The organism is Candidatus Thermoplasmatota archaeon (assembly GCA_030018475.1).
In the GTDB taxonomy this organism is placed as follows: domain Archaea; phylum Thermoplasmatota; class JASEFT01; order JASEFT01; family JASEFT01; genus JASEFT01.
The window spans coordinates 14,710-56,927 of record JASEFT010000003.1; the positions used below are offsets into that span (position 1 = coordinate 14,710).

Annotated in this window: 48 protein-coding genes; 21 read left to right on the plus strand and 27 right to left on the minus strand. The window is 38.3% G+C overall.

Going from position 1 to position 42,218, the window contains the following annotated elements; genetic code table 11:
- From QMD21_00970 to QMD21_01030, 13 genes are all read left to right on the plus strand, one after another.
- Positions 1-690 (plus strand): hypothetical protein (locus QMD21_00970; GenBank protein ID MDI6855343.1); only part of this gene is annotated, 690 nt, incomplete at its 5' end.
- Between the two features lie 36 nt (positions 691-726).
- Complete coding sequence (locus tag QMD21_00975; protein MDI6855344.1) at positions 727-3,801, plus strand: ABC transporter substrate-binding protein; 3,075 nt, start codon at positions 727-729, stop codon at positions 3,799-3,801.
- 3 nt (positions 3,802-3,804) lie between these two features.
- Complete coding sequence (locus QMD21_00980) at positions 3,805-4,809, plus strand: ABC transporter permease (GenBank protein MDI6855345.1); 1,005 nt, start codon at positions 3,805-3,807, stop codon at positions 4,807-4,809.
- 3 nt (positions 4,810-4,812) lie between these two features.
- Positions 4,813-5,742 carry an ABC transporter permease gene (locus tag QMD21_00985; GenBank protein ID MDI6855346.1) on the plus strand — a complete coding sequence of 310 codons (930 nt, stop codon included), beginning with the start codon at positions 4,813-4,815 and terminating at the stop codon, positions 5,740-5,742.
- A gap of 10 nt (positions 5,743-5,752) precedes the next feature.
- Positions 5,753-6,730 carry an ABC transporter ATP-binding protein gene (locus QMD21_00990; protein MDI6855347.1) on the plus strand — a complete coding sequence of 326 codons (978 nt, stop codon included), beginning with the start codon at positions 5,753-5,755 and terminating at the stop codon, positions 6,728-6,730.
- Entirely contained in the window at positions 6,720-7,667 is a 948-nt protein-coding gene (locus QMD21_00995; protein MDI6855348.1) for an ATP-binding cassette domain-containing protein, read from the plus strand. The genes QMD21_00990 and QMD21_00995 overlap by 11 nt, the downstream gene beginning before the upstream one ends.
- Positions 7,652-10,438 (plus strand): M14 family zinc carboxypeptidase, encoded by a 2,787-nt coding sequence (locus tag QMD21_01000; GenBank protein ID MDI6855349.1) that lies wholly within the window; start codon positions 7,652-7,654, stop codon positions 10,436-10,438. The genes QMD21_00995 and QMD21_01000 overlap by 16 nt, the downstream gene beginning before the upstream one ends.
- 329 nt (positions 10,439-10,767) lie before the next feature.
- The gene (locus tag QMD21_01005) at positions 10,768-11,280 is read left to right on the plus strand and encodes a sialidase family protein (protein MDI6855350.1); all 513 of its coding nucleotides are present in this window, start codon (positions 10,768-10,770) and stop codon (positions 11,278-11,280) included.
- Positions 11,228-11,704, plus strand: a complete 477-nt coding sequence (locus QMD21_01010) for a hypothetical protein (GenBank protein MDI6855351.1) — start codon at positions 11,228-11,230, stop codon at positions 11,702-11,704. Before QMD21_01005 ends, QMD21_01010 begins: the two co-directional genes overlap by 53 nt.
- A 69-nt stretch (positions 11,705-11,773) precedes the next feature.
- Entirely contained in the window at positions 11,774-12,598 is an 825-nt protein-coding gene (locus QMD21_01015) for a transketolase (protein ID MDI6855352.1), read from the plus strand.
- Positions 12,595-13,548 (plus strand): transketolase family protein, encoded by a 954-nt coding sequence (locus QMD21_01020; protein MDI6855353.1) that lies wholly within the window; start codon positions 12,595-12,597, stop codon positions 13,546-13,548. The genes QMD21_01015 and QMD21_01020 overlap by 4 nt, the downstream gene beginning before the upstream one ends.
- A gap of 6 nt (positions 13,549-13,554) precedes the next feature.
- Complete coding sequence (locus QMD21_01025; protein ID MDI6855354.1) at positions 13,555-13,758, plus strand: DUF6485 family protein; 204 nt, start codon at positions 13,555-13,557, stop codon at positions 13,756-13,758.
- A 53-nt stretch (positions 13,759-13,811) separates the two neighbouring features.
- Positions 13,812-14,042, plus strand: a complete 231-nt coding sequence (locus QMD21_01030; protein ID MDI6855355.1) for a hypothetical protein — start codon at positions 13,812-13,814, stop codon at positions 14,040-14,042.
- Between the two features lie 13 nt (positions 14,043-14,055).
- On the opposite strand, the gene QMD21_01035 is transcribed toward QMD21_01030, so the two are convergent.
- Genes QMD21_01035 through QMD21_01075 form a run of 9 tightly spaced genes read right to left on the minus strand, consistent with a single transcriptional unit; the run spans position 14,056 to position 18,481 of the window.
- A complete protein-coding gene (locus tag QMD21_01035) occupies positions 14,056-14,532 on the minus strand; it encodes a hypothetical protein (GenBank protein MDI6855356.1) in 477 nt (158 codons plus the stop codon).
- Positions 14,533-14,542: 10 nt separating this feature from the next.
- Positions 14,543-14,875, minus strand: coding sequence for a hypothetical protein (locus QMD21_01040; protein MDI6855357.1), 333 nt, complete (start codon positions 14,873-14,875; stop codon positions 14,543-14,545).
- Positions 14,872-15,216, minus strand: a complete 345-nt coding sequence (locus tag QMD21_01045; GenBank protein ID MDI6855358.1) for a hypothetical protein — start codon at positions 15,214-15,216, stop codon at positions 14,872-14,874. The genes QMD21_01040 and QMD21_01045 overlap by 4 nt, the downstream gene beginning before the upstream one ends.
- Position 15,217: 1 nt before the next feature.
- Positions 15,218-15,640, minus strand: coding sequence for a hypothetical protein (locus tag QMD21_01050; GenBank protein MDI6855359.1), 423 nt, complete (start codon positions 15,638-15,640; stop codon positions 15,218-15,220).
- Positions 15,641-15,653: 13 nt separating this feature from the next.
- A complete protein-coding gene (locus QMD21_01055; GenBank protein ID MDI6855360.1) occupies positions 15,654-15,980 on the minus strand; it encodes a hypothetical protein in 327 nt (108 codons plus the stop codon).
- Positions 15,981-15,987: 7 nt separating this feature from the next.
- Positions 15,988-16,275, minus strand: coding sequence for a hypothetical protein (locus QMD21_01060; GenBank protein ID MDI6855361.1), 288 nt, complete (start codon positions 16,273-16,275; stop codon positions 15,988-15,990).
- Between the two features lie 58 nt (positions 16,276-16,333).
- Entirely contained in the window at positions 16,334-16,681 is a 348-nt protein-coding gene (locus tag QMD21_01065) for a hypothetical protein (GenBank protein MDI6855362.1), read from the minus strand.
- The gene (locus tag QMD21_01070; protein MDI6855363.1) at positions 16,669-18,357 is read right to left on the minus strand and encodes an AAA family ATPase; all 1,689 of its coding nucleotides are present in this window, start codon (positions 18,355-18,357) and stop codon (positions 16,669-16,671) included. The genes QMD21_01065 and QMD21_01070 overlap by 13 nt, the downstream gene beginning before the upstream one ends.
- Positions 18,347-18,481, minus strand: a complete 135-nt coding sequence (locus QMD21_01075) for a hypothetical protein (protein ID MDI6855364.1) — start codon at positions 18,479-18,481, stop codon at positions 18,347-18,349. Before QMD21_01075 ends, QMD21_01070 begins: the two co-directional genes overlap by 11 nt.
- Positions 18,482-18,560: 79 nt before the next feature.
- Between QMD21_01075 and QMD21_01080 the strand changes: the two genes are divergently transcribed.
- A complete protein-coding gene (locus tag QMD21_01080) occupies positions 18,561-18,932 on the plus strand; it encodes a hypothetical protein (protein ID MDI6855365.1) in 372 nt (123 codons plus the stop codon).
- On the plus strand, positions 18,917-19,210 hold the full coding sequence (locus QMD21_01085; GenBank protein ID MDI6855366.1) for a hypothetical protein: 294 nt from the start codon (positions 18,917-18,919) through the stop codon (positions 19,208-19,210). The genes QMD21_01080 and QMD21_01085 overlap by 16 nt, the downstream gene beginning before the upstream one ends.
- Positions 19,211-19,219: 9 nt before the next feature.
- Here QMD21_01085 and QMD21_01090 read toward each other — a convergent pair whose 3' ends face one another.
- From QMD21_01090 to QMD21_01100, 3 genes are all read right to left on the minus strand, one after another.
- Positions 19,220-19,615, minus strand: coding sequence for a hypothetical protein (locus tag QMD21_01090; GenBank protein ID MDI6855367.1), 396 nt, complete (start codon positions 19,613-19,615; stop codon positions 19,220-19,222).
- A gap of 105 nt (positions 19,616-19,720) precedes the next feature.
- On the minus strand, positions 19,721-20,935 hold the full coding sequence (locus QMD21_01095; GenBank protein MDI6855368.1) for a glycosyltransferase: 1,215 nt from the start codon (positions 20,933-20,935) through the stop codon (positions 19,721-19,723).
- Positions 20,932-21,600 (minus strand): DUF5752 family protein, encoded by a 669-nt coding sequence (locus tag QMD21_01100; GenBank protein ID MDI6855369.1) that lies wholly within the window; start codon positions 21,598-21,600, stop codon positions 20,932-20,934. Before QMD21_01100 ends, QMD21_01095 begins: the two co-directional genes overlap by 4 nt.
- Positions 21,601-21,789: 189 nt before the next feature.
- On the opposite strand from QMD21_01100, the gene QMD21_01105 reads away from it, so the two are divergent.
- Positions 21,790-23,151 carry a glycosyltransferase family 4 protein gene (locus tag QMD21_01105; GenBank protein ID MDI6855370.1) on the plus strand — a complete coding sequence of 454 codons (1,362 nt, stop codon included), beginning with the start codon at positions 21,790-21,792 and terminating at the stop codon, positions 23,149-23,151.
- On the opposite strand, the gene otsB is transcribed toward QMD21_01105, so the two are convergent.
- Entirely contained in the window at positions 23,148-23,912 is a 765-nt protein-coding gene (gene otsB, locus QMD21_01110; protein MDI6855371.1) for a trehalose-phosphatase, read from the minus strand. The genes QMD21_01105 and otsB overlap by 4 nt on opposite strands.
- A 42-nt stretch (positions 23,913-23,954) precedes the next feature.
- Here otsB and QMD21_01115 point away from each other — a divergent pair, with 42 nt between their 5' ends.
- From QMD21_01115 to twy1, 3 genes are read left to right on the plus strand one after another with little or no spacing between them, the layout of a single operon-like run.
- On the plus strand, positions 23,955-25,043 hold the full coding sequence (locus tag QMD21_01115) for a mechanosensitive ion channel family protein (protein ID MDI6855372.1): 1,089 nt from the start codon (positions 23,955-23,957) through the stop codon (positions 25,041-25,043).
- A gap of 14 nt (positions 25,044-25,057) precedes the next feature.
- Entirely contained in the window at positions 25,058-25,234 is a 177-nt protein-coding gene (locus tag QMD21_01120; protein ID MDI6855373.1) for a hypothetical protein, read from the plus strand.
- 38 nt (positions 25,235-25,272) lie between these two features.
- On the plus strand, positions 25,273-26,208 hold the full coding sequence (gene twy1, locus QMD21_01125; protein MDI6855374.1) for a 4-demethylwyosine synthase TYW1: 936 nt from the start codon (positions 25,273-25,275) through the stop codon (positions 26,206-26,208).
- Positions 26,209-26,243: 35 nt separating this feature from the next.
- Here the strand turns inward: twy1 and QMD21_01130 are convergent, their stop codons facing one another.
- From QMD21_01130 to QMD21_01155, 6 genes are all read right to left on the minus strand, one after another.
- The gene (locus QMD21_01130; GenBank protein MDI6855375.1) at positions 26,244-27,416 is read right to left on the minus strand and encodes a M20 family metallopeptidase; all 1,173 of its coding nucleotides are present in this window, start codon (positions 27,414-27,416) and stop codon (positions 26,244-26,246) included.
- Positions 27,417-27,464: 48 nt separating this feature from the next.
- Positions 27,465-31,115: a C25 family cysteine peptidase gene (locus tag QMD21_01135; protein MDI6855376.1), complete on the minus strand. Its 3,651-nt coding sequence runs from the start codon at positions 31,113-31,115 to the stop codon at positions 27,465-27,467.
- A gap of 208 nt (positions 31,116-31,323) precedes the next feature.
- Positions 31,324-31,905: a DUF362 domain-containing protein gene (locus tag QMD21_01140; protein ID MDI6855377.1), complete on the minus strand. Its 582-nt coding sequence runs from the start codon at positions 31,903-31,905 to the stop codon at positions 31,324-31,326.
- A 94-nt stretch (positions 31,906-31,999) separates the two neighbouring features.
- Positions 32,000-33,100, minus strand: a complete 1,101-nt coding sequence (locus QMD21_01145) for an AIR synthase-related protein (GenBank protein ID MDI6855378.1) — start codon at positions 33,098-33,100, stop codon at positions 32,000-32,002.
- A 91-nt stretch (positions 33,101-33,191) separates the two neighbouring features.
- Positions 33,192-33,890 carry an ATPase domain-containing protein gene (locus QMD21_01150; GenBank protein ID MDI6855379.1) on the minus strand — a complete coding sequence of 233 codons (699 nt, stop codon included), beginning with the start codon at positions 33,888-33,890 and terminating at the stop codon, positions 33,192-33,194.
- Positions 33,887-34,498: a hypothetical protein gene (locus QMD21_01155; protein MDI6855380.1), complete on the minus strand. Its 612-nt coding sequence runs from the start codon at positions 34,496-34,498 to the stop codon at positions 33,887-33,889. The genes QMD21_01150 and QMD21_01155 overlap by 4 nt, the downstream gene beginning before the upstream one ends.
- Before the next feature lie 16 nt (positions 34,499-34,514).
- On the opposite strand from QMD21_01155, the gene QMD21_01160 reads away from it, so the two are divergent.
- Both QMD21_01160 and QMD21_01165 read left to right on the plus strand, forming a co-directional pair.
- Entirely contained in the window at positions 34,515-35,066 is a 552-nt protein-coding gene (locus tag QMD21_01160) for a hypothetical protein (protein MDI6855381.1), read from the plus strand.
- Positions 35,067-35,562: 496 nt separating this feature from the next.
- The gene (locus tag QMD21_01165; protein ID MDI6855382.1) at positions 35,563-35,757 is read left to right on the plus strand and encodes a hypothetical protein; all 195 of its coding nucleotides are present in this window, start codon (positions 35,563-35,565) and stop codon (positions 35,755-35,757) included.
- Positions 35,758-35,776: 19 nt separating this feature from the next.
- Here QMD21_01165 and QMD21_01170 read toward each other — a convergent pair whose 3' ends face one another.
- The 8 genes from QMD21_01170 to hypB are packed head-to-tail and all read right to left on the minus strand — an operon-like array spanning position 35,777 to position 42,127.
- Positions 35,777-35,992: a HypC/HybG/HupF family hydrogenase formation chaperone gene (locus tag QMD21_01170; protein ID MDI6855383.1), complete on the minus strand. Its 216-nt coding sequence runs from the start codon at positions 35,990-35,992 to the stop codon at positions 35,777-35,779.
- 54 nt (positions 35,993-36,046) lie between these two features.
- On the minus strand, positions 36,047-37,099 hold the full coding sequence (gene hypE / locus QMD21_01175; GenBank protein ID MDI6855384.1) for a hydrogenase expression/formation protein HypE: 1,053 nt from the start codon (positions 37,097-37,099) through the stop codon (positions 36,047-36,049).
- A 19-nt stretch (positions 37,100-37,118) separates the two neighbouring features.
- Positions 37,119-37,577, minus strand: coding sequence for a hydrogenase maturation protease (locus tag QMD21_01180; GenBank protein MDI6855385.1), 459 nt, complete (start codon positions 37,575-37,577; stop codon positions 37,119-37,121).
- Between the two features lie 39 nt (positions 37,578-37,616).
- A complete protein-coding gene (gene hypD / locus QMD21_01185; protein ID MDI6855386.1) occupies positions 37,617-38,687 on the minus strand; it encodes a hydrogenase formation protein HypD in 1,071 nt (356 codons plus the stop codon).
- A gap of 1 nt (position 38,688) precedes the next feature.
- A complete protein-coding gene (locus QMD21_01190; protein MDI6855387.1) occupies positions 38,689-39,111 on the minus strand; it encodes a hydrogenase maturation nickel metallochaperone HypA in 423 nt (140 codons plus the stop codon).
- 10 nt (positions 39,112-39,121) lie between these two features.
- On the minus strand, positions 39,122-39,268 hold the full coding sequence (locus QMD21_01195; GenBank protein ID MDI6855388.1) for a hypothetical protein: 147 nt from the start codon (positions 39,266-39,268) through the stop codon (positions 39,122-39,124).
- A 1-nt stretch (position 39,269) separates the two neighbouring features.
- Entirely contained in the window at positions 39,270-41,483 is a 2,214-nt protein-coding gene (gene hypF / locus QMD21_01200; protein ID MDI6855389.1) for a carbamoyltransferase HypF, read from the minus strand.
- Entirely contained in the window at positions 41,480-42,127 is a 648-nt protein-coding gene (hypB, locus tag QMD21_01205) for a hydrogenase nickel incorporation protein HypB (protein MDI6855390.1), read from the minus strand. The genes hypF and hypB overlap by 4 nt, the downstream gene beginning before the upstream one ends.
- Positions 42,128-42,218: the final 91 nt, after the last annotated feature.

Here is a 42,218-nt window from a genome sequence, read left to right on the forward strand (position 1 = left end):
GCTAACTGGACTAAAGCAAGTGCGCAGAGAGTATTTATTTGGAGCACAGGCACTTACGCAGGTAAAGGAGGCGTTATCAGAGTAGAAGGCACGACTTATAGAGCTATCTACTTTGGTTTTGGATTTGAAGGTATTAACGGCGCTGCAATAAGAGCTACTATAATGAATCGTACTGTTACTTGGCTGCTCGGATGGAAAGTTTCAACTGTTACTTTAAATCTGGAAAAAGGCTGGAATTTTATCAATCTAGCATTAGATATTTCCCATACTGCAGAAAGCCTTGCACAGAACATAACAAACTGTACTCAAGTAGCGAGATGGAATTTAAGTTCTGAAAAATTCGAAATTTATGTTAAAGGCTCTGGAATAAATAATTTTGCAATTGAGAAAGGAATTGGGTATTTAGTCTACGTAACTGAAAGCACTGTTGCAACTTTCTGTGGTAGCAAAATCACATCACTTACGTTAGAGCTTAAAAAAGGCTGGAATTCTATAGGATGGTTTAAAGAGGCGGTAACAGTAGGAGAGCTAGCTTTGCAGATAGGAAACTGCACCGCAGTCAGTTACTGGGATAGTAGCTCTGGTAGGTTTGTCGTACATCCAGTTGGAACTTTGATTAGTGATTTCGAGCTGATAAAAGGTAAAGGGTATCTAGTATATGTAACTCAAACTACTTTGTGGAACGGTTAAGACTTAAATAAGAAATAAGCGATATTAGTATTAATGATGTCAAAAGTGATAGGAAGTAGAAAAACCTTTTATACAGTAATTTTAGCGCTAGTAATGTTTACAAATATACCTTTAAACCCAGCTATTCAATCCGACTTTTCGAGATTAGCATCGCTTCAAGAAGTTACCACGCTAGTCCATGACGTTACCGGGGAGCCTGCTTCTTTAGATCCTGCAACTACTCTTGCTTATACAGGCGAAGCTTGGCGAGTAATACAAAACATCTACGATACTTTAATTTCGTACTCAGGCGAATCCACAGAGGTTGTGCCATGCTTGGCAGAATCATGGAATATTTCAGAAGACGGAAAGACCTATACTTTCCACTTGAGGAGAGATGTGAAGTTCTCTATAGGAAATCCCTGTAACGCTTCAGCAGTTAAATATTCTCTGGACAGAGTAATAAGAATGAACGAAGCTCCTTCTTGGATTCTAAGTCAGGTGATTAATGAATCAAGTACTCAAATTTTAGATGAATATACAGTTCAAGTAGATTTAAAGTTTCCGTTCCCAGCTTTCCTCTCTATACTAGCATGTCCTGTAGCTTCTATTGTAGACCCGATTTATGTAGAAACTCCAGGGAATCCGCCGATGAAGGATAATCCTATGGGCACAGGACCTTATAAACTTGTAGAATGGATTAAACACCAAAAAATAGTTTTAGAAAAGAACGAGCTTTACTGGGGTGGCTGGGCTGGTAAACATGTAGATAGAATAGAGATATGCTTCATAAGAACCCCTAATGATAAAGTATGGCGAATACAAAAAGGGGAGTCAGATTACGCATCTATACCTCCGGATAAGCTTGGTGAAGTGATAGGTTATCCGGGCATTATTTCAGAAGCTGGCAAGCCTACTTTTATTATCTCTTATGTAGCAATGAACTGCAAACCAAATGTTGGGCTGCCTGGCCAAGAGAAATTTAATCCTCTATCGATATTAAAAGTAAGACAGGCTGTCTCTTACGCTATAGATTACAATGCAATAATTCAACATGTGGTTCGAAACTACGGCTGGCGCTTTCAAGGACCTATTCCTAAAGAGATATTTGGCTATAACGAAAGCATTCTACCTTACGAAAGGAATTTAACTAAAGCGAGAGAGCTTTTAGCTGAAGCAGATTATCCTGACGGATTTGAGACTAGATTGATCTATCCGGAAGGTGATCCTACATGGAGGGATATTGTTCAGTATATAAAAAATCAGCTAGCTGAGATAGGAATAACAGTTTGGCTAGATATGCTCGCAGACCCTGTATGGATTGCAAGACTTAAGAACGGGTACGAGCCTATGGGAACTGTTGCTTGGATGCCTGATTATATAGATCCAGATAACTATGCCCATCCGTTCTTGCATTCTTCACAAATCGGTACAGCTAATTTTGCATTTTTGCAAAATGCAACTTTAGACGAGCTAATATCACAAGCGAAACAAGAATCTAATTTAAGCTTGCGCGAAAAGCTTTATTCTGAAATTCAAGAGCTTACAAAAGAGCTTGCACCTTATCTATGGCTATATCAAGCTTTAACTTTAGGCGTGAGAAGAGATCGGCTAGAAGGCTATGTATACAATCCTGCAAGATATGGTCCACAGTATTACTTGTTTCATAAACTATACACGCCTGATTACGCCTCGTTAACCTTGACAGCCAGTCCTCCAAACTTAGTTGCAGACGGGTATTCAACCTCTACAATAACCGCAACCTTCTTAAACATCACAGAAGCACCAATTTCAGGAGCAAGTATAAATTTCGTGATAGAGCGAGGTTCTGGCAAGCTTTCAACCAATACCTGTACTACAGATAGTTACGGCAAAGCCTCTGTAATTTACACTGCTGGCTTGATTCACGGTAAAGTGATAATAAACGCTTCTATAAATAGAGTCTGGAATACTACAGAATTAATACTAACTCAGCGCGAGCCTGCAAATCTCTCTGTTAAAGTGCCTTCTACAGTTCACATAAACAGCTCTTCTATTATTGTGGTAACAGTGCTTGACGAATACAATCGCACAATATCAGGTATAATAGTAAATTTCAGTTTAGAATTTTCTATAGGCGGGTCGCTAAACGCTACAACAAGTATTACTGACGATACTGGTAAAGTAATGATAACTTACTATTCGCCACCTATTGTCGGTTACGAGCTAATTAATATCTCAGCTGGCAAAATATGGAAATTATTGAATATTACTATAGTGCTTTATCCCCCGGATATCTCTATTATTGCACCCGAAGGCATGCCGCCAGGAGGACTTGTATTCGATAAAAAAGAAATATTGATAAATACAAATCAAACTTTCAAACTTAGACTTTATAATCTTAATTATTCAGTCTCAACTAGTATTACAATTTTTGTAAATGTAACAGATGACACAGGAACCACTACTTTAGAGCTAGAAGAAACTGAAGATTATACAGTTACAGCTCCAAACCAAATACAAATTTTAATATCGCAAGGAAATTATACAGAAATTGTTACTAAGCCTTATAGATTTAAAGGTTTAGGTAAAGCTAAAGTCAGCGTTTTTATTTCGCCTGAACTGGATGCAAATCTAGAAAACAATTTACCACAGAGCTATGAGTTTGAACTTTTGGTCTCTGACATTTCTATTTTAGGGCAAGGAGGACTTATAGCACCTTTGGGTAATGTGTGGAGTGAAGAAGGTTATCAATTAGTTATAAGACTTTATAATTTAAATCATTCTGCACCTGCCTATGTAAAAATATACGTGAACATTACAGATGGAAGAGGGGTGAGCACTCTTAAATTAGTTGAAAGTGCTAATTACACATTGATAGATAATTACACGGTATTTGTAACTATAAACACAAATGAATATCAAGATGTGGTTACTGAGAGCTATATTTTCGTAGGTACTAATGCAAATATCTCTTTAACTATCGAGCCTGATTACGATACTAACTACGAGAACAACGGACCACGCTACTGGGAGCTTGTAATAGTAGCTAAGCCACTGCCTACAAGACACATAGTCCTAGCTGTAATAGTAATTTGCGTAATTGTCGTTATAGCGATTATTGGAAAATTGTTACTGAAGAGAAGGTGGTAGAAAATCAAGCTTTGGCATTATATTATAAGGAGATTATTGCTGCTAATACCAATACTGCTCGGAGTCAGTATTATAGTTTTTGCTCTTGCACACTCAATTCCAGGCGATCCTGCATATATGTGGGCAGGTGGTATTAAATCAACGCCTGAGCAAGTGAATATCACAAAAGAGAAATTCAAACTTAACGAGCCTCTACATATACAATATTTTTATTACTTAAGCAACTTATTTCATGGCGATTTAGGTATTTCTGCAACTACTGGCAATCCTGTAGCAAGAGATTTAATTACCTATTTTCCAGCTACTTTCGAGCTCACTACCTTCGCTACAATTATTGCAATAATTATAGGAATACCTTTAGGAGTGGTTTCTGCAACTAAAAGAGATAAACTCCCAGACATTTTATCTAGGATTTTCGCGCTAGCAGGCGCCTCTATACCTATATTCTGGCTTGGACTTGCGCTGAAGTACATATTCTATTATAGGCTAGGTATTCTGCCAGCTATAGGTAGAGGCGAAGTAGCGCAAACCATTACTGGATTATATACTATAGATAATTTGATTGTAGGAAGACTCGACCTTTTAGTAGATAATATAAAACATCTGATAATGCCAAGCATTTGTCTGGCTTTCGTTATGCTGGCTACAATAACAAGAGTGATGCGCTCTAGCATGTTGGAAGTGCTTGGTGAAGATTATATAAGAACTGCAAGAGCAAAAGGGCTACGTGAAAGGAAAGTTATTTATAAGCATGCTCTTAGAAATGCGCTCATACCAACTGTTACTGTTATAGGTATGAGCTACGGCGCATTGCTCGCAGGCTCTGTGCTGACAGAGACTATATTCTCATGGGATGGAATAGGCTGCTATGCAGTAGATGCAATAAAAAATTTAGACTATTCTGCAATCATGGGATTTACATTACTTGTTGCGTTCATATTCGTAATTGCAAACCTAATAGTAGACATACTTTACTGTATAATCGATCCTAGAATAAGGTATGGTTAAAAAATGTTAATAAGCAAAGCTCGAAAAAAAGAATTGAAATTCAGTCTTTACTTGATACTGAAAAGCCCTCTTGCACTTGCAGGCTTGGTCATAATTCTAATACTAGTTTTAGGAGCTATTTTAGCACCTTGGGTTGCAGTTCAGCATCCTAAAACATATAGAGACGAATGGGTGGGCATATTTCCATGTCACATCGAAGATTGGACTATAACGGAAGATGAGAACCTACCTCCTAGTTACGAGCATCCATTCGGTACAAACCATATGGGAATAGATATTTTCAGTATGGCGCTTTATGGCGCAAGAGTATCTTTAAGAACAGGGCTTGTAGTAGTTGTTGCTGCATTGTTAATAGGTATTTGTCTGGGACTGATTTCAGGCTATTTTGGAAAGCGAGTTGACGAAATAATAATGAGAATCACAGATATTTTCATGTCTATACCAGGCTTGGTGCTGGCAATTGCATTTACTCTAGCTGTAGCTGCTAGCATTCCTAAAGTTGATAAGCTCACATGCACAATGATAGCGTTATCTCTAATTTGGTGGCCTAGCTATGCAAGAATAGTCAGGGGGCAGGTACTCTCTACAAAAGAGCGTCTTTATATAGAAGCTTCACGCGCTCTAGGAGCTAAAGATAGAAGAATAATATTCAATCATATCTTGCCTAACTCTTTAGCGCCTGTGATTGTAGCTGCAACTATGGATATGGGCAGAGTTATACTCATAGCTGCAGGGCTTAGCTTTATAGGAGCAGGTGCGCAAGCAGGTACTGCAGAATGGGGTTTAATGGTAGCTGAAGGCTCTAGATTTCTTAGTAGTTATTGGTGGCATTCTTTCTTCCCAGGGTTAGCTATATTCTTTGCAGTGCTTGGATTCAACTTGTTTGGCGATGGATTGCGCGATATTCTAGACCCTAAATTAAGGAGAATGTGATAAAAAAAAGATGAAAGAGCCTTTGTTAAAGATAGAGAATTTGAAAACTCATTTTTATACCTATAAAGGAGTAGTCAGAGCTGTAGATGGAATAAATTTAGAAATAAAAGAGGATGAAATTTTAGGGCTGGTTGGCGAGAGCGGCTGCGGTAAAACTGTAACTGCACTCTCTATACTTAAATTACTCTCATCAAATGCAAGGATAGTAGAAGGTAAAATAATATTTGAAGGTCTTGATATAGTTAGCCTCAAAGAGGAAGGGCTGAGAAACATTAGGGGTAGCAAGATTGCAATGATATTCCAAGAGCCTATGAGCTCTCTAAACCCAGTCTATACAATTGGCAATCAGCTTGTAGAAACTGTACTTTTGCATAACAGAGAATATTCTAAAAAGCAAGCGCGTGAGAAAGCAATAGAGTTACTAAAATTAGTGAAAATACCATTGCCCAAGAAAGTAATAGATCAATATCCACACGAGTTGAGCGGCGGTATGAGACAGAGATGTATGATAGCAATGGCACTTGTATGCAAGCCTAAGCTACTAATTGCGGACGAGCCTACAACAGCTCTAGATGTAACTACAGAATCGCAAATTTTAGAGCTTATAAAAGAGCTAAAGAGCGAGCTTCGTCACTCTGTTTTACTCATTACTCACGATTTAGGGATAGTTGCAGAACTTTGCGATAGAGTCGCAGTAATGTACGCAGGTAAAATTGTAGAATGTAGCGATGTAAAGACAATTTTCACAGCACCAAAGCATCCTTATACTGTAGGGCTGCTTAATGCAATTCCTAAATTCACAGAAAAGCGCAGGTTAGAAGCTATAGAAGGCATGCCTCCAGACCTCATCTCTCTACCTAAAGGATGTAGGTTTGCGCCTAGATGTAAGTTTGCTACCTCTGAGTGCAAAGAAAGAGAACCTGAATTGAGATCTTTGGGTAAAGGGCACGAAATCGCTTGCTTTAAAATAATAGAAAATGTTAGTTGAAGTTCTAAACTTAAAAAAATATTTTACAGTAAAGGCGCTACTGAGAAAATCATCGAGTTGTGTGCGTGCTGTTGATAACGTAAGTTTTAGTATAGCTGAGAAAGAGACTTTCGCACTAGTTGGTGAGAGCGGCTGCGGTAAAACTACTTTGGGAAGAACTATTTTAAGGCTCATTGAGCCTACATCAGGCGAGATTTATTTCGAGCGCAAAAACATCTTAAAATTAAGCAAAGAGGAGTTAAGAGTTTTAAGGCAGAAAATGCAAATTGTATTTCAAGACCCTGAAGCAGCGCTCGACCCAAGAATTCCTGTTGGTAAAGCAGTGGCAGAGCCTTTAATAATCCATAAACTAGCTAGTAGTGAAGTGATTGAAAAAAATGTAAGTGAACTTTTTGAAAAAGTAGGTCTTGAGAAACAGCATTTAGATAAATATCCGCACGAGTTCAGCGGAGGGCAGAAGCAGAGAATATGTATTGCAAGAGCTCTTGCTCTAAAACCTAAATTTCTAGTTCTTGACGAGCCTACAAGCGCTCTTGACGTTTCTGTACAAGCGCAAATACTTAATTTACTAATGGACCTGCAAAAATACTACGGGCTAACATATCTTTTTATAACTCATAATCTAGGTATTGTAAGAAATATTGCAGATAGAATTGCGGTAATGTATGGTGGTAAATTTATAGAAAGTGGCACTACAGATGAGATATTCTCAAATCCTCTACACCCATATACTCAAGCGCTATTTTCATCTATACCTTCTGCTGATATAGCGCAAAGGGCGAGAGTGATACTTAAAGGAGAGTCTCCTAACCTCATTTCGCCGCCGAAAGGCTGCAAGTTCTATACTAGATGCGAGCATGCAAAGCCAATTTGTAAAGAAATGGAGCCGAGTCTGAGCGCTATGGGTGATCATAAAGTTGCATGCTGGATGTACTGAACTGGGCAAAGCTCGTGGTAAAGTATTTCTATGCGAACGACACACTTATCAAATATAAAGGTGCAAATATGCGTTTCGGTAGCATAAGAATACTAACTTTTGCTATTGCTTTAGTTTTATTCACTACCACTTTAGGAAGCCCAGCCTCTCCTCTAATTGCGTTTCAAGAGGCAAAAGCTACTGCATACCACTCTTGGGACGAGCTGGTAGCTGAACTACAACAGGTTGCCACAGATCATAAGAGCATAGCAAAGCTATTGAGTATAGGTAAGACATGGGAGGGTAGAGATATATGGGCTGTTAAAATTTCAGACAACGTTGAATTAGATGAAGACGAGCCTGCAGTTATTTATAACGGCGCACATCATGCACGTGAGTGGCTGAGCATAGAAGTTCCGTTGTATATAATAAATTATTTAACAGATGGTTACGAAACTAATTTAACATTAAAAAATTTAGTTGATTGCAACGAGATTTGGGTAGTGCCTTGCGTAAATCCTGATGGTAGAGTTTACGACGGCACAGATGACCCTTCAACTGCAAAATCATGGCGCAAGAATAGATTCCCTAACGGAGACGGTAGCTTCGGAGTTGATATCAATAGAAATTACGGTTATAAGTGGGGCGGCGCAGGCTCTGGAGGCAGAACCAGCGCTCAAGATTATAGAGGCACAGCTCCTTTCTCAGAGCTAGAGACTAAGGCTATGAGAGATTTGGCACTGAGGGAGAAATTTGTATTTGAGATAGCTTACCATAGCTATGGTGAATTAATACTTTACCCATGGGGCTGTACAAGTAGTCCTGTTCCAGAGCCTGATTATACAGTATTCAAGACAATTGCAAACAAGATGAGCGAGCTAATACCTAACAATGCGGGCGGTGGCACAAAATATACAGTTAAGCAATCAAGCGATTTGTATATAACTTCTGGTGGCGACCATGACTGGCTTTATGCAGAGGTAGGTACTTTTGCATTTGCAATAGAGCTTTATCCTAAACAATCGGCGGCAGGCACTTTCTACCCAGACCCTGCAAAAATACCAATAGTATGTCAAGATAATATAGAGGCAGCTTTATACCTTGCTAAAATAGCATCTAACCCCTATCAAGTACTTCCTTACCATGTAAATGTAACTTGTACTGAAAGCTACAGGCAGGCAAACCCAGGCCAGGAAGTTAGCTTCAATATCTCAATCTGGAATAATGGATATGCTAACGACATTTATACTATCAGTGCATCTGCTATTACAGGCTGGACAATAGCGCCTAATGTAAGCAGTTTAGCAATCAACAGCAATGCACGTGCGCAAGTTGCTCTTAATGTAACTCCAGATCCAACTGCTACAAGCGGCGAATACGAAATTAATTTTACAGCAAGATCGCAGAGTAATACCAGTATAAACGCATCTGTAAAATTGACAGTCGAAGTTTCTTATAATAACGATGTCGGTGTTGAATCTATAAGCCCTTTTAAAGAAGGGAACGAATATTCGCAAGGTAGTTATTCAATTGAAGGCGAAGCAAAGAACTACGGTATGCAGAGTCAAGATGTATTTAATGTTTCCTGCAAGGTCTATAGAGTAAATTCAGACTACGAGGCAACTATTCTTAATGACAGTTTCGAGTACACTGGTACAGGTAATTGGAACGTAACTCCTGCAAGTAATGTTTGGAAAAAAGGCACTCCAACATACGGAATAACTTTCGCGTATTCTGGTAGTCAGTGCTGGGCTACTAATCTTAACGGTGATTATGGCTATAATGAAGACGACTGGCTACTGAGCCCAAATATAACACTCCCTTCAAATGCGACAAGAATAAATTTAACTTTCTGGCATTTCCATAAGATAGAAAACGGCTACGATCTGGGCTGGGTGAAATTAAAAACTGCTAACGGAACTTGGGATAAAATTGCATGCTTTAGCGGTGAAATGAACGTAACAGAATGGCGTAAAGTCAGCTTAGATATAACTAGTTATAAAGGCAACACAGTTCAACTTGGCTTCCATTTCACTTCCGATGGTATAGGTAACAGGGCTGGCTGGTATTTGGACGATGTAGAGATTAAAGCAAGCTTACCGTCTGAAACAGAGCTCTGGAACGAGACTAAACTTACTACCACCGTGCTATCGCAGTATTCCACAGAGCTATTACTCTGGAGCTATGAGTTCACAGAACCGGGTAAATACAGAATAAAGCTCGAAACTCTTCTTCCAGTTGATGAAAAAGCATATAATAACGAAAAAAGCGTGACGATAATAGTCGTAAAGGGATTTACTTTCTATTTGAGGCAGAGCTGGAATTACATCTCTTTGCCTTATAGTAATTCTAGTATAACAAATGCCTCTCAACTAGCTGAAGCTATAGGCGATAATTGCACGCAAGTCTCTAATTGGACTGGTACCGAATTTAGAATATATAATAGGAAGACAGGCGCAAATGACTTCATACTAGAGCCAGGCAGAGGCTATCTTGTTTATATAGTGAATGGCACAACTAAATTTGTAGTAAAAGGTAGTAAAATAGTAACCGTGGCAGTATCTCTAAACAGAGGGTGGGCAAATATAGGTGTTATTAATGCAAGCCTATCAAGAGCGAGCGATTTAGCAGCAAGTATCGGCAGCTGCGGAGCAGTTGCGTGCTGGGATAACGCACTAGATAGATTTATAACTCATCCTGTAGGCACAAATATAAGCAATTTCGAGCTTGAAGTTGGCAAAGGCTATCTTGTGTTTATGGAAGTACCGAAAACATGGACTCAAAATATATAGTTTGTTTATCGCTGTACAAATCTATACCTAGCTAAACAATATTTATTTATAGCCAAAAACAATAATTACAAAAACATTTAGCGAGCCCATGAATCAAGCTTCCGTAGAAGCTAACTTTAAAGTATACCAAGATTGTATGCCTAGCCCTATCGCAGGCTCCTACTCATCGTTCTGGAAATCAGTGCATATTCACGCCATCTTCACCACTCACAGCCGAGACTAAATACTGGAGCAATTTATCTACCGATGCAAAAGATGTAGCTGGAAATAATCTAGAATCTGCAAACAATACTTGGTTTATTACAGGTGTTGCTCTCGGTAATATAAAAGTGAGCAGCGTTACCGCTGGTGACCAAACCTCAGCTGATATCGCCATCGGTACCGATTATATTTTATATGTAGTCTGGCGCGATGACGGAGGTATTAAATTTTCTAAATCTGCAGATGTAGGAGCAACTTGGTCTAGTGAAGTTACTGTAGTATCAGGTTCAGGTCTAGTCAGACCTGCAATTGCAGTTAACGGGACAGGTGCTCAAGCTTACGTGCATGTAGTCTACGAAGCAGATGCTGCTAACGACATTTATTACGTTAGGTCAACAAACGGCGGCTCTGCATGGGACACACCTATAGCTCTAGATACAGCTGCAGAATATCCTAACATAGCAGTCAGCAGTAACGGCGACCTTGTTATCGTTACATATTCTGAAACAACGTATAGAGATTTAGAGTACCGTCGCTCTACAGATGGAGGCTCTACATGGCTTGCAGAAGGAGATATAACTACAACTTATGATAACTATTGGTCCAGTATTGCAATTTACGGAAGTCTCTGGTACAAATAGAGACATTTACTTTAGGAAAGCCACCGCTATCGATGGTAGTGTATGGGCTACTGCAGTTGCTCTAAGAACTGCAACTACTGACGATAGAGAGCCCTGCATTGCAGTTAGTGGCGAAATTAATATACACGTAGCATGGTACGATAATAGAAGAGGTACTTGTTACAGCATTTACTATAACTACTCTACAGACGGCGGCATAACATGGCAGTTGAGTGATATTAGGATAGATGACGATAATGCGAGTGGAGACCATAAAGTACCTGCGATGGTCTACGATGCTTTAAACAACGTTGCTTGCATTGTATGGCATGATAATAGAACTGGTGACTACGATATTTATTATTATGCCAGACCGTTAAGCAAGGCTCTGCTTAATGATAATTTGAGCTTTTGTGAAAACAGCTGCAACGCTGTAAGAGTCTAGCTGCTGGCGAAGGATGTATTCGTAGAATTGTTTATTAGTTTGTAATTTAATTTCTTTTCGATATAAAAGTTGGTTGAAGAATCAGTTATTAAAAAGTTAGCGGCGCAGGCAAAAATTATTCGGCGCTGGATTGTTGAAATGACTTACCGCGCAGGCTCAGGGCATCCTGGCGGCAGTTTGTCATGTGCAGATATTGTCACAGCACTCTACTTCCATATTCTAAGGCACGACCCTAAAGATCATAAGTGGAGTGAGCGTGATAGATTTGTATTGAGTAAAGGTCATTCATGCCCAGCACTGTATGCAGCTTTAGCAGAAAGCGGCTATTTTGCAATTGATGAGTTATTTACGCTCCGCAAGTTAGGCTCTAGATTACAAGGCCATCCATCAGTTTTGAAGCTACCTTATCTAGAGGCAAGTACAGGCTCTTTAGGGCAAGGTTTAAGCATGGCTATAGGTATGGCGCTGGCTGCTAAAATCGATAAAAAAGATTATAAAGTTTATGCACTTATTGGCGACGGCGAGAGCAACGAAGGCAATATTTGGGAAGCTGCACTTTTCGCAGCGCACCACAAACTAGATAATTTAATTGTATTTCTAGACCGAAACAGAATTCAGCTAGACGATTTTACAGAAAAAATTCTATCATTAGAGCCTTTGGCAGATAAATGGAAAGCTTTCGGCTGGGAAGTGAAAGAAATAGACGGCCATAATTTTGAAGAAATAATAAACGCTGTAGATTGGGCTAAGCAGGTTAAATCCAAGCCTGTAATGATAATAGCGCATACAATTAAAGGAAAAGGAGTATCTTTTATGGAAAATACTGCTGAGTTCCATGGCAAAGCGCCTAATAAAGAGCAGTACGAGCAAGCAATGAAAGAATTAGAAAAATGATTGAATGGAAGAAAGCAAATCAAAGGAAAGCGTTTGGAGAAGTTTTGGTAGAACTTGGTAAGGAGTGCAATGATTTAGTTGCGCTGACTGCAGACCTTTCTACTTCAACAAGAACTTCTGAGTTCGAAAAAAGCTATCCATCAAGATTTTTTAATTTTGGTGTTGCAGAGCAAAACATGTTCACTACAGCTGCTGGGCTAGCGCTTAGCAATAAAATTGTAATTGCGTCTACGTTTGCAGTGTTTGCTAGTGGTAGAGCTTTGGACCAGATACGACAATCTATTGCTTATCAGAACTTAAATGTGAAAATAGTTGCAACGCACGGAGGCGTTACTGTAGGAGCAGATGGAGCATCACATCAGTGCATTGACGATTTAGGTATAATGACAACTTTACCAAATATGAAAGTTGTTGTCCCTTGCGATGCGATAGAAACAAAGAAAGCTGTACGAGCTTGCATTAATGCGCAAGGACCTTTCTATATCAGACTTGGAAGAGAAGATGTGCCGACAGTAACGAAAGGAGATGATAAGTTTGAGCTCGGTAAAGGTAATGTCTTAAAAGACGGTAAGGATATCGCACTTATAGCTACAGGTATAATGGTATCTAAATGTTTGATTGCAGCGCAAGAACTTGCCGAAAGAGGCATAAATGCAAAAGTTATTAATATTCATACAATCAAGCCTATTGATAGAGCGCTTATAAAAAAGGTTGCTGAAGAAACAAATCTGATAATAACAGCAGAAGAGCATTCTATTTTTAACGGGCTTGGCGCAATGGTAAGCTATGTAGTATGTGAAGATAAGCCTGTGCGAGTTGAAAGAATTGGCATCCCAGACGTTTTTGGAGAGAGCGGCTCTGCAGAGGAGCTTATGGAGAAATATGGGTTGAGCGCAGAGAATATTGTTGATAAAGCAGTTAAGTTGATGAAAGAGAAGCGAGAGAGTTGAAAAGAGATGTTAAAAGAATGTCCAAATCAAGAACACAACAGAAAGAACTGCAACTGCACCTACGAGCCTTGCGATAAGAAAGGAATGTGTTGCGAATGCATTAGATACCATTTGAGAAGGCGCGAGCTACCTGCATGCGCATTTAGCAAAGAGTCAGAAAGAACCTACGATAGAAGTTTCGAGAAGTTTGTGAACTTACATAGAGCATAAACTTTTATACTTTATAAAAGGATAACTCATCAAAAAGTTCAAAGGTGCTCAAAATGGTAATGTACGAGACTATAAAATCAGAAAGAATAAAATTCGGCAGAAATAATTTCATGGAAGTAGCGCGAAGAAAGGCAAAAGTATCGCCTGAAGAAGAGAGTATCTATATTTCTATTACTAGAGGGTACTATTTACCCGACGGTACTGAGAAGATAAGGAAAACTATCTCTCTTCCTGACGATGACGAACTTAAAAAATTCATTTCAGAAAAAATTCTTGAAGTTTAGAGTCCCTTTCCAGCTACTCTTTTATTCCTCTAAGCTCGTTATAAGTTTTTGTTAACGTTATATTCTCAGTAATTGATTTTATTTCGCTAGCATCCAATCTTAATCTTCGTTCTAAAGGCTTGATATAAATTAAAATTTTATCTATTTTCCAAGGCGAGAATTGAGTAGCAATTACTAAATCGTAAATTTTACCTGCATCTTTTCCGTCGCTGCTAAGTACTTTTTTCTTCATGAGTTCGCAGCAAGGCATATGCACTAAGCTGACTTCACCAATAGCGCTTCCCTTGCCTTCTAAAACAATTCTCTTCTTTGCTTCTTCTAGATTTTTTATTGCTGCAAATTTGTATTCCTGCGGCTTTCTCAGTGCTTTCTTCAAAATTATATTTTCTACAGTCCATGTTTTGGTGTTCATTACAGAGCAGTGCACTTTACCAAGTTTATCGCCTAAAGCTGTGAATCCACTATAGCCTTTCAGTTCTGATAGCAACATTTTTTATCACCTATTTAGCCATTTCTAAATATTTACAGTAAGGGCATTCTTTTTCGTAGTTTTTATACATTTTGCATTTGGGACAGAAATCAGAGCCGAATCTATATTTTCTTACAGTACCTTCCTTCGTAAATAATCTCGCTTCAAGTTCCGCCCATTCTCTTTTTTTAGCAATGCATTTTTTTGTATTGTAAACTTCTTTTCTTAAAGTTTCAAGGTCTAATTCAATATTGATAGCTCTGAGAAATTTTCTTAAATCTTCAAGTCTCAGCTCCAAATCCTCTTGTGCAAGTACATAGCTGACAAGTGAGCCTTCCAATCTTTTATCTTCAGCTTCTCTCATTTTTTCTTTTTAGTTATAACTTCTACCCTTCGCTCTAAACCAGTAACTTTTGCATCTATATCTAAGGTAAAATCGTCAAGTAATTTTAGCTTCTCATCCATAGCACTGTATCTTTGTTCGTAAACTAGCAAGTCGTTTTTAGTTACTAAATTATATTCTGCAATGTAGTCATCGAAATTCTCATCTAAGTATCTTTCAATTCTAGAATCCCAGAGCCTTCTCCTATACGCTACTTCAGGTGCGTGAACTACTTCTTCGCCTATAAAGAATTTTTTTATTCTTTCCCAAACACTTTCACGCCCATACTCTACAGGCACTTCCGCTTCTGTGCTATATTCCATTTTAATCACCACCTATGTTTCTAAACAACCCTCTTTCATATTTCTTTACTTTATTTAGAGTATCTGTCAGCCTTGCAAGATCATGACCTATCTCAAGTCTTTGTGTGCGAGCTTCAATTTCGTTCATTAATCCAACAGTTCTTCGCGACAGTACAGCTGAGTCTGCTTTTGTAGATTCTACCCTTTCGCGCTCCTCATCACTGAGAATTACAGATGCGTTTTTCAAGCCTTCAAAATAAGCTTTTTTCGACAGAATTTCAAGTTTTTTACCGTCCAAGCCTATTTCTGCTAATCGTGCAGCCTGCTTTGCACTCTTAACTTTCACTATAGTTCTTCCTATAGCGATTACTAATATTATCATGCCTATGAGTACTGCTAGAAGAACAAAATTGGCTGCAATTGCAGCTCCGATTTCACTCAACATTTCTCTCTCCCTTTTAAGCTGCTTCTAGTTTATTTAATGTGGATTCTAACTTCTCTAATCGTGGCTCGAAGCTTGTTCTGAACTTTTTGATTTTTTCTAACCCTTTACCTATAGAATCCAGCTTCTTACCAATTTCTGCACACCACGTTTTAACGTCAGCTCTTGACTGCAAATCCCATTCTTTAACTATATCTTTGAAATGCTCATCGAAATACAACTCGACATGACTGGGTACAGGTACTATTGCTTTCTTTATTCGCCACATAGCCCAGAGCCAAATCGCAATCGCAATAAGAAGCACTATTGCAAACAAGAACCCATACAAGAATTCAACATCCATTTTCAATTCACCCTTTCACTCCATATTTAATCTCCGCCCTTTCTACCCTTTTTTCAATATTATCAACGCGTTTTATAGTTTCTGATTTCCAACTGTCAATCTCCGAAATCTCTGTTTCATAGCCTACAAATCTTTTGTCTATATCCTCAAGGTCGCGCTTAGTCGCTAGTTTGTACTCGTCCATAAGCTCGGGTAAGCGCTCGCTTAAGTAGATATCTACTTTTTTAGATATTGCTACAGGGTGGGCTCTTAAACCTGCTTTCGCACGCTCTATAATACCTTTGCCTTTTACCATTTTTCCAACCCCGCAACATATGTAAGTCTTTAATGTGATATATAATTTTCGTTAAAATCTAAAACAGCCCGAAATCTAACTTTTTGATGCTATCGTAAACTTCGTAAAAATCGAATTTTTCATCTAATCTCAGACTTCCTGATTCTATGTATTTCTCTAGCTCTGAGATGACTTCTTGCTCAGTTATAAGTTTAGGATTTCTAGCGCTTGCAATAACAGCAAAAATTTTGTTTTCATCAAAGCTATCGAGCTCTAGAGCTACACGATCTTTGATAGTCTTCTTTTCGTTATAAATTAAGCCAAGTGTGCAAGCCACTTCTACAGCTTCTTCTTTACTACTAAGAATACCTTTTTCGAGTAGTCGCGATATTTTCGAATTAAAATTTTTACTTATTAAGATATGCATTTTATTCTCGAGCTCCTTATAGTCTCGTTGTGAACTAACTCCCAAGAGCTATCTGCAAATTCTTTTATATCTTTATAATCTTCATCTGTAACTAAAATTATTAGCTGATTGGCTAATTTTTGTAAGTTTGCAATTAAGTTCTTTTTGTGAATGCTATCAAGTCTTGTAAAAGGCGCATCTATAACAAGGAACTCGTTACTAAGCCCTGCAATTAGTGACAGTCCTACTATTTGTAGCTCTCCATCTGAGAGTCTTTCCAAAGCGCTTCCTAACATTTCTAGTTTTCCAGTACTATCTAATGCTATTCCTTCATATTCCGCAGGCTTGTTTGTAAGTCGCTTTAGGGTATGAGATGCCCTCTCAGTCATAGCTGCACTTTCTTCTCTGCTTTTGCATTCTATAATTTCGTCAAATGCGCATATCAAATTTTCTAATTTTCTAATTTTCAGCAAGATATTTTTCCTGCTCCTAGACTTGAATTTTCTAATCTTTTTCGCTACATTCTTATACTCTTCTTCAAGTTCTATCACTCTAAGCTCTCTTGCCTTCCTCTCTAATTTAAGCTCTTCGAGCTTTTTAGTCAAATCAGCAAAATTTAAATTCCTAGCTTTAGGAATAGCATGTAAAAGCTCTTTTCGCTCTTTTTTTAACTCTTCTACATTAATTTTCAAGTTTCTTGTTTTTTCAGCTGCTGAATTCAGTTCATAGCTACTTTGTGCATATCCTTCAAGTGGTAGACTTGCAAAAAGCTCCTCTTCCTTTCTTAACCTGCTCGCTAAACTAGCTATTTCACGCTTGCCGAAATGCGAAGTTGATAGTTTGCTACCGCATATACATTTTTCTTCAGCCAATATTTTCTCTAAAAGTTCTCTTTCCGCAGATAATCGACCTTGCTTTAAACGCGCTTTTATAGCTTCGTCTTTCCTTTTTAAAATTACTTTCACAGCCTCCTCTAAAAGAGTTTTTAAAATAAGCGCCTGAAAATTTTGCCTAAACTCCTTTTCCTTCTCTAAAAACTCTTTCGCTCTGCTTAACGTTTCTAACTCATCGATTTTAGAGCTCAAAATCTTTATTTTTTTGTTTTCTTCCGTTACTAATTTCTCTAGCTTACGAGCTTCTAATCTATTAACTTCGAGTCCAAGCGCTTTCTTAACTACTAACTTCATTTTTTCAAACTTGCTTAGCGAGCGTTCTAATTTGGATTTTAAGAGTTCTAAATCATTTTTAGCATCTTTAAGTTCTTTTATGCCCCAGATCTCTTCAAAACTAAGTCCGCCAATAACTCGCGCAAATTTTTCGCAGTCCATTATTGAGAACTTGGCTATACTCTCAGGAATTATATTTTCAATTTTTAGCAAGCTTTTAGAGCCGTTAACTTTTAATGTAAAATCTTCTTTTCCATTTACTATTTTACGCTCTGCTCTGTAACTATTACCGTCATGCTCGAATTCTAAATTTACTCTACAAAAACTCTCGTTTCTTTGAGTTGCATATTCGTTTATAACCTTGCCAGAAGCTTTTCCATAGAGCGCGAACAATATACTTTCAACTAAGGTTGATTTACCATACCCATTCATACCTTCAATAACAAAAATCTTTTTATTACCATCGAATCTGAGTACGTTATTGCCGTAGAATATTTTGTAGTTTTCTAACTCAAGTTCTTTAAGAATCATCTAACAAATCCTCTATTTCTCTCAATCTCTGAGTTTTATTATTAACAGCTTGCAATCTTATAATCTCGCGTATGATGCGCTCATTGACATCATACTTTTTGCAAATTTCCGCTATATTTACCATACTACTAAATTTGTAACTCAATACTTAAACTTGGTGCTAAGCAAAAGAATTATTATTAGTGTAAAGTATTTTGTAGCCAATGAAAGCAAGGGAACAAAAACTTTACGATTTTGTAATAAGTAAAATTACTAAAATTCGAGAGCAGGGTGAAGCGCCAAAATCAGATATTCTTTCTTTAGATAATTTTGTATGCGATTTGTGTAAAGGAGTAATACAAAGAGCTAAAATTACTCAATGCCCTTTCTGCGGTAGATGGATTTGCAGAGCGCAGTGCTGGGATAGTAAAGAGCGAGGTTGTCTTGCATGCTCTGGGGTAATAAAATTATGTAGGGAGAGTGTGAAGCCGGGAAAAGCTATAAAAACGGCAGAGCCTGAAGTCAGGAAAGGAAAAGGCAGAAAGCTTGTTAAGCTCAAAGGAATTGTTAAAAAGGTCAGATGGAAGAAGAAATAGCTCTAGAAGAGATTTATAAAGCTTTTAGATGGGATGAAAGACTGAAAGAGTTAGAGCGAACTAAACAAAAAATATCTGGGGAATGGCAATTTAGAATTGTCAGAGGATGCTTGATCGCATTTTCATCTTACTTAATTTTAGTGCTGATTACTTCGCTTTTAAATGATATACTCTACTACGTATCAGACGGTACAAGACAGATAGGCGGATTCGAAATAGGACTCATAGCACCTTGTATATTGCTAGGCTTGGCTTTTATGCTTTTTCCTGCAAAATAAAAAAAGAAATTATTTTTTCTTCTTAGCTATTTTCTTCAGCTTCTTTTTTGCTTTCTCTACTCTTTTCTTTACCCTCTCTTTTATTTTCTTTACTCTTACCTTTGCCTTCTCAACCCTTTTCTTTATAATCTCTTTTGCAGGTATTACCCTCGTTACAGTTAGATCTTCGCCTTCAGCAGCGCCTAATTTCATTAAATCATCTCCCCTAATCGAAATTTCGTTTTTTGCTATAAGCTTGTCGGCAACTGCTTTTAAATATAGGAATTTATCGCCTTTGCGCACCTCTATGCTATCACGGGCTTTGACTCCAAGCTTTTTTGCAATCTCTGTATTTATTCTTGCAATACCGCTACCTTTAACTGCGCTCTTTTTTGCTTTCAAAACTTCCGCCATTTTTTCACTCACCGAATAGAAGTAGGATTTAAGAGAATTTAAAAGTTTCTATGAAAATCATTTCTTTTCTTAAAAAGAAATTGTTGTACTACCTTTCAATTTTTTCCAAAGTACTACCTACAGTTGGATGATATCACCCTGCTTATCCATAGAGAGGAAAAGAAGCATACAATCTTTGATATGTCTTGTAATTAAAAAGTTATATTTTACATGCTCCCTACCATTCCTTCCAAGTTCTTTAGCGTATTTAGGATATTTAAGTAGCTGTTTAACCCAGTAGGCAGCACCAGAAATGCTATGACATAAAAGGCCTGTTACATTGTGCTTAATTTGTAATGGTATGCCGCCAGTTGCGGAAGCTACTACAGGCTTCTCCTTCCAAAGCGCTTCGGTCACAGTTAATCCAAAGCCTTCTTTGATAGATTTCTGCAGTATTACATCAGATGCCCGTTGCAAAGCATTCACTTCTTCATCATACAAATCGGTGAGTATGTGAATATCTCTATCTACTGTGGCTTTTTCATTTACTTCTGCTAATACTGCACTACCCTCTGGGTCATCCGCAGCGCTTCCACCGATGAGTAAAAGCTGGCACTCAATGGATTTCTTTACAGTTCTATAAGTTTCAATCACTCCCAAGGGGTCTTTGAGTTTATCGAACCGCGATACCTGTGTGATTATGGGCTTCTCACGCTTTATGCCGTGTTTATCCAATATGCGTTCTATGAAATGCTCCGACAGCTCTTTGTTTTTATCGCTAAGTGGATCTATTGATGGGGGTATTATAACTTGCGGTATTGGTAATGGTTGCGCAAACTGAGATGCTGTAAACACAGATGCATCGTATTGAGTTATGAATTTTTTTAGAAAGTTCCAAGCGTGCTCTTGAGGCTCTGATAAATCAATATGGCAGCGCCAAATCCATTTACTATGTAGCTCTGCTTTCTTTTGGATTAATGCCGCCGGTTGAGGGTCGTGCACAAATATGATATCTCCATAAAAAGAGATTTCTTTGGCATTCTTATCTATAGTTGTCAAATAAATCTCAAAATCTTTTTCCAAAATCTCTGCGTATCTGTTATGAAGCGCATTATGGAGTTTCTTGGTAACTTTAAAAAAATCCTCACCACCTTTAATTAAGTCCCAACGTGCGTCAACACCTAAATCTTTTAGACGGGGTATTATTGTGTGCAAAATTTCTGCAACGCCCCCACCTACAGCGGTAGCACTAATATTTTGTATGACCTTACCGGATAACTTTTCAGCTAGTAAATAAAGATCTTCAATTACTTCTTCGCCTACAATCGGTTTATACTGTGAGATGTTATTCACTGCTTTTGAACGCCCCCTATCATCTTAATAAGCAATTCTCGCAACTCTTCTAGTGTGTATCTGTAAATATCTATGCGAGCAACTTTCTCTGCAAGTACTGTATCCTCAACACTATTTTCAAGCCAATTCGAGAAATCATTTTTCCCGCGCTCTAACCTAAGAGTAGATTCAATTATATGGAAACATAGTGAGTTGATACTGATCTTCTTTAGACACTCTACAAATTCCTGCAGATTATGTGCCGAATAACGTGTTGGAACGATGAATGTGACAGCTTTTCTAAAGAAAAACTCCATACCAGACGGTACACTATTTTGTGCTTTTTCTGGATGTTTGGTAATATGTTTTTCTATCTTAGAAATAATATCTTTTCTCAAATCAGCAATTGTTGAGTAGTTTGTTGGGTCGATTGTAGATAGCGTTTCACCTAGTTCTTCATCATGTAGTACGTTAGATACCCAAAAAGCGAATTCGCTAGGCGGCTGGGGCGTTAGATAATGATGTAGATACAAAAAGTTATATGTATGATAATAAATTACAGAGCCTGAGACATTTTTTATACCCTCCAAAAGCTCGTTTAAATTTTTTGCTTTTCTGCCGATGAATTCTGCAAGATTGAATCGCGTGTAGAATACAAATGGCCCTTTGGCAGTGTAGTTATTCATCTGTGAAATTACAATTCTTCATCATGTATATAAACATTAACATTTGGCTGATTATAAGCTCGTTCTTTATTTTTGTCGTTTTCGATATATAAGTTATTGTTATGCTGGCTGGGCACTAAAAATTTAGATTTTTTCGACGACCACGTCTAACGAAAATGATTTAAAGCATCAAAGTTATGTTGAGCATTAATGTTAAGAATATGTGTTAATTCGCAAACTCCATTGGTTAGATTTAAAGTCAGTGCTGAGGAGTTGTTTGAAAAATACAGCGAGCTACCTGAGGCTGTGCCAATAGAGCTCCTTGTAAGAGGCGAAGATTACGACTTCGCTACAGGTGGAGTAACCAGAATGCTCTATCCGCTCCTTAAAGAGCTAAGGGGGAGAAAATTAATCCATAAACCCCACTGGGTTTCCTTGAATCCTATAGGTCCTGAGGTATCGGTTATAGATAAAGAAATATTCTTACATCGCTTTGAGATAGAGCCTCATGAGCTATTGGGCTACGGCCATTTTAAAGAATGCATGTGGCGCAATGTGCATTATTTAGGCGAAATGAGTATTCACACACATTATTTTTCAGATTTCGCACGCTATAACTGGCTCTGCGCACAAAAAATGCTCGATCTTCATCTAAAGCATGACTTCGATCTTTTCTATCTACATGATTTTCAGCAGCTTTTAGTAGGCTCAATGCTAGGACCTGTGGCTCCTAAGGTTTTTAGATGGCACATACCAGTTTACTTAGAAAAATTACTGCCTGAATGGCGCGAGTTTTTGCTAAAATATCTCAGTCATTACGATGCGGTAATAGTGAGTTGCAGTAAGTATAAAGAAAGTCTTTTAAAAGCAGGATTCAAAGGAAGGGTTTGTCAGATATACCCGCATATAGATGAGAGAACTTATAAGAAGCCATCAAAGCAAGCCTTAAATGATTTCTGCAGAAAATTTGGTATTAAAGATAAAGATAAAATAATACTTGTAGTTGCAAGATTAGACCCCATGAAAGGTCAGAATATTGCTGTGGAAGCTCTCGGGAAAGTTGTTAAAGAATTCACGGAAGCTAAATTGCTACTTGTAGGCGATGGTAGTTTTTCATCTGCAAAGCGAGGCGGTCTTGGAAGGCCCAAAGGAACGAAATGGCATGATGAGTTGGAAAGAATTGCTAAAGCACATAAAGTAAGTAAGAAATTAATATTTACTGGGTATGCAAGTGAGGAAGATCTGGAATGCGCATATACAAGGGCTGACGTTACTGTACTGCCATCTTTAGTCGAAGGTTTCGGGCTTGTGGTCATAGAGTCTTGGCTTTATGAAACGCCTGTTGTTGTTAGTGAAAGTGCAGGCGTAGCTGAGTTAGTAAAAGAGGGAAAGAATGGATATGTTTTCAAAGCTAAAGATAGTGATGAACTCGCAACTAAAATCTCTTTATTATTTTCGCATCCTAGAAAAGCTTTGGAGCTGGGTATTAAAGGCGCAAAGAGTGCGCACGCATGTTACCTAAAGCATAATCTAGAAAAGATTTGGAAAGTGTTTAGAGAGGTAGTTACTTAAAGCAAGAAGTTAAGAAATTTTTCCACCTCAGCAACATTTTTTACAAAATATTTTGCGAATGATTCCTTTTTATAAAGAGTGACTAAAATCCCAAGCCCTTTTTCGCGCAGTACTAGAAAAGCGTCCTCGTCAGTTCTATCATCGCCTATATATAAAGGTAAATAAGCCTCTTTATTCGTTACTTTAACGAGCCACTCAATTGCTTTTCCTTTGTCCCAATCAATATTAGGGCGCAACTCGAATACTTTCTTACCTCTGGTTACTCTTATTTTCCCTCGTTCAAGATAAGGCTTTAGGAATTCTCTTAAACTTGCTTTTAAGCTCTCAACATATTTTTCTGAAACCATCCTATAGTGAACACTTGCGGTTAAACCTTTATTTTCTACAATTACTCCTTTTATTCTTTTTAATTTTCTATCTAACTTAGAGCACACTTCTCTGATTATTGGTTGAGTTAAGGCAGCACTTGGGTGAATGTACTCAGTATCATTACTTATCTCAAAGCCGTGATTGCCTGCATAGTAAATACCGTCTACTTTAACTAAATTTTTCAGTTCTTTTAAAGACCTTCCGCTTATTATCGCAATTGGATATTTAGCAGCTAACTTTTTTAAAATAATGTTCATATCCTTATGTAAAACAGCGAGTTCCGGCTTTTCAACTATTGGTGTAAGCGTGCCATCGTAATCGAGCATGATAAATTTGTTTCGCTTTTTCAATAGAATATTGAGCTCTTGAGGTGCGCTAAAAAGATATTTCATTGATTTTGAAGAATTGTAGAAATTAATAATATTTTCGATAGGATGAAAAACGTTAAATTGCCTCAGTGTTATATCACAAATATGTTCGCAGAAATTGCAAATTTCCTGTCGCAATACTCAAGCTATATAATGCTGACACTTGCGCTCATACTTTTTATTCTCGTAGGCTACGCTGTTAGATGGGCTCTTGATACTTATATTGTAAAATTCGCTAAGCGCACTAAGACTAAGATTGATGACGTTGTGATAAGCGCCATAAGAACTCCAGTTGTAATAGTATTCATTCTTGCAGGAATGGGGTTTGTACTGCAATACATAAAATTACCTCCTGATGTTAGTGGCTATATTCACCCTTCTCTATTTGTCACTGTGGTTTTCGTAATAGGCTATTGCATCGTAAAAATCGTTGCTGGCTTGATTAAATACGAATCTATAAAATATCCAGGGATAAAAACTACAGCCCCGGTTATCCAAAGAGTGCTCCAGCTTGTAATATATCTTATATGCTTAATGATAATATTTGATAAGCTTGGCATTTCTATTACTCCTTTGCTTACTACATTGGGCATTGCGGGAATAGCAGTAGCCTTTGCCTTGCAGGAAACACTCTCTAATTTTTTCGCAGGTTTTTACATCATGGCAGACCGTCCTATAAGGGTTGGAGATTATATTAGACTTGAAAACGGAGAAGACGGTTACGTGAGTGATATAGGGTGGAGAAGTACAAAAATCAGAACTTTGCCGAATAACATTATAGTAATACCAAACTCGAAGCTTGCAAATTCAACAATTACAAATTATTACACACCTGAAAAAGAAATGGCTTGTCTTGTGCAGGTTGGCGTGAGCTATAATAGCGATTTAGAAAAGGTAGAAAGGGTAACTATTGAAGTTGCAAAAGAAGTACTATCGAAGACGCCTGGTGGGAATAAAGAGTTTCAGCCTTTTATCAGATACCATACGTTTTCCGATTTCAGTATAAATTTTACTGTAATCCTCCGCGTGAACGAGTTTGTAGATAAGTATCTTGTTACACATGAGTTTATAAAAGCGCTTCACAAGCGCTACAAGCAAGAAGGTATAGTAATACCGTTCCCGATAAGGACTGTGTATATGAAAGAAGAGAAGTGAAATAAATTTAAAATATGATTAAGGCATGTCTGAAATGTGGTAGCAAAAATTTACATGGAAGAACGATTTCTGATGGTTTAATACCAAGATGCACTGATACTTTAGGGATATTAGTATGTGGAGATTGCAACTATCAAGGTATTCCTATTACTTTTTATACTGAAGAATTATCAAGCATTCCTACAGACTAAAGCTAAAATCTAATAATCCCCAAATGTTATTTATCAGTATGGATGATGAGGTACGGAAAATATTTCAGAGGCAGCACTACAAAATTATCGGCGTGCATTCAGGAGTAAAATTATGTCATTGGATGCGCCAGAAATTATTCTACGGCAGGGTGTGCTACAAAGAATTTTTCTATGGTATGCAGTCGCACAGATGCCTGCAGATCACGCCTGCAATCAGCCAATGCACTCAAAACTGCCTCTACTGCTGGCGGTACCAAGGTGCTACAGAGCCATATCTCCACATATACGACGAGCCAGAACTGATTCTCGAAGAGGGCATAAAGGCGCAGCGCTTGCTCCTCTCTGGCTTCAAAGGCGATGAAAGATGCAATCTGAAATTATGGAGGGAAGCGCAAGAGCCGAACCATGTAGCAATATCTCTAGCTGGAGAACCTACACTTTATCCGAAGTTGGGGGCTTTGATAGCGCTATGCAATAAAAAAGGGATGACTTCATTTCTTGTAACTAATGGCACAGTGCCTGAATCGCTAGAAAAACTCTCTCCTTTACCAACGCAGCTTTATATTACAATTTCCGCTCCAAACAAGATTATTTACAAAAAGCTATGCAACCCAATAATTTCAAACGGCTGGTCTAAAATCAAAGCTTCACTTGAAATCCTGCGCTCTTTGGACACAAGAACTGTGATCCGACACACGTTAGTTGACGGTTGGAATATATGCAATGAAGAGCAGTATGCAAAACTCGACTGTTTAGCAGAGCCGGATTTCATAGAATGCAAGGCATACATGTTTGTCGGCTCATCAAGACAGAGAATGGCGCTTGCAAACATGCCGAGTCATACTAAGATAAAAGAATTTGCAGAAAAATTATCTTCTCTAACTGGGTATAGGATTGCAATGGAAAAGGAAGACAGTAGAGTAGTGCTGCTGACAAAAAAGAGTGCAAAAAAACCAATCTCTTTGCGAAGCTAATAATATCTATGCTTGGAAAAGAGCCTACGGCTGTTCTACCTTCTTCTAAATTCCCCCTTCACTTTTTCCATAGCGTTAGTAGTCAAAAGATCAATAGCGGTCATTGCAAGCGCTTTCGCGCCGAGCAGGCAAGCTTCATAGCCTCTTTTAGAAATCGCGGCTTTTGCAAATTCTTTAGAATGACCTCTCGTGCCTTTTCTTGTAATTGCTAGATAAGGATGTATTAATGGCAATACTTGGCTCACGTCACCTATATCAGATGAGCCAAGACCTCCGTGCTTGGGAGGAGCTTTAGTTTTAATACCAAGCTTTAACAGATTTTTTCTAAAAAGCTCGTAAAAATTTTTATTTACTTTCTTAGCTTTGTACCCTATACCCATAGTTATTCTTAATTTTGCGCCTGTGGCTTTAGCTGCAGCCGAAGCGCAGTTTTTAACTTTTTCAAGCACCTCTTCCACATATTTGTCATCCAAAGCTCTTACCAAGAACTGGGCAGAAGCATAATCAGGCACGATGTTAGGCGCAACACCACCTTTTGTTATTATACCATGTATTCGCACATCTTCGCGCACATGTTGCCTTAGCGCATTTATTGAGTTAAAAGTCTGAATTACAGCGTCAAGCGCATTTATACCAAGTTCAGGCTCGCTAGCAGAATGAGCTGTTCTACCATAAAATTCAATTTTTAATTCACGCACAGCCAAAGCTTCCCTGGCAACAATTGTTTGGTCAGAAGGATGAATCATTAGAGCTGCATCTATATTTTTAAAAATTCCTTTTTTTAGCATTATCACTTTACCACCTTTGCCTTCTTCGCCGGGCGTGCCGAGCAAAACTATTTTCCCATTAAGCTTGTGCATGAGTTTGCTCAGCGCGAGAGCAGCTCCTGTGCTAGCGCTTGCTATAATATTATGCCCGCAGCCATGCCCTACTTCTGGCAGAGCGTCGTATTCTGCAAGAAACGCAATAGTATAACCTTTGCCTTTACAAGTACGGGTCGCTCTAAAAGCAGTGGGTAAGCCTGCAATTCCGATTTTTACTTTAAATTTGTGTACTTTCAAAATTTCTGCAATCTTTTTACATGCTTTGTATTCTTTTAACCCAAGTTCGGGATTTGAGTGAATAAATCTGCTGAGCTCAAAAAGCTCTTGTTTTAAGTTGTCTACCTCTTTTATTACCTCTTCTTTAAGCTCAGTTATGAAAGTCATAAAGTAGTAAATGGGTTAGCAACATTATAAAAACTACAGTTTTGTCAGTCAATCGCGCCAAATAAGATATGCTACTCCTCGTTTCACCGAGAAATTACTAATCCCTATGCCTTTGATATGTACGACGAACCTCCCCAACGCATTATCCCAGTAAGCTACTGCTTTACAACCTGTAATGTTTTGAGCTAGCGCTTCGGCATCCGGATAACTATTATTTGTCACTCCAAAGCATTGCCATTTGGATACCAGACTTGGGGTAATATTTATTTGCGTGCCACTGGCATTAAGAGTAGAATTTTGAGTTACATAAACAAAGTAACCCCCAGCAGCTTCTAACTCAAAATTATTTTCACTGCCGAGCTTATAAACTTCAAATTTTTGAGCTGATAAATTCCATTTGGAAACGGCTTCACACCAGGTAATATTCTCTATCAAAGCTTTTGCATTTCGGTAATTATTAGTTACAGGTATGCAAACCAAATTCCAGCCTACGGAAAAGTTATGGGTAAAGAGCTCACCAGCTAAAACATTAAGAGTTTTAGATGCGTTATTATTTGTCTCGTTTCCTTCCTTAACGACGTTATCATAATCTATGGTTACATAAATATCGTGGAGGCCTTTAGGTGTGGCTTTCCAATCGAATGAAATATTAGTTGAGTTCCAGGGTAGCAGCGAAGCGCTTGCCTCACCCATCTTTTTACCGATGCTTGGTTCTCCTTCCCACAACTGCACTGGTACTGAGAGATTGCCTGCAGCAGAATTGTGAATAGTAATGTTGATCTTAACGGTAGTATTTTCTACAGGCTCCTCAGGCTCAAACGAAATATCTGCAGAGCTTAAAGTGAAATCAGGCAGCACAAGCCATCTAAGCGAGCGCTCCAGAAGTTCGTTTCTAGTACTTTCGCTACTTATAGTTTCAAAGGAAAATGCTAAATAAACCGTTTTGTTACTCCCAGCATATTTTACACCTGCAGTATAGATTGAAGCACTACCTCCATGGTTAGATGTGTAGTTTAATATTGGTGTAGCTGGCGAAATCGCACCAACTTCGTCTGGCAACAGAGGGTACAAATCGTTTGTGATAGTGAAAGATAAGCCATTACCTATAGCATCGCCAGAAACGCCTACCACATTTTCACTATTTGATTCCCAATCGTAGTCATAGGTAGCGTGCAAATATGTGTTAAACCAGCCAAGATAGCCGTAGGCATTAGCATCCCACCCTATGTCCTGGCCACTAATAAGTAGTTTCCCACCTCTATCGAGATACCGCTTAATCCAATCTCTTTCTTCTGGATAGACAGCATAACCATATGCGTCAGCTGTGAAGAATATCGCTACAGGATACTCATCGCTAGTTGGGTTATCAGGCACCCCTAATAGATATTTATCCCAATAAGTATATGGGTAGTGGTTGTTATTAAGAGCGTGCTCATAATACCTCCCATATCTATCCCCTTTCCCAAGAGGATCGACAACTAATACCTTCCCTGGCTTTTGCGGTGCAGCATAAACCCATGTTTCCTTTTCATCATCGCCAATACATCTTATGCATACTCCTCCCTGCTGATTAGGTATAAAACTAAAATGGGTAACGTTATTAGTTGTGATGTTTTCTGTTTTTTGCGTGCTCCAGCTTGGGTCTATGATCTTCATTTTAACTTTACTTGAGTTTGTAGAACAATTGATTTTCGTTTCGTTTAAACCAATTATTGGGATAGTATTTCCTTCACTGTCAGTCCAAATCTTAGTAGGGTTTGTAATATTTACTGCAGGCTTATTATAAAAATTCCCAGCTTCTTGTTTTGGTATTTTAAGCGCTGGGTCTCCAAGCAAAGTAAGTGCGAATACAGTCCTTTTATTGACCCAGAAACTCATATCCTCATTTATTAGATAGTTTTTTAGAGCATTTGTTGTAAGATTGCCAAGCGTTGTACTGCCTTCGTGATACGCTTTAATAACGTAGCCTATCATACCGTCCATGTACCCAATTTGATCTATGACCACAGTCCCGTTTTCAAAATGCAAACCCCAGCCGCCGAAATTTATTCTGGAGCCACCTATATATGCTATTCCACCTGCAGTAGAATTTAAAATCCCCATACCGAAAGAATAAGGTTGAACGTAGCCGTACAAATCGTTCACCATCAGATTAGGATCAAAAGCGCCGTTCATACAAGCTGGCGAGAGCAGGATAGGGTTTTTAGAGTTTGAAGGAAGCTGGGTAAGGTTTTTTGTACCGATTTGCATCATCCAGCCACCATCCAGAGTACGGTCCCACATTTCGTCACCGGAGCCGTGCGAATCATGCCATATAAAACCAGAATCGTTAGCATACACACCGCGAACTTTTTCAGGAGTATTATTATTGTCTGTGAGATAATATTTTTTTATCGTCATACCGTTCATACAGCCTAGATTTATATAATGGCTTGTTTCTAGCTCTCCCCAGAACTCCCAGCCATCGAAGCAGTTGCCAGCAACAAGAGATACATTCTTAAACCACTCGTAGGAGCAGTTCTCATACCATGCTTTTAGCTTACTTACTACAAACTCGTACTCGCTGCCAGATGCATTCAAAGATATTCTTCCAACTTGATAGTTTGGTACGAGATCGTAGTCCGGCGATGCATAAAAGATATCTGTGGGTACCCAGTAATTATAGGGCCCATAGGCATTTCCGAAGTAATTATAGAAGTTTTCGTCATACCAAAAATAGCTTGGTGGAACATCTGAGGCTTTTCCAAACAACACTACATACTTAAGGTTCGGATGGGCAGAAGTATCATTAATGAAGGCTATGATTTTCTTTGCTAAAGTATAATTGTAATTTTTGATCTTATCTTTGTTTGGCGGGTTGTCTTTATATCCCGGATAAGGTGGGTCGCTAGCAGCTGGATAATTAATCCATATCCACGTTGTGTTCACTATAGCAGTTGGTATGCTTTCGTTCAATTCGTGGAAATCAGAGAGTTTTTTTGCCTCAGCGTAGAGTGCGGGTGGAGAAATAATTAGACACTCGGCCTCGCTAACTAATGCTTTTGTGCGAGGAGAAGCGCTTGCCGCCTCATCGTAATCTATACCTATTCTCGCCTGGGTAATTATTATCGCTTTTTTCTCTTTCGGGATGTACTGAACAGGATAGTATTTTACGTACAGATATGTATGAAAATTATCTTCGCCTATTTGATAGGAAATAATTTTTCCAGGAAAGAAGCGAGAAGAATTATAATTAGACAAGCTCTTGTTTTTTAAGCTTGGCGCAAACGTCGCTCCGCTAAAATCTTTAATTCGCATTCTCGGGTTAGGCACATGTTTTAAATTAACTCTTTCATTGACCTCTACATACTTTCCTCCTAAAGCTGCGACAGTTACATTCGTAACTCCTTTCGGTAGCTCGATGACCCAGCACTTTCCTGGTAATGACGGCTCTCCAGGATTTGTTAACAGCCCCAACTCCCCACACGCTATGTAATCATAACATTTGCCCTTAACAATCAGATAACGATCTGAAGGAAGGTTGTATTCGAGACATTGCTTTGCATCAATTTTTAAAAAAACACAAAGGTTCAAATCAGATAGGTCTTTTTCAGCATCTACTTTAGGCTTTCCCTCAGCGCTGTAGCCTACAAAATCAGACTTGAAGCTGAAAAGTGATAAGAGTAGTAGCACCACTATAAGAAATGGTATTTTTCTCATGTGTTATATTCTTTGTAGAAGGTGATATTTATTTTTTGTTGTGAGAAGCGAAGAGTGTGTCAAAATAAGAGTTGACAAGGCTGCGACTATAACTCAAGAGAGTTTAACCTTCTCAAAATTTCCTTCTCGTTCTTTATTTTCCAATTTCGTTGCTCAGCATAAGTTTGATGAGATTTGAACTTCTTTTTCACCCCTTCCGGTTTTTCACCTAAAATCTCAATTTTATTAACATTAAGACTTCCCAATCCTGTAGTTTCGCAATACCAGAGATAGCCTGACGAATAAATCTTTTATCTTCACTAACCACAGAGCCTACAACTAGATTTTTTAGTCCTAAAGTTAGGATAACGAAATCATGGGTTTTCAAAGGACTGATAGAAACACGGTAATCAAATTCTAGCACCGTTTTTGCAACTCTTATTTTGAAGAGGTTAAAATTCTCATCTAAAATTTCAACCAATTCATATTCATCTTGGTTAAGGTCAAGAAGTTCAACCTCATAATCTTTCCTCAGCTTAAGATAGCCAAAATTTCTAAACCCTGCAAAGGTATCCCCAGTACCTGAGCCTTCACCAATAACAATTTCTTTTACATTAAACTTGCTGATAAAATCTAACACTGCGAGCACCGCATCAACATGAGTTGCAGCTAGCTGTCTAGTTACAGAGGTAAAGTTAGGTTTAGTGAATATTTTTTTGTTATCGGGCTTAAGCTCGCTTTCTATCAAAACCAAGCTCTTCAAAATATTTTGGTATCTGTCCTTGCCTTTTACTAGAGAAACTTTCGCCACAAGGTTGTTATTTGTTGCTGGGTATTAAATTTTTGTCGCCCGACTACACAAGCACAAAGAAAAAGTGTTTTTGAAAAGCTCCGTATTAATTTTCTTACTTTAGTTCTTCTAATGTTTCCTTAGAGGGTTTATTGGGAATTACTGCTACAGTTTTACCATTATATTCAAAAATCTCTTTCTGATCTTCGGTAATTTCGCCAATTATCTCCGCTATGCCGTCTTTTGATTTAATAGCTTCCATTACTTCCTCAACATCTTCTGGAGAGACCTGCAAAGCCATTCTCGCTTGAGTTTCGCAAATTAAAATTTCTTCGGGGGTAATATCACTCCTCTTTAAAGGCACTTTTGCTAGATTAACTTTTGCTCCAAAGCCACCGTATCTGGCTGACTCGCATACCGCTGCACCAATGCCCGCTGCCCCTAGGTCTGAGCATGCTTTGATTTTACCAGTTTCAAAGGCAGCTAAAGCTGCTTGCATAGTTCGTATTTCCTCTTTAAAAAGAGCTATGGCTGGTCGCATTTCTTTAACCAATCCTGCCCTAAACAAGGTATCGTTTCCATCGTTATCGGTTTCGCCAATGATAATAATTTTATCACCAGCTGCCTTGGCAGGTTTTGTTAGAGATTTTTCAGTAACTAATTTTCCAATTACTGCTACTACTGTTGCTGGTACAATATCCGAAAAAGAAGTTGAAAGTCCGCCACCTAGGATGAAAACCCCCATTGTTTCACACATATCTCTTATCCCTTTCATTATTAGATCTAATCTTTCTTTGCTGGTCATCTCCGCACATTTTCCACATCTGCATTTACCTGAGAAACCACAAGGACCAACTATTACTTTTTCTTCTGGAGGTCTGGTCCCGACAAAATTTAATAGAAAAATTGGCCTTGCTCCCATTGCTACAACATCTCGCATAGCTCCTCCAGCTGCGGTGGCTGCTGCATCGTATGGCCTTGGAACGCAAGGAGAACAATGGCTTTCCATTTTAGCAACGAATGATCCTTTGATACCAGGCATTTGAAAAACCGCTGCATCATCTCCCGGCCCTACTATTAAGGCTCCTGGCCAAATCCTACTAACTTTACGGTTCAGTTGTTCGATTGCTTTAAAGTCAACCACTTGATCAATATTGTGATGCAGATGTACAAATAACGCGTGTATTAAAGCCTTCTCAATTTTGTTTAGTGCCATAAACGATAATTAAGTTTTGTTCTTAAAAAGTTTTTTATTTTATTGTGTGGAGCAAAGTTTGTTTATGTTAAAGAAATTTTAGATCTTATGATTACTTTAAGCCAGGTATAACAGTAATCCCATTCTTAGATATGCTGAATTGATATTTTCCTGTTAAGTGCTCTGTACCGCGCATCTTTAAGATTTCTAGATATCTTACTCTTCTACCTTCTTCTTCAATATTAGTAAGTAAGACAATACCATCCACAGTATATGCAAGCTCGAGAGGGTAGAGCTCTTCAGGCATGACCTCGCCGGTCAGAATTGTTAGCGATTGCCAATTTTTCAGTCTAGCGCAGAGCTCGAAAACAAAAGGCCTGTATTCGTTACCAAGCCTATCTTTGACTACAGTGATAGGATCTATAACTACTCTTTGCGGCATTATAGCAGACATTTCCTTCTCTATTGCACCTATTATTGACTGAGAGGTCTTCTCCCAAGTAAGAACCTTGCCTAGATCTACATACCTAATTTCTTTTCCCAGATATTTTCTATCTATAAATTTAAACCTTGATGTAAATCTTAAGAGCCATTGCGGAGTTTCCGATAGGGTTGTAAAGTAAACACCCTGCTCGCCACGCTTCGCACCTTCAAAAAGGAACTGAAGCCCAAATGTAGTTTTACCTGTTCCTGCGCCCCCAGCAACAAGTAGCGTGGAAGGAAAAGGCGCTCCACCCTCTAGCATCTCATCTAAGCCTTGTATTCCTGTGCTCATGCGCACAAGCTCTCCTTCTTTTGGAATTTCTTTCATCTCATCACTTCCTTAGCTGTTTTCGGTATTGTTATGATCACTTTGCTGCCGTATTCCTTTGGCAGCTTTTTAAGCAACCCTATAAATTCTTCAATCTTATCCGGGTCCCAATAGAGCACTATTGGCACTATACTGTCTAGCATAATAAAATGTTCTGAGGCTTTAATCTTTTTAACCCTTGCTTTAAGCATCTTTATAATAGCATTAACATCGAAAGGGGAGCCTAATAAGGAGGTATTCTTAACCCAGCTTGCAACCTCTTGCTCGTCAAGCGCTCCTGAAAGGCATTTGATTGTATCAATAAAGTAAAGCTCTTCAGTTTGCAAACCGCGCTGCGCAAGCGCTTTTTGCAAATAGCCCGCAGGTCTGCTAACACAAATAATTATTCCTTTCATTTTATAAACCCGGGTTAGAATCTGAATAAGCTCAACTTCCAGTCTGAAAGAGTGAATCTCGTCAATATCTGCAACGACGCACTCTTTTCCCTTTGACTTTAGAATTAGGGAGATTATTCTCTCTAGCTCGCTCTCTATAGCCCCTTTTTCATTAACCATTCTCAAATTATTATCTTTCTCATACCTTATAAAGATAGCTTTTTCTTTCGGCAAAAGAATTTATAAAAAAATGAAAAAGCTTTTAGAGCTAGAGCCGAGGATGAAAATTTTTCAGCACATTCTAAAATCTCCAGGAGTTTATTTTAGGGAGCTGCAAAAAAGTTTAAATATGGCGACAGGCCAGCTTGAGCATCATTTAAAATATTTAGAGAAAAGTGATGTTATAGTATCGATTGTAGAAGAAGGGCATAGAAGATTTTTTGCTAGTAGTAAAGTAACTTTTGAAGAAAGGAAAATTCTACCCCTGCTCAGACAAAAGGTACCCAGAAAGATTCTGCTGTTTTTGTTGCAGAAACCTTATTCTAGGCATGTAGGAATTTGCAAAGCTCTTGAAAAGTCAGGCTCTACTATTACAAAGGCATTGAGAAAACTAATCGATAAAGAGCTCGTTGTAACCTCAGGTAAAGACAAAGCCAAAGAGTATAGAGTAATTGATGAAGAGAAAATTTTGAGATTGTTTATTCTTTATAGAGCTTCTTACTCAAACAGAGCTTTAAGTAGTTTTTTAGCTGATTTAGAAGAAGGGGTGAAGAGAGCAATAGAGATTTTGGAAACGAAGTAATTTTTTATCGTCGATAAATTGTTCGCCCCCTGTCCCAGAAATAATATATATAGGCCGTGACAAACTATAACATAGCAAGGTGGTGGCAATGAATGGCAATAATAGTGCTAATGGAGGCAAGGTAGCCAAGCCAAGAAAAGTATTAGCTTTTATGCTGATTTTAATTTTATCACTCAGCTCTTTAGCCTTAGTACTCACCACATACCCTATTTTTGGTAGTGAAAAAGATCTCCGAAACTCAATCTAATAAAACAATATAGGAGAAAAAGTTGCACTCCAAACTAATCAAGAGGATGCGCCTGGCGATTTCAAAGGCACAACTTATCGTTTTGAATCAACGGTAACTGCAGGCAGCGTTGACGAAATCAAAATAACTCATGATTGTAGATTTATCGAGCTAACTTCAACTACTGAGAAAGATCTCAGTATCTCTTTAACAAACGGAACAGGAACTTTCAACTATCATATAAAAACAAATCCGAATAGAACATACATTTTGAGGCTCTCGGAATTTTCTGTTGGTAAAAGTGCTACGGAGCCCACGAAAAGCGCGGAAGTAAACTTTTCGCCGAGCGTTGGTCCAGGAACTGCGCTGATAGGAGCAGTAGCAGTCTTAGGCGCTATTGTAACCGCAATATGCTACAAATTGCATATGAAGAGGAAAAAGGAGCTAGAAGAGGTAGAGCATTAGCGCATAAGTAACGGAGTAACTACTCATATTCCAATATTTCATCAAACAATCTCAAAGTCTCTTTAGCTTCTTTTTCATCAAGTTTTTGTATAGCGTAGCCTGCATGCACAATCACATAATCATTCTTTTTCACATCAACCAATGAAATATTTATTTCTCTAAAAGTATTTCCAAAATCTACTTTAGCTCTGTTGCCACGAATTTCAACTACTTTTGCAGGTATCCCCAGACACATTATAAAAATATTAACGTACTATGTTTTATAAAAATTTTGCTACTTTGTTGCTTCTCAGCATATTCTAGGTACAGGGTCGCCAAGAGGTCTTTCAACGATACGCTTGCCGCCTACGACCGTTTTCATTGCTACGCCTCGAATGTCTTTTCTCGCTTCCCCTATTATCTCTGCGTCCTTCCCTTCTTTGGTTTTCCTCAGCGCTTGCAATACCTCTTCTGCCTTCTCTTTCACTACTCCAATTACTAATTTCCCTTCATTACCAATCTCAAGTGGCTCAACTCCTAAGAATTCAGCTGCGCTGCTGACTGCTTCACTTATAGGGATTTTATCCTCTTCAATTAATATTCCTACCTTAGACTTATCTGCAAATTCGTTTAAGGCATTTGCTAGACCCCCTCTAGTAGGGTCTTTCATTGCTACAATACCTCCTATATTTAGAATTTTATCGATAATTTTATTTAGTGGCGCAGTGTCTGATTGCACTTTACTCTCAAACCCATAGCCTTCCCTACTGGAAAGTATAGTAATACCATGTTCTGCAATAGAGCCTGAGATTATTATTTTATCGCCCACACGAATATTAGAATCCAGAAGCCATTTGCTGTTAAAAGGTCGATAGCGCTTTATAACGGCAATATTTTTAGCTAAACTTTTACTCCTTATACCCATTCCCCCAGTATTAATCATTATTTGGTCTAAAGCTCCAGCTTCAACAACTTTTGTGTCACCTGTAATTATGCTCACTCCTGCTTTTTGAGAAGTTTTACGAATGCTTGCCAGAATAGTTTCGAAATCGGATAATGGAAAACCCTCTTCAATAACAAAAGCTGTCGATAGCGCAATTGGCTTTGCGCCTATTACAGCTAAATCGTTCACAGTACCTGCAACTGCTAAAGAGCCTATATCGCCGCCAGGATAGAAAATGGGCTTTACTACGTATGAATCTGTAGTAAGAGCAATATCTTTAATAACTCCTGAGTCGTCAAGCGCTTCTAGCGGTACGTCTATGTCAGCACTTTCGTTGCCTAAATATTTGAGTATGTAATCTTTTATCAGCGCATTCATAAGCTCGCCGCCAGCGCCGTGAGCCATTAATATTTTATCCATTTTTTTCCACCTTGCTTTTTTAGCATTTCAATAATTCAGTCATAATTTTAGAAACAGCTTTAGGAAAAGCTTTTTCTACGGCCTTGCTCAATCCTTCTTTTAAACCAGTCTCTTTTACTTCGATTCCATATATTACAATTTCAGGTATTTTCAACCCGAGCTTTTCACCGAGCTTTAAAGTGCTAGATAAATTGAAATTATGGATTGAGTAGCGTTGTGGCTCGTTCAACTCTTTTGGACTGAGCCTATAAATACTGCCTACTTTCCTTTTCCCTGTTTTAACAGCATCGATTATAACTACTTTGTCATAGTTTGAAATTCTACTCAGTAAATCTAGAGTTGTTGTGCACACTTCTTTAAACTCTATTTCGAACCCAGCCGTTTCTGATATTTTCGATTTTATTCTACGCGCTATCTCTATACCTACGCAATCGTCGCCTCGTATTGGATTGCCTATGCCTAGGAGTAAGAGTTTCACAAAAGAGCATATATTAAGCCAGCGATAAATATTTTTGCACTAGCCATATCTAAATCTAATATTACAATTTCCTTCTCTTGAAACCATGCAAGGCCCTACTGGCGTTGCTGGAGTACAGCTCTTGCCAAACAAAGGGCAGTCTTCAGAATCTAAAAGACCTCTTAAAATTTCGCCGCATTTACAGCCTTTAGGCTCTTTTGGTTCTATGCCTTCTAGCTCTTTAAGTTGCAACTCAAATTTTTTATGTGCGTCGTAGCGCTCAAATTCGGCTCTTAGCTTAAGACCTGAGTTAGGTATTAAAGGGAAGCCGCGCCATGCAACGTCGCAAGGCTCAAATACACTATTCATAATGCTTAGAGCTTTTTTGTTGCCGTCATATTTTACACTGCGCGTATACTCAATCTCTACTTTTGGATTTTCGCTTTTTATTTGTTTTGCGAGCATGTATACAGCCATAAGCAAATCAAGAGGCTCGAAACCTGCGATTACTTGCGGAATTTTATAGTCTTTTGATATGAACTCGTAGGGTTTAGCGCCTATCACAGTACTCACATGGCCAGGCTCAATTAAGCCATGGAGTTTCAGTTCGCCAAGCTCAATTATAGCTTTTAGTGCAGGCGGTATCAAGCGATGACAGCTTAAAATTGAGAAATTATCAGGTGGAGAATTCAAAATTGCGCTAGCAGTACTTGGTGCAGTAGTTTCAAAGCCTATTGCTAAAAATACTACCTCGTTATTGGTTTTACGCGCTAACTCTATAGCGTCATCTACAGAATAGACAATTTTTATTTTGCAGCCCAATGCTCTTGTATCCGCAAGTGAGTATTTAATACCAGGCACTCTAATAATATCGCCAAAGCTCGTAATTACGAAACCTTTTTTAGCTAGTAATATAGCCTCTTCAATCTCTTTAGGGGTTGTAACGCAGACTGGGCAGCCAGGCCCTTGCCTAATCTCAGCACCTGCGTTTCTCAGAAGTTGTTCTAGCCCGAACCTTACAAGAGTATCTTGATGAGTGCCGCACACATGCATTACTGTGATATTCAAACTCAAAGCTTTAAGTTTAGAAACTATCTTTAGCGCAATTTTCTCGTCTCGATATCTGAGCATTTTATTCTTTCTTTTTCTTTTCCTCTGAAAAGCTTTTCTTTTCCAAAGAAAAGGGCTTCTCAGCTACTATTTTTTTTACTATGCATTCTCTTCCAGCAATAATTTTTATTTTACCCCCGCAGTTAGGACAGCAAAATTTGGGTGCGGTGAAATGGAAAGCAATATCATCAACATATTCTATTTTCCCTTTGTATTTGCAATTATTACACTTTACAAGAGTCTTCACTTTCTTAATAACTAACTTAGAGCACTTCAACACGTTATCATTGCTCGTCAGTACTTCGTACGCGAATTTAAGCTGCTCTGTGCCTAGAAAAGTTAGCTCACCTATCTCTAGCCAGACTTCAGTTACTTTCACATCTTTCCCCTTTAACTCTTCCATAATGCTATTGACAATTTGGCACATTGTAGAGAACTCGTGCATTTCTTATTTTTTAACTCCTTTCAAACTCTTTACCGCATTTAGGGCATTTGACCAATCCGCAAGTAAGGTAAGAAGAAGGGCAGCCTCTACATGCAAATGCTCTCGCATAGCTTGTATCAAATTTAAACTTGCAGTTAGGGCAAACAACTATAGCCATTTTAGTGCTCCTTACCTTTCGAAATTTTATAGCCTGCTATTACATTCTGACCTATTGATATACCGCCGTCGCCATTAGGCACAGTAGAGTGGGTAACGAATTTTAAGCTCTCCTTTTCTACGAATTTCCTGCATAGCTCAGTAATTGGAATATTGTAAGAAACTCCTCCTGTAAGACCTATACACTCGATATTATTTTCGTAAGCTTTTTCAACTGCTATACTTGCTAGTGCTTCAACAAGAGATTTTACAAAAGAATACGCAAGGTCTGCTTTTTTATTATCAGCTAGAGACTCTTTTGCATAATAACTAAGCTGTCTGAAAAGCTCTGTTGTAATAACCGTATTGTTTTTCAATTCAGCTTTAAAATTATATTTTGGTTTGCCTACATCTAAATATTTCTCTAGCTTCATTGCAGGCTCGCCTTCGTAAGTTCTGCTTTCGCAAATACCTAAATAGCATGAGAGCGCATCTAGTATCCTGCCAAAAGAGCTTGTGACAGGACTTTTACTCGATAGTTTTCTAAGAATCTCAGCATCTTTTCCGTGGAAATACAATTCTTTTCCTAATTTATCGAAAATTGCAAATACTATTCTGCGAGGGTCTTTAGCTACAGCATCGCCCCCTATAAGTGGGATTTGCTCTAAGGAGGCAACTCTTTTGAAAGAATCGAAGTAAGAAATTAAAACTTCGCCACCCCATATTGTTCCGTCGCTACCATATCCGGCGCCATCCAACGTTAGTGCAACAATGCTATCTAGTTGGTTCTCCAGCATTAAGCTACAGGCATGAGCCCAGTGATGCTGAATTTCTAAAAGCTCTGCATTGTAGCGCTCCGCAAGCAATTTACCAACATTTCTAGTATTGTATCTGGGATGTAAATCGATACCTACCCCATCTATATTTTTTAGATTGCATAATCTAACAAGCCGGTTTATACTCTGCTCTAAAAATTCTATAGTACCGTAATATCTAGAGTTGCCTATGTATTGAGAGCTGTATAAATTTCCGTTTGTTGATAAAGTGCTAGTAACGTCTCTTTCCGCGCCTACCCCTACAATGTTCTCTTTATAAGGTACTTTGATAACGTTAGGTATAAATCCTCTAGATTTTCTTATGAAAAAGAAGCTCTTTCCGTAAGGCTTTATAACGGTATCGTCCGCTCTGTTAATAATAGCTCTGTTATGCAACAGATAACAATCTGCATTCAAGCTAAAAGCGTCTTCGTTTCTAATAATCATAGGCTCGCCAGGTATGTTTGCAGAAGTCATTATAACAGCATCTGAGTTTAAATAATGAAACAGCACGTGATGAAGAGCTGTGTACGGCAAGTATATCCCTATGTTTCCTAGACCTGGCGCTACACCTTCAAGCACATCGTTGTGAGCATTACAGCTCCTTACAATTAGTATAGGAGCTTGTGGCGAAGTCATTAACTCTTCTTCATATCTGTTTATAATTGCGTATTTTTTTGCAGTCTCTATATTCCTTACCATTACAGCAAACGGTTTCTGCTTGCGCCTATACCATTCTCTAAATTTTTTAATTTCTTCAGCTCTACAGCACAGATGCATTCCTCCCCAGCTTTTAACAACTCCTATAGCTCCTTCATCAATGCACTCTGCAAATCTTTCAATTGCGTTCTCCGACGCAGAATTATTCTTTCCTTCATAAAAGGTATATTTAGGTCCGCAGGTAGGGCATGAAATTGCTTGTGCGTGGAACCTTCTTTTAGCAGGGTCTTTGTACTCTTTTCTGCACTCTTTGCATAGCTTGAACTCGTGCATAGAAGTTCTTTCTCTATCGTAAGGAATATTTTTAATTGCGGAAAATCGTTCTCCGCAGTTTGTGCAGTTTGTGAATGGATAGAGATATCTCCGATCGCTTTCATCAAATAATTCTTTTAAGCAGTCTTTGCATATAGCTGTATCGACAGGCGTTGCCGAGGTTCTTGCACCATCTTCACTATCTAAAATTAAGAAATCGTTAAAAGCTCTAGTGCTTGCATGCTCTATTTTTATGTTTTCTATTCTAGCAATCGGTGGCAAGCTCTTCTTCAAGCTATTTAAAAATTTATCTAAATCTCTATCAATACATATTTCTACTTCAGAGCCTTTATTTAGCACGTAGCCTCTTAAGTTCAGCGCTTTAGCAACTCTATAGACAGTAGGTCTGAAGCCAACACCTTGCACAACACCGCTAACGATTATTTTCACAGTCCCAGATACCTCATTAATTCAGTTATACCTTTACCTGTTTTTGCAGATGCGCATAGAAAATTTCCATGTGGATTGATTTTTTTAAAATCGTGTTCAAGGTTTTTAATATTAACATTCATAATATCTGCCAATTCTATTTTATTCAAAACAGTCACATCAGCTAAGCCAAATATTACAGGATGTTTCCTTATCATATTCTTGCCCTCAGTTACAGAAATTACCACAACCCTTTTCTCCATGCCTAGTGCGAAATCGGCAGGGCATATAAGATTGCCTACATTCTCAACAAACAGAACGTCAATATTTTTTAAAGGCAGTTCGTCCAAGGCATGCTCTACAAGATGTGCATCTAAATGGCATTCTTTGCCGGTGTTGATATTTATTGCAACGAGTCCTATTTTTTTAAATTCTCTATAATCATCTTTACCAAAGCAATCACCTGCAATTGCAGCCACGCTCTTGCCTTTAGATTTCAGTTTTTTCGCTAACCTTTTGATAATTGAAGTCTTTCCAGAGCCTATTGCACCTTGAAAATCGCAGCTCCTTATTCCGTATTTGGCAAGTCTTTTACTATTAGCAGAGGCAATTTTTCTGTTAGCTTCTAAGATGTCTTTTTCAAGTTCAAATGTAACTTTATGCATATCTGCAAATCTTCTTTTACCGAATATATAGCTTTCGAAATATTAATACTGACGAATACCAATATTTTTGCAGATGGTCAATATTCTTATG

Coding starts and splice junctions, on each gene's coding strand:
- QMD21_01040 (MDI6855357.1), bottom strand. CDS start 14,875: ATGAGAGAAGCTGAAGATAAAAGATTGGAAGGCTCACTTGTCAGCTAT.
- otsB (MDI6855371.1), bottom strand. CDS start 23,912: ATGAAATATCTTTTTAGCGCACCTCAAGAGCTCAATATTCTATTGAAA.
- QMD21_01195 (MDI6855388.1), bottom strand. CDS start 39,268: ATGGCTATAGTTGTTTGCCCTAACTGCAAGTTTAAATTTGATACAAGC.
- QMD21_01080 (MDI6855365.1), top strand. CDS start 18,561: ATGAAAGCAAGGGAACAAAAACTTTACGATTTTGTAATAAGTAAAATT.
- QMD21_01025 (MDI6855354.1), top strand. CDS start 13,555: ATGTTAAAAGAATGTCCAAATCAAGAACACAACAGAAAGAACTGCAAC.
- QMD21_01035 (MDI6855356.1), bottom strand. CDS start 14,532: ATGTTGCTATCAGAACTGAAAGGCTATAGTGGATTCACAGCTTTAGGC.
- QMD21_01060 (MDI6855361.1), bottom strand. CDS start 16,275: ATGGTAAAAGGCAAAGGTATTATAGAGCGTGCGAAAGCAGGTTTAAGA.
- QMD21_01105 (MDI6855370.1), top strand. CDS start 21,790: ATGTTAAGAATATGTGTTAATTCGCAAACTCCATTGGTTAGATTTAAA.
- QMD21_01085 (MDI6855366.1), top strand. CDS start 18,917: ATGGAAGAAGAAATAGCTCTAGAAGAGATTTATAAAGCTTTTAGATGG.
- hypB (MDI6855390.1), bottom strand. CDS start 42,127: ATGCATAAAGTTACATTTGAACTTGAAAAAGACATCTTAGAAGCTAAC.
- QMD21_01115 (MDI6855372.1), top strand. CDS start 23,955: ATGAAAAACGTTAAATTGCCTCAGTGTTATATCACAAATATGTTCGCA.
- QMD21_01030 (MDI6855355.1), top strand. CDS start 13,812: ATGGTAATGTACGAGACTATAAAATCAGAAAGAATAAAATTCGGCAGA.
- hypE (MDI6855384.1), bottom strand. CDS start 37,099: ATGGATAAAATATTAATGGCTCACGGCGCTGGCGGCGAGCTTATGAAT.
- QMD21_01150 (MDI6855379.1), bottom strand. CDS start 33,890: ATGAAAGAAATTCCAAAAGAAGGAGAGCTTGTGCGCATGAGCACAGGA.
- QMD21_01020 (MDI6855353.1), top strand. CDS start 12,595: ATGATTGAATGGAAGAAAGCAAATCAAAGGAAAGCGTTTGGAGAAGTT.
- QMD21_01075 (MDI6855364.1), bottom strand. CDS start 18,481: ATGGTAAATATAGCGGAAATTTGCAAAAAGTATGATGTCAATGAGCGC.
- QMD21_01190 (MDI6855387.1), bottom strand. CDS start 39,111: ATGCACGAGTTCTCTACAATGTGCCAAATTGTCAATAGCATTATGGAA.
- QMD21_01070 (MDI6855363.1), bottom strand. CDS start 18,357: ATGATTCTTAAAGAACTTGAGTTAGAAAACTACAAAATATTCTACGGC.
- QMD21_01050 (MDI6855359.1), bottom strand. CDS start 15,640: ATGTTGAGTGAAATCGGAGCTGCAATTGCAGCCAATTTTGTTCTTCTA.
- QMD21_01170 (MDI6855383.1), bottom strand. CDS start 35,992: ATGTGTCTGGGGATACCTGCAAAAGTAGTTGAAATTCGTGGCAACAGA.
- QMD21_01135 (MDI6855376.1), bottom strand. CDS start 31,115: ATGAGAAAAATACCATTTCTTATAGTGGTGCTACTACTCTTATCACTT.
- QMD21_01010 (MDI6855351.1), top strand. CDS start 11,228: ATGATAACTATTGGTCCAGTATTGCAATTTACGGAAGTCTCTGGTACA.
- QMD21_00985 (MDI6855346.1), top strand. CDS start 4,813: ATGTTAATAAGCAAAGCTCGAAAAAAAGAATTGAAATTCAGTCTTTAC.
- QMD21_01130 (MDI6855375.1), bottom strand. CDS start 27,416: ATGACTTTCATAACTGAGCTTAAAGAAGAGGTAATAAAAGAGGTAGAC.
- QMD21_01160 (MDI6855381.1), top strand. CDS start 34,515: ATGAAAAAGCTTTTAGAGCTAGAGCCGAGGATGAAAATTTTTCAGCAC.
- QMD21_01065 (MDI6855362.1), bottom strand. CDS start 16,681: ATGCATATCTTAATAAGTAAAAATTTTAATTCGAAAATATCGCGACTA.
- twy1 (MDI6855374.1), top strand. CDS start 25,273: ATGGATGATGAGGTACGGAAAATATTTCAGAGGCAGCACTACAAAATT.
- QMD21_00975 (MDI6855344.1), top strand. CDS start 727: ATGTCAAAAGTGATAGGAAGTAGAAAAACCTTTTATACAGTAATTTTA.
- QMD21_01120 (MDI6855373.1), top strand. CDS start 25,058: ATGATTAAGGCATGTCTGAAATGTGGTAGCAAAAATTTACATGGAAGA.
- hypD (MDI6855386.1), bottom strand. CDS start 38,687: ATGCTCAGATATCGAGACGAGAAAATTGCGCTAAAGATAGTTTCTAAA.
- QMD21_01045 (MDI6855358.1), bottom strand. CDS start 15,216: ATGGAATATAGCACAGAAGCGGAAGTGCCTGTAGAGTATGGGCGTGAA.
- QMD21_00995 (MDI6855348.1), top strand. CDS start 6,720: ATGTTAGTTGAAGTTCTAAACTTAAAAAAATATTTTACAGTAAAGGCG.
- QMD21_00990 (MDI6855347.1), top strand. CDS start 5,753: ATGAAAGAGCCTTTGTTAAAGATAGAGAATTTGAAAACTCATTTTTAT.
- QMD21_01100 (MDI6855369.1), bottom strand. CDS start 21,600: ATGAATAACTACACTGCCAAAGGGCCATTTGTATTCTACACGCGATTC.
- QMD21_01000 (MDI6855349.1), top strand. CDS start 7,652: ATGCTGGATGTACTGAACTGGGCAAAGCTCGTGGTAAAGTATTTCTAT.
- QMD21_01055 (MDI6855360.1), bottom strand. CDS start 15,980: ATGGATGTTGAATTCTTGTATGGGTTCTTGTTTGCAATAGTGCTTCTT.
- QMD21_01145 (MDI6855378.1), bottom strand. CDS start 33,100: ATGGCACTAAACAAAATTGAGAAGGCTTTAATACACGCGTTATTTGTA.